Here is a 55,894-nt window from a genome sequence, read left to right as displayed (position 1 = left end):
CGCGCGCCCTTGAGCGGCGACGACAGCTACGAGCGGCGATATCTCGCGAGCCGAGGTTTGCAGCAGTATGCGTGGAAGACGAAATCGAGTTCGGGCACGCAAGATCCGATCGTTACGGCGAGCATCCCGGGCGGGACTGCGTCTGCGCCAGTGGCTCCACCACCCCCGGTTCGGCGTGACTTTGCTGCCGTCTCGGCCGCACCGCCGCCGAAGTCGGACTCCATCGGCGGGGAGACGCCGCTACTGGCTTCGCCGGAGTCCACCGGGGCGATCGCGCCGCTGGCGGCGAAACCGCAAACGGCGCCTCCGCCCGGCGGTCCGGTGATCCAGGCGGGATCGTTCAAGGTCAAGGACAATGCGGACCGGGCGCGGACCGCGCTTGAGCCGGTCGCGCCGGTCGACGTTACGGAGATCGAGGTTGGCGGTGAGGTGTTCTACCGCGTTAGGGTAGGGCCCTTCTCCACAAGGGCGGAGGCGGCTTTGGCACTTCCACGGGTGACCGGCGCCGGCTATCGCGGCGCGAAAATCGTGATGCAAAACTGAGCCTTGATCCGGTCGCGGTTGATTTTTGAACGCCGCCGTCCGATAGTGGATGAGGCATGCCGCCGGCCTATCGGCGGCGTTTGAACCCAGCTCTATCGATCAGACCGCTCGTGTACGCGCCGCGTAGATTAATCAACATCGCCGTGGTCGGCGCCGCCCTCGCACTCGGCGGCGGCGCCGCGGCTTTCGCGCAGACGGCGCAAAAGGCGGCAGGCGGATACGAGACCAAGGCCCCGCGCGCTATCCTCATGGATTCCGGCGCGGACCTCGTGCTCTACGAGAAGGATGCCGACACGCAATTTATACCGGCGAGCATGAGCAAGCTCATGACGCTTGCCCTCGTGTTTCGCGAATTGAAGGCCGGGCGCATCAAGCTCGAAGACGGGTTCAATGTCAGCGAGTATGCATGGCGAACCGGAGGCGCGCCGTCGAAGACGTCGGCCATGTTCGCGCCGCTGAACACCGCGGTTCCTGTCGACGAATTGATCCAGGGCGTTACGGTCCAGTCCGGCAACGACGCTTGCATCATCCTGGCCGAGGGCATCGCCGGCAGCGAAGAAGCCTTCGTCAAAATGATGAATGACCATGCAAAGGAGATCGGGCTGACCCAGTCACACTTTGCGAACTCGAACGGATTGCCGGCGGAAGGGCATGTGATGTCGGCGCGTGATCTCGCGATCCTGGCCAAGCACCTCATCGATACCTATCCCGAGTACTACCACTATTTCGGCCAGAAGGAGTTCAAGTACCGGGAGAAGTTCACCTTCCGCAACCGGAACCCGCTGGTGTGGGCGGATATCGGTGTCGACGGCTTGAAGACCGGACACCTAAAGGAATCAGGATACGGGCTGGTGGCGAGCGGCAAGCGCGGCGACCAGCGGCTGATTGTGGTGGTCGCCGGCCTCGAGACGGCAAACGACCGTGAATCCGAAGCGCGCAAGATGCTGGAATGGGGATTCAAGAGCTTCAAGCCGTTCCGGCTGTTCAACGAAGGCGTTAAGGTGAGCGACGCGCTGGTTTGGGGTGGCACGCAGCATTATGTGCCGCTGGTCGGCAACGGCAATATCGACCTCTTGCTTCCCGCTTCGGCGACCGGCGCCGTGTCCGCTTCCATCATCTATGATGGGCCGATCAAGGCACCCATCCGCAAAGGCGACCAGATCGCAACCTTGCGGGTCAATGCGGCGGAGTCCTCCGCGACGAACGAAATTCCGCTCTACGCCGGGGAGGACATCGGGCAAAGCAACTTTGCCATGCGCGGTATCGATTCGCTGCTTGTCCTCGCCTTTGGCTGGCTGCTCTAGCGAAGACCATGCAACGCGGCGTCGAGCTTGGCAGGTTCATCACCTTCGAAGGCGGCGAGGGCTCCGGCAAGTCGACCCAGGCCGGCATCCTTGCCAACCGGCTGGCGCGGGCGGGCAGGCCGGTCTTCGCGACGCGGGAGCCGGGCGGTTCTCCCGCCGCGGAGGAGATCCGCGAGGCGCTGCTATCGGGCAAGGTCTGGCAGTTCGGGCCATTCGCCGAGGCGGTCATGTTCTCCGTGGCGCGGGCAGATCACATCGACTACGCAATTCGGGAAGCTCTCCAGCAGGGCAAATGGGTGGTGTGCGACCGGTTCATCGATTCCACGCGCGCCTATCAGGGCGCGACGGCGGGCGTGCCGCGCAGCCTCATCAGTGCGCTCGAGCGGATCACGGTCGGCGCGCTTTCTCCAGACATCACCTTCATCCTCGACATTCCGGCCCAAGAGGGACTTGCGCGCGCGCATGAACGGGCCGAGGGCACCACGCCGGACCGGTTTGAGGGTCAGGAGCTGATGCTGCACGAGCGCGTGCGCCGCGCCTTCCTCGACATCGCCGAGGAGGAACCCGAGCGCTGCATCGTCGTCGACGCGAGTCAGCCCGAAGCCATGGTGGCCGAGGACGTGTGGGAGGCGGTCCTTCAGCGTCTGAACCCATGAGTGTGGCCGCCGAGCGTGCGCGCGCGTCACTCGTCGAGCCGGACCGGCTCGACGGGTTTTCTTCGCCCCGCGAAGTCGACCGCGTGTTCGGCCATGGCGAGGCGATCGCCGAGTTCGCCGCCGCCTTGGTAAGCGGCCGCATGCACCACGCCTGGCTCCTGGTCGGCCCGGAGGGAGTGGGCAAGGCGACGCTTGCCTATGCATTCGCGCGGCGCATGCTGGCCCAATCGGGCGAGAGTGACATCCCGGTGGACCATCCCGTGTTCCGCAAAGTGGCGGGGCTCGCGCACCCAAATCTCCTCCTCATCAGGCGATCCTGGATCGAGAAGACGAAGCGCTATTCGCAATGGATCGGCGTGGACGAGGTGCGGCGCCTGCGCGCGTTTCTCGGACATTCGGCGGGCGAGAGCGGCTGGCGCGTGGTGATCGTCGACCGCGCCGACGAGCTCAACCAGAACGCGGCCAACGCGCTGCTCAAGGCGCTGGAGGAGCCCCCGCCGCAGACGCTGTTCCTTCTGATTTCGAGCGCCGAGGGGCGGCTGCCCGTCACCATCCGCTCGCGGACGCGCACGCTGCGCGTATCGGGCCTCGGCGAAGAGGATCTGGAACGCGCGGCGCGCGCGGCCTTGGAGCGCGACGGTCAAAAGGCCGACGCCAAGGCGCTGAAGCTTGCGCTCGCGCTCAGCCAGGGGAGTGTGCGGCGGGCGCTCGAGCTCGTCACGAGCGACGGCATCGCGCTTTATGAGGACATCGTGGCGACGTTCTCAGGCCTGCCTGATCTCGACGGCGCGCGCCTGCACAAACAGGTGGAGCGCCTGTCGGGCGCAGGCGACACGGAGCGGCTTGAACTTTATCTGTCGCTGATGATCGGCCTGATCGAGCGGCTGATCCGCCACGGCGCGACGGGAGAAGGCGCCGCCGGCGAGACGGAGCGGGAGCTCGCCAAGCAACTGGTGTCAAAGGACAATCTCGCCCGGTGGGCGGAAGCTTGGGAGACCATTTCGGCGGAAAAGGCCGAGGCGTTCGCCCTCAACCTCGACCGCAGCCTGCTCGTGCTCGACGCCTGGTTCCGCCTCCAGCGGCTTGCGCGTGAGCATCCCGTTTATGGCACGCCTCGGTGAGCCTTGCCGGGGCGCGCGCGCGAGGCTATGTCAAGCGCCATGGCTGACAAGCGGCCCTACTACATCACCACGGCCATCTCCTATCCGAACGACGCGCCCCACATTGGCCATGCCTATGAGGCGGTCGCCACGGACGCGCTGGCGCGTTTCCGGCGCCTGCAAGGCATGGACGTGTTCTTTCTCACCGGCACCGACGAACACGGCATCAAGATGCTGCAAACGGCGCGGGCGCAAGGCATCACCGCCGCCGAGCTTGCCGACCGCAACACGCCGAAGTTTCGCGACATGGTGCGCGTGCTCAACTGCTCCAATGACGACTTCATCACCACGCGCGAGGCGCGGCACTCGCGCGCGAGCCAGGAGCTATGGCGGCGCATGCAGGCGGCGGGCGACATCTATCTCGACAAATATGCGGGCTGGTATTCGGTGCGCGACGAGGCCTATTACGACGAAAGCGAGCTGAAGGAAGGCGCCGACGGCAAGAAGCTGTCGCCGCAAGGGACCCCGGTCGAGTGGGTCGAGGAAGAGAGCTATTTTTTCCGCCTGTCGGCGTTCCAGGATCGGCTGCTCGCGCACTACGAGGAGCACCCGGATTTCATCGGACCCGAGACGCGCGCCAACGAGGTGAAGAGCTTTGTGCGTCGCGGGCTTCAGGACCTGTCCATCTCGCGCACGACGTTCGACTGGGGCATTCCCGTGCCGGGCGACCCGAAGCACATCATGTATGTGTGGGTGGATGCGCTGACGAACTACATTACCGGCGTCGGCTTTCCCGACGAGGACTCCGAGAGCTTCAGGCGCTATTGGCCGGCCGACGTGCACATCATCGGCAAGGACATCATCCGCTTCCATGCCGTGTACTGGCCGGCGTTCCTCATGTCGGCCGGTGTGGCGCTGCCAAAGCAGGTGTTCGGCCATGGCTTCCTCTACAATCGCGGGGAGAAGATGTCGAAATCGGTCGGCAACGTGGTCGATCCGTTCGTGCTGGCGAAGGATTACGGCGTCGATCAGATCCGATATTTTCTGCTCCGCGAGGTGCCGTTCGGCCAGGACGGCAATTACAGCCGCGAGGGCATCGTGCAACGCATCAACGCCGACCTCGCCAACGATCTCGGGAATCTCGCGCAGCGGTCGCTGTCGATGATCGCCAAGAATTGCGGGGGCAAGGTGCCTAAGCCCGGGGCATTGACTGCGGCCGACAAGGCGATCCTGGCGGCGGTCGATGGGATTCTGCCCAAGGTCGAGGAGGCCATCGACGCCTTCGCTATCCACCGGGCTCTCGAAATGATCTGGGCAGTAATCGCCGACGCCAATCGCTATTTCGCGGGCGAGGAGCCTTGGGCGCACAAGAAGACGAATCCTCAGCGCATGGAGACCATCCTCTATGTGACGGCGGAGGTCGTGCGCCAGATTGCCATCCTGGTGCAGCCGGTGATGCCCGAAAGCGCGTCGAAGTTGCTCGATCAGCTCGGCGTGCCGGAGGATCTGCGCGACTTCGATAGCCTCGGGATGGAGGGGCGGCTCGAGCCCGGTGCGGACTTGCCACCACCCGCGCCTGTGTTCCCACGGCATGTTGAAGAAGGCAACGAAGCCGCTGCGTCGTGAGGCTAGCGGCAGAGCTGCTTGATGCGCGCCTCATCGACGCCCTCGATAAGGACGCCGCCGATGATGGTCCGCGGCACCGCCGTGTCGCCGAAACGCTTGACCATGTCGGATTGGACCCGCGCGGTGGTGGCGTCGCGAATGGTGTATTTGATGTTGTGGCGTGCCAGGATCGCCCTGACCTGACGGCAATAGGGGCACCAAGAGGCGTCGTACAGGACAACGCGCTTGCTGCACGCGGCCGTGGCGGGGACTGCCGAGCCAACGACCAGTGCCAGTGTGACGGCCGCGGTCATGAGACACGCGCGTCGCGCAGTCGGGCTGCGTCTTGGCATTGGCAAATCCCTAACCCTATTCAGCGCGCCGGCCCTATTGTTTCCTCGACCCATATGCTGCACATAGGGGGACAGCCGAGCCGGTCACCTCAACCTAGCAGCTTGAAGCGTTTAGGAGATTTCATCTTTCCGTGATGTTGATCGATAGTCACTGCCATCTCGATTTTCCCGAGCTCAAGAGCGATCTCGCCGGCGTTCTGACACGCGCGCGCGATGCAGGGGTCGGCCTGGTCGTAACCATCTCGACGCGAGTCGGGCGGTTCAATGACCTGAAGGAGATCGTCGAGGCCAACGACAACGTCTATTGCTCGATCGGGACGCACCCGCACAACGTGGCCGAGGAGCCGGACATCACCGTCGAGGAACTGGTCGAGATTGCGCGCCACCCGAAAGTCGTGGCCATTGGCGAGGCTGGGCTCGACTATCACTACGATCACAGCCCGCGCGACATCCAGAAGAAGAGCTTCAGGACACATATCGCGGCGGCGCGGGAGACCAGCCTGCCGCTCGTCATTCATGCGCGCGAGGCGGATGACGACATCGCCCGCATCCTCGAGCAGGAGACGAAGAAGGGTGCGTTCCCTTTCGTGCTGCATTGCTTCACGAGCGAAGCCGAGCTTGCCCATCGCGGGCTTGCGCTCGGCGGCTATATCTCGTTCTCTGGCGTCGTCACCTTCAAGAAATCGGAGGCGTTGCGCGATATCGCGCTCGCCGTGCCCTATGACCGGCTCCTGGTCGAGACCGACGCGCCGTATCTCGCGCCCGAGCCATACCGCGGCAAGACCAACGAGCCGGCTTTCGTGGTTCATACCGCGAAGCGCTTGGCCGCCTTGCGGGGGATGAGCGAGGCCGAGATGGCGCGCGTCACCACGGACAATTTCTTCCGGCTGTTCAAGAAGGTGCCGCGTGCGGCGCGGAAAGCGCAGTCAAGCGCCGCATGAGCCTGAAAGCCACCATTCTCGGCTGCGGCACGTCGGGGGGCGTGCCACGCATCGGCAATGAATGGGGCGCCTGCGACCCAAGTAATCCGCGGAACCGGCGGCGGCGCTGCGCGCTCCTCGTAGAGCGCGATGGCGCGGACGGCGCGACGCGCGTGCTGGTGGACACGCCGCCCGACTTGCGCGAGCAGTTGATCGACGCGCGGGTCGGGCTCCTCGACGGCGTGCTCTATACGCACGAGCATGCCGATCACTGCCACGGCATCGATGACTTGCGTATCGTCGCTTATAACGGGCGGCGCCGGGTCGACGTCTATTTCGATCAAGTGACCGGCAAGCTCATGCGCGAGCGCTTCGCCTATTGCTTCGAGACGCCGCCCGGCAGCGAATACCCGGCCGTGCTGAGCGGCCATGAGATCCGCGCCGGCGAGACGGTGCATATCGGCGGCCCGGGCGGTGCCATCGAGGCGCTGCCGTTCCGCCAGCGCCACGGCACCGGCGAGACCTTGGGCTTCCGCTTCGGCGGCATCGCCTATTCGCCGGACGTGAGCGATATCCCCGAGGAATCGATCCCGATGCTTGAGGGCCTCGATGTGTGGATCGTCGATGCGCTCCGCTACACGGGCCATCCGAGCCATTTCTCCGTGGAGCAGGCGCTTGCCTGGATCGCGCGGCTCAAGCCGAAGCGCGCCGTGCTCACGCATATGCATGTGGACCTTGATTACGCGACCCTGGCGGCGCAACTGCCGGAGGGCGTCGAACCGGCCTATGACGGCATGGTGCTGACGACGGGGTAACGGCGCCTACACGTCAACGATCTGGCCGGTCTCCGTGTCGTCGGGCATGGCGAGGCGGACGATGACCTCGGCGACCTGTTCCGGCGTCTTCAACTTGGTCTGGTCCTCGCCCGGATAGGCCTCGGCGCGCATGGACGTGGCCGTCGCACCGGGATTGACCAGGTTCACTTTGATGGCGCTGTCCGCCGTCTCGTTGGCGTAGGTCATGGCCAAAGTCTCGAGCGCCGCCTTGGACACGGAGTAGGGCGCCCAATAAGCGGGTCCCTCGCGCGCGCCGCGCGAGGAGGTGACGAAGATGACGCGGCCTGCGTCGGAGCGGCGCAGCAAGGGATCGAGGGTGCGGATCAGCCGCCAATTGGCGGTGACGTTGACGGCCAGCACCCGCTCCCAGATCTCCGACGGGATGTGGGCGAGGGGGCGCAAGCCGCCGAGAATGCCGGCATTGCCGACGAAGATATCGAGCCGGCCGAAGCGCTCGTAGAGCGAAGGCCCGAGCGCATCAATTTTCTGCCCATCTTCCAGATCGAGCGGGATGAGGGAGGCCTTGCCGCCGCCGGCCTTGATCGCGTCATCGACCGGCTCCAATGACTTTTGCTTGCGCGCCAAGAGCAACACATGCGCGCCTTCGCATGCGAGCGCGATCGCCGTGGCGCGGCCGATGCCACGCGAGGCGCCGGTGACGAGCGCGATGCGGTTGTTGAGGCGGTGTGGGGCCATAGCTGATTACTGTCATTGCCTGCCAAGGCGGGCAATCCAGTAACCGCGGGGGGGACGATCAACTTCTGACAGTGGTTACTGGATCGTCCGGGCCTTTCACCCCGGGTGGTCAGAGCGGCACAAAGCACTGGAATTCGATAACGCATGTACCGTATTGCAATCTTGATTTGTTGGCCTTCACCGTAACCTCTATCATGAAAAACCATTACAACACGAGACGGGGCCGGTGCGGACAGGGGGCAGGTCCTGCGATGAACCGTCGCCTGACGACTGTGTGGCGTATCTATCTGAATTTGCCCGGCCATGGCGAGGATGGCACTGGCCCTGACAGAAGCCGCCTTCGGCCCGAACTACCGCCGGCTGGTCGAGATCAAGGCGAAATACGATCCCGCCAACATGTTTCGCTTCAATCAGAATATCGCACCGGAGAGATAAGATGCGGATGTTGTCACCCTTCCCGCCGGCCGGAACGGGAGAGATCTTCCTCACCGAAGCTGGGACCGAGACCGAAATTCTCTATCGCCACGGATTCGAATTGCCCGAATTCTCGATGCTACCGCTGCTCGATGATCCGCGCGCCATGTCTGTCCTGCGCGATATGTTCCGGTCGCAACTCAATGTCGCGGCGGAGTTCGGGCTTTCGGTCATGCTCACTGGGCTCGACTATCGTGCGAGCCCTGACTGGGGCGCCAAGCTGGGCTATTCGCCCGCGACGCTGGCAGAGGCCAACATGCGCGCCATCGCGTTTCTGCGGGAAGTGGCGGAGGGCTACGCGGGCCAGATCCCGCGCATCTTGATCGGCGGCATCGTCGGCCCGCGCGGGGATGCCTACGGGCTGAACTCCGACATCACGCCCGACAGCGCCGAGGCCTATCACGCGGTGCAACTGGAAACGCTCAAGGCGGCGGGGGTCGATTTCGCCTGTGCCATGACGTTCAACTCCGTCCCCGAGGCGGTCGGCACTGCCCGCGCCGCGGGGCGCATCGGGGTGCCGCTTTCGATTTCGCTGACGCTCGACAGCACGTCGCGGATGAAATCCGGCCCGGCTCTGGCGGACGCGATCACCGAGATCGACGCGCAGGCCGGCCTGGACGCCCCGGATTTCTACCTTCTGAATTGTTCGCACCCGGTGGAGTACGACCCCGCGCTAGAGCCGGGCGACTGGATATTTCGCCTGCGCGGGGTGCGGCCCAACGCCTCGAAGATGGAAAAGATCGCGCTCTGCAAGCTGGGGCACATCGAGGACGGCGATCCGGTCGAACTGGGGGAGCAGATCGGCGATCTGGCGCGCCACTATCCGCATATGGACATCTTTGGCGGCTGTTGCGGAACCGGGGCGACGCACCTGCGCGAGATGGCATCGGTGCTGTCTCGCATGCGGGCGGTCCAAAGTGACCCTGCCTGACGGTATCCGGGGACAAGACAGGATCGCCCGACCGCTAAGAAGCGGCTCTGAAGGCTGGGGAGGTCGGTGTGGGGACCGCCATGTGGGCGAGATGGGTTGACCAACAGGCCGTAAATGCTTGCGGAGCTGCTACCTATATCTCGGTTTCGAGCGAGTTATAACAAAAGTGGTTGTTGGGGCAGGAATTGAACCTACGTCAACCCACCTCGGCGAGGAAGGAGAGCTGCTTCTGCTGTGGCGGGCCTTCGCGGTCGCGAAGTCTGGTGGGATATTCGCCGGTGAAGCAGTGGTCGGTGAACTGGGGATTGTCGTCGTCGCGGCCATCATAGCCCATGGCCTTGTAGATGCCGTCGACGGAGAGGAAGGCGAGTGAATCGGCGCCGATGAAAGCGCGCATCTCTTCCAGGGTGCGCGTGGCGGCGAGCAGCTTATCCTGGTCCGGCGTGTCGATGCCGTAGAAATCCGGGTGAGTAATCGGCGGGCTCGAGATGCGCATATGCACCTCCTTGGCGCCCGCCTCGCGCATCATCTGCACGATCTTGACCGAGGTGGTGCCGCGCACCACGCTGTCGTCGATGAGCACGATGCGCCTGTCCTTGACCTGAAGCTCGTTGGCGCTGTGCTTCAGCTTCACGCCGAGCTGGCGGATGCGCTGCTCCGGCTCGATGAAGGTGCGGCCGACATAATGATTGCGGATGATGCCGAACTCGAAGGGCAGGCCGGATTCCTGTGCGTAGCCGATCGCCGCAGGCACGCCGCTATCGGGAATGGGGACGACCATATCGGCGTTAGCCGGCGCCTCGCACGCCAATTGCCGGCCCATCTCTTTCCGCACGTCGTAGACCGAACGCCCGCCGATGATGGAATCGGGGCGGGCGAAATAAATGTATTCGAAGATGCAAAGCCGCGCCGGGTGCTGGGGCACGAAGCGGTGACTCTCCAGCCCCTCGCGAGTGGCCACCACGACCTCGCCGTTCTCCACCTCGCGTACGAAGTCGGCGCCGATGATGTCGAGCGCGCAGGTCTCGGAGGCAAGGACCCAGGCCTCGCCGAGCCGGCCGAGAACCAGCGGGCGGATGCCAAATGGATCGCGGGCGCCAACCAGCTTCTTGTTGGTGATGCCGACAAGGGCGTAGGCGCCTTCGACCTGCAGCAGGGCCTCGATGAATCGCTCGACGAAGAGGCGCTTCTCGCTGCGGGCGACCAGGTGGAGGATGACTTCGGTGTCGGTGGTAGATTGGCAGATGGCGCCCTTCTTGATGAGGGACTCGCGCAAGGTCAGCGCATTGGTGAGGTTGCCGTTGTGGCCGAGGGAGAAGCCGCCGGATTCGAGATCGACGAACAGCGGCTGGACATTGCGCATGACCGGGTCGCCGCAGGTGGAATAGCGCACATGGCCGACGGCCATATCGCCTCTCAGGCGGTCGATGACGGGGCGGGAGGTGAAGTGGTCGCCGACGAGCCCGAGACGTCGCTCGGTGTGAAAGTGCTCGCCGTCGAAGGTGACGATGCCTGCGGCTTCTTGTCCGCGGTGCTGGAGGGCATGCAGGCCGAGGGCGGTGAGCGCCGCCGCGTCAGGATGATTGAAGATCCCGAACACGCCGCACTCCTCGTGCAGGCGGTCTTCCTCGAGCCAGCTCAAGACGGGATCGCCAACGTCGTCAGCCTGTTCGGTCACGGGCATAAGCCTCCTCCCCATAAATAGGCGCCCCTTCAAGGGCTTCAATGCCCCGCAACTCTTTACGTTACACAAGCACTTACGAAGGCTGGTCCGGCTGAGCCGGGGCGACTTCGCCAGGAGCGCCAGGCTGGCCCTCGGGCTGTCCTTCCGGCTCCATATCGCCGGGGAGGTATTGCTCCGGGTTCATCGGCAATAGGGATTCGATGGCCACCTGGGTCTGCTGAAGAATGGGATAGGAGCGCGCGTTGCGGACCCACTCCGGTTGGTCGCGGGCAAGCGCGGTGAAGAGAATAAAGACAATGGCGACGAGGAGAAACCCGCGTGCCAAGCCGAAAATGAACCCGAGGGTGCGATCCAGAGCGCCGACCCGACTGTCCAGCACCTTGTCGGAGATTCGGAAGGTGATCAGGCTCACGATGATCAAGGTGATGATGAACACGCCGGCGGCAAAGACGATCTGAGCAATGCTCGGATTATCGATGTAGGGGAGGAGAAGCTCGTAGTAGCGCGGGGTAAAATAGAGGGCGGCGACGGCTGCCATGGCCCAGGAGAATATCGACAGAACCTCGCGGGTGAAGCCGCGAACCATCGCCAGGAAGCCCGAGACGAGCATGATGACAATCAAAATGATATCGAGCCAGGAGATTGGCATGTCGCAACGCTCCCTCGGGAAAGGCGGCAGACTATCACGATTCCCAGCGATGAAGCACAAATGGCCCCTCTGGGCAATCTTCCAACGGGGCCTCCTGGCGCATTGTCGCAGGCAAAATCTCAGGCTTCCGGCAGGGCGAACCAGGCCACGAGCTCGTCCAGTTGGGAAAGCGGGTTCAGCGCGATGCCCTCGGCCTCGCGGTCGCTGCCCAGCGAGGCCCCTGGCAGGATGGCGCGCAGGAACCCGAGCTTTGCCGCCTCTTTCAGCCGCTGGTCCGTATGGCCCACCGCCCGTACCGCCCCGGTGAGGCTCACCTCGCCGAAATAGACAGCATCGCCGGGCGCAGGACGGCCGGCGAACGATGAAAGGAGTGCGGCGGCGGTGGCGAGGTCGGCGGCAGGCTCGGCGAGGCGCAAGCCCCCGGCCACATTTAGATACACGTCGTGGCTGCCGAGCCGGACGCCGCAGCGGGCCTCGAGCACGGCGAGCAGCATGGAGAGGCGGTTAGGGTCCCAGCCGACCACAGCGCGGCGCGGCGTTCCAAGCGACGATGGCGCGACCAGCGCCTGGATTTCGACAAGGATGGGCCTCGAGCCCTCCATGCCGGCAAGCACCGCGGTGCCCGGCGTGCCGCGATCGCTGTCATTCAAAAACAGCGCCGAGGGATTCTCCACCTCCGTCAGGCCCTCGTAGCGCATCTCGAACACGCCGATCTCGTCAGTGGGGCCGAAGCGGTTCTTCACGGCGCGCAAGATGCGGAACTGATGACCGCTCAAACTCTCGAAATAGAGAACCGTATCGACCATGTGCTCGATCACCTTCGGCCCGGCGATCTGGCCGTCCTTGGTGACATGGCCGACAAGCACGAGGGTGGCGCCGCTCGCCTTGGCGTAGCTGATGAGGGCGGCGGCGCAGCCGCGCAGCTGCGAGATGGTGCCGGGCGCGGCCTCCAAGCCCTCCGACCACAGTGTCTGCACCGAGTCGATCACGACAAGGGCCGGTGCCGCGGCGCTGCCCAAGGTGGCGATGATGTTGGCCACGTTGGTCTCGGTGCCGAGGGCAACCGGCGCCTCGGTGATGCCGAGCCGCGTCGCGCGCATGCGCACCTGAGGCGGCGCTTCCTCGCCGGAGAGATAAACCACCCGCGCGCCGCCTTGGGCGAGTTCGGCGGCGGCCTGGAGCAGGAGCGTCGACTTGCCAATGCCAGGGTCGCCACCGACAAGCACGGCGGAGCCCGGCACGAGGCCGCCGCCGAGCACGCGGTCCAGTTCGGCGATGCCGGTCTTAAGCCGCGGCGCATCGCGAGTCGCCGCCGCAAGGGTCTCGAAGGACGCAAGGCGTCCCTTGCCGCCCTTGATGGCGACGAGGGCAGGGGAGCTTGCCGCCGGCGCCTCCTCGATGACGGCGTTCCACTCGCCGCAAGACGGGCACTTGCCGGACCATTTTGAGGTCACCGCGCCGCATGCCTGGCAGACGAAGGCTTTGGAGGATTTCGCCATGGCCGAAGAAAGTCTCTACCCGCCGATATAGCGGCGCAGGGCACGCCGGCTGAGACTGGTGAGCACCTCGTAGTCGATGGTGCCGGCGTGCGCCGCAAGCTCGTGGGCGCTGACATTGGGCCCGAGGATCTCGACCCATGCGCCGCGGTGCGACAGGCTTTCCGGCACGCCAGTCACGTCCATGGTGATGAGGTCCATGGACACGCGGCCGAGAATGGGCACGGGATGGGCGCCGATATAACCGACAGGGCCCTCTTCGCCGTCCGCCCTCGACAGCGTGCGGAATAGCCCGTCGGCGTAACCCACGGAGACGACGGCGATGCGCGAGCGCCGCTTTAGCGTGCGTGTGGCGCCGTAGCCGACGGTCTCGCCTGGGGGTACGTCGCGCACTTGCAGGATACGTCCGTTGAGGTGGACGACGGCGCGGAACGGGTTCGGCCCGCGGCGCTGCGGGTGGCCGCCATAGAGCGCGATGCCGGGCCGCACCAGGTCATAGGCGAAGTCGGGACCGAGCAAGATGCCGGCGGAGTTGGCGAGGCTCGCCAGCGTTTGGGGCAGGCGCGCGCGAAGCGAATCGAACGTCATGCGTTGTGCGATGTTCTTCTGATGCTCCGGTTCGTCGGCGCAAGCGAGATGGCTCATGACGAGCGAGAGGGCCAGCCCCGGCCAGAGATCGGAAGCCTGTTCGACCGCGTCGACATCCGCGGCGGAGAGACCGAGCCGGTTCATGCCGCTGTCGATATGCACGGCGCAGGGCAGCTTCTCGCCAATGCGCGCGCAGAACTCCGCCCACTCTCTGATCTCATCGGCGCTATTGAGGACCGGGCGCACAGCGGAGGCGCGATAGGCGTCCGCCATGCCGGGCAAGAGGCCGGAGAACACATAGATGACGACGTCGGGCAGGAGTGCGCGCAAATCTTCCGCCTCGCCAAGGGTCGCCACGAAGAACGTCTTGCAGCCGGCGCGCCACAGCGCGGGCGCGGCCCGCGCCATGCCGAGGCCATAGGCGTCGGCCTTGACCACGGCGGCGCACTCTGCCGAACCGGCGAGGTCACGTAAGTGACGATAGTTGGCGACCAGCGCATCGAGGTCGATGGTGAGGACGGCGCTCTCATCCGCATCCACCGGACTGTTTGAGGTCTCCCCGCGCGGCCGCGCAGGGCTCACTCCCGGCGCTCCGGCAGGCGCTCCGACGCGGCGAGGTTGGAGAACCTCGTGAACTCCGGCGTGAACTGCAGCGTCACCGTGCCGGTCGGGCCGTGCCGCTGCTTGCCGATGATCACGTCGGCCTTGCCGACGACCGCCTCCATGTCTTGTTGCCACTGCCGGTGCTCTTCCGTGTTCTCGCGGGGTTGGCTGCGCTCCAGATAATATTCCTGGCGGAACACGAACAACACCACGTCGGCGTCCTGCTCGATCGAGCCGGATTCGCGCAAATCCGCCAATTGCGGGCGCTTGTCCTCCCGCTGCTCCACCTGGCGGGAGAGCTGGGACAGCGCCAGGATCGGCACGTGCAACTCCTTGGCGAGGGCCTTGAGGCCGGTGGTGATCTCAGAGACCTCCTGCACGCGGCCTTCTTGGGCGCGCCGCGAGGAGCCCGACAGGAGCTGCAAATAGTCCACGACGATGAAGCCGAGGCCGCGCTGGCGCTTCAGGCGCCGCGCGCGGGCGGCGAGCTGAGCTACGGTGATGCCGCCGGTCTGGTCGATGAACAGCGGCAGGTTCTGGAGCTCCTGCGACACCTCGACGATGCGGTCGAATTCGTCGGAATCGATGCGGCCGCGGCGGATGCGCTCCGACGGGATGTAGGACTGCTCGGCGATGATACGGGTGGCGAGCTGCTCCGCCGACATTTCGAGAGAGAAGAACCCAACCACCGCGCCGTCGAGCGGCGCCTCGGAATCGGCGTCGCGTATGTAGGTCTTCGCCACGTGATAGGCGATGTTGGTTGCAAGCGCCGTCTTCCCCATGGAGGGGCGCCCGGCGATGATGATGAGGTCGGATGGCTGGAGGCCGCCCATGCGCTGGTCGAGATCGGCGAAGCCGGTGGCCAGTCCCGAGAGGCCCCCGTCGCGCCGATAGGCGTTGGCCGCCATGTCGATGGCGTCAGTGAGCGCGGATGAGAACGGCTCGAAGCCCGAGCCGTATTTGCCGGTCTCGGCCAGCTCATAGAGTTGCTGCTCGGCGTCTTCGATCTGTGCCGACGGCGGCGCGTCGATGGGCGAATCGTAGGCGGTGTTGACCATATCCCCGCCGATCTCGATGAGCTGACGGCGCACGGCGAGGTCGTAGATGGTGCGGCCATAGTCCTCGGCGTTGATGATGGTCGTGGCGTTGGCGGCGAGGCGGCCGAGATATTGTGGCACGGTGAGATCGCCGACCGGCTCGTCGGCCTGGAAGAAGGTCTTCAAGGTGATCGGGGTGGCGCGCTTGCCGCCGAGAATGAGCTTGGCGGCGGTCTCGTAGATGCGCGCGTGCAGGGGATCGAAGAAGTGGGCGGGCTTTAAAAACCCGGACACCCGGTCCACCGCCTCGTTGTTGACGAGGATGGCGCCGAGCAAGGCCTGCTCCGCCTCAAGATTATGTGGAGCCTCGCGAAAAACCGGGGTTTCCGGGACTGGTGCTGGACGAATCAATGCGCTCATGCCCAACAGTAGCCAAAAGCAAGTGCCCGGCTAGATGTCGGATCTGTGAACATCGGGGAGATCGCAATGCGCCCACAGGAAGGGACAGTGGCTAGCGCCCGGTCCGGTGCTTCTGTGTCCGCGCCTGCTGGCCGTCGCGTGCGCGCAGTTCCCGCTCGTTGTCATGCATATAGTCGCGGGTCAGCGGCAGGGCGCTCTGGTCCTTGGTCAGCTGAAGCTGGAAGACCATGAGGTTCTGGTAGCGGAACGCCGTCTCCGAACCGGCAAGGTACATCTCCCACATGCGGCAGAAGCGCTCGCCGAATCTCTCCGCCGCCGTGTGCCAGGAGCCGCGGAAGCGCTGGCGCCAATGGCGCAAGGTCATGGCGTAGTGGAGCCTCAAGATCTCCAGGTCGGTGGCGAGTAGACCCTCGCGCTCGACCGCAGGCAACACTTCGCTAAGCGCGGGAATATAGCCGCCGGGAAAGATGTACTTGGCAATGAAGGGATTGGTCGCCGCGGGCCCGTCGAACCGGCCGATCGAGTGAATGAGAGCAACGCCGTCATCGGCGAGCAGCTTGCTCACCTGCTGAAAGAAGCTCCGATAGTGCGCGGTGCCGACATGCTCGAACATGCCGACCGACACGATGCGGTCGAACCGGCCATCGAGCTGGCGATAGTCGCAAAGCTCGAACTTGACGGCCTTCGAAAGCCCCTCGGCGCGGGCGCGCTCCTGCGCGATCTTGAGCTGCTCCTCGCTCAAGGTGATGCCGGTGACCTCGACATGGGCGGTCTTGGCCAGATAGAGCGCCAGCCCGCCCCAGCCCGAACCGATGTCGAGCACGCGCAGGCCGTCCTTGAGGTTGAGTTTGGCCGCCAGATGGCGCTTCTTTGCTTCTTGTGCCGCATCGAGCGACGTCCCTTCCTGTTCGAAATAGGCGCAGGAATATTGTCGGTCGCGGTCGAGGAAGAGGTCGTAGAGCGAGCCGTCGAGATCGTAATGGTGGGCGACGTTGCGCTTGGCGCGGCGGACCGGGTTGTAGTGTTGGAGACGCCGGCTAACGAAACGCAGGCAATCCATGAGATGGAGCCAGCGGGGCCAACGTCCCCGGGCGACGTTGGCCAATAGAAGTTCGAGAAAATCGTAGATCGTGCCCTGCTCGATGACGAGGCGGCCGTCCATGTAGGCCTCCCCGACGGCGAGCACCGGGTTGAGGGCGAGTCGCCACTCGGTACGCCTGTCGTTGATGCGGGCGACCACCGGGGTGCCGCTATGGTCGCCAAAGGCATAGGCGCGACCACCGGCATCGACCAGTCTCAGAAGCCCGGTCGTAACCGTCCGCTCAAGGATATAACGCAGCGGGCGAAACATCGTATCACGCGCGCCGAATCATGACCTCTGGCTCCCTCCATTCGCCGAAGCTGAGCCAAGGTTCATCTTAAGAACTGGAGGCAGGCAAAACAACAACCTACTGCGCCGGTTCCTTAAGACTTTGTCGCGTCTACGCCTCGTCCTCGCTCGCCGCCTTTTCCGGCTCCGCCTGATCCTCGGATTCGGCTGGGCCTGCGCCCGACTCGAACAGGTTCTCGGCGGCGATCCGGGCTGCTTCCGCGTCCTCTTCTTCGGGGGTCATGGCCCGCGTCACATCCTCGCCGCGGGCCAGGCGGGCAGCCTCGTCCGAGGACCGGGCCACATTGATAACGACATGCGGCTCGACTTCGCCATGGAGGGAGATGCGGACTTCATGGAGGCCGAGGGTCTTGATCGGCCGGTCGAGAAGGACCTGCCGCCGCTCGATAGAGAAACCGCCTTCGGTTACAGCCGTGGCGATGTCGCGGGTCGAGACGGAGCCATAGAGCTGGCCGGTGTCGCCTGCCTGGCGGATGACGATGAAGGTCTGGCCGCCGAGCTTGCCGGACACGCCCTCCGCCTCGGTCTTGAGCTCCAGATCGCGCGCCTCGAGCTGGGTTCGCTGCTGCTCAAAATGCTTGCGGTTGGCCTCCGTGGCACGGAGCGCCTTGCCTTGCGGCAGGAGGAAATTGCGGGCGTAGCCGTCCTTGACGGTGACGACGTCACCCATTTGTCCGAGACGGCCAATGCGCTCGAGCAGAATGACTTGCATGGTTCGAACTCCTATCGTTGTCAGTCCGTTTTGTCGTCTTTAGGGGGCGGTTGGCTCGCGGCGCCGCGCGCGCGCAAGCCGAACAAGGGCTCGCCGAGGCCAAGGATGGCGACCAGGATGGCGACCCACCCCAAAAGCAGAATGCCGAGATAAACCACCAAAAGGAGCAGCCAGCGCAGGGGCACGCCGCGGCTATAGACGTGGATCACCGCCAGGCCTTGCAGCACGTAGGCGAACAGCATCGCCCCGGCGAAGCCCGTGGCGAGAAGGCCGACGACCCCTGGCATGAACGACAAGATGAGTGCCACGGCGAAGATCGGCACGAACACATTGGGCACTTCGAGGTCGTGCAGGTTCGGCCAGGGGCGCAGCGACCGGCCTGAGGCCTCGACGATGATGCCGGCAAGCCACAGATTGAACAGGGTGATGGTAAGCCAGACGATGGCGAAGGCGGCGGGCAGCGCCTTGGCGAGCACGGCCGAGAGGCTTTCGATCGTTTCCGGAGTGAACACGGTGCCGTCGCGGTCGAGTTCCTTCAGCGCGCTGTGGTCGAGGATCTCGCGGATCGACTCGCGGTAGCTTTCCTGGTCATAGCCGAGCGCAAGCACGAGCAGCCCCGCCAGCGCGCCTGCGATCAATGCCGCCCAGCCGACGATGCGGCCGGGCGGATACCATTCGATCGCGCCGGCGGCGTTACCTTCCGGTGCAGCGGCGGGGCGCGACAAGAGAATGAGATGGGTGAGCAGGGCGATCGGGGCGGCGATGGTGAGGCCGAAGGCGAAGGCGGTGGTGGGCCCAAGGCTCGCGGCAATCACGATGGTGCCGGTGAGCGCGCCGATCAGCGCGGCGGCGCGGCCCCAGCCAAGTCCGGCGAGGCAGAGCGGCAGCGGCGATAGATAGAAGAGAAGTGCGGCAAGCGCGGCCGTGGTGGCGGCCGACGCAAACAGCGCCGCCGAAATGAGGCCTGAGCCTGCGCCGATGATGAGATGGACCGGTGGCATCGGTTTTCGCTGTCCCGCCTCCTTGAAGAGCGGTTAGGGGAGGGATGCCTCCCCAACTTCTGTCACGTCAGAGGCTCCCGTTGAGCCTCAAAAAGCCCAGTCTACTGAATGAGATACGGCAAGAGGCCGAGGAATCGTGCGCGCTTGATGGCGCGCGCAAGCTCGCGCTGCTTCTTGGCGGACACGGCGGTGATGCGGCTCGGCACCATCTTGCCGCGCTCCGACACGTAGCGCTGCAATAGCTTCACGTCCTTGTAGTCGATCTTCGGCGCCTTATCGCCGGAGAACGGGCAGGTCTTGCGCCGGCGGTAGAAGGGGCGGCGGGCCTGAACTTGGGTCATGCTCATTCGGAATCCTCCGTGCCACCGGGAACGTCGTCGGTGCCGGTCACCTCGATGGGAGCCTCGCGCGGTGCATAATCGCGGTCCCGGTCCCGGTCGCGCCTGCCGCCGCGGCGTCCGTCGCGGTCGCCACGGTCGCCACGATCCCCCCGGCCGTCGCGTTCGTCGCGGTCGGACCGGCGCATCATGGCCGAGGGTCCGGCCTCGTGCTCATCCACCCTAACGGTCAATAACCGGATGACGTCGGTCGATAGGCGCATTTGGCGCTCAAGCTCGGCCACCGCCGCGGGCGTCGCGTCGATATTCATCAACGCATAGTGGGCCTTGCGGTTCTTCTTGATGCGATAGGCGAGGGACTTGAGCCCCCAGTACTCGGTCTTGGCGACTGTGCCGCCGTTCTCCTCGAGCAGAGTGCGATAGCTCTGCAAGAGGCCTTCCACTTGCTGCGCCGAAATGTCCTGGCGCGCCAAGAATACGTGCTCGTAGAGAGGCATGAATTGCCTTTCCTTCTTCGTTCGTCCGGCGCGAAGCCTCGCATGGGCGCTTTAGAAGGAAAGGCCCAAGAGAAAGCCCTTGAGAGCGGAGACACGGGAGGCCGGCTTAACGCCTGCCGCTCGAAAGGAGCGGTCCTCCGTTCAGCCTCCGACCGGAGCGGTTGCTGGTGGCCGCTTTATAGGGATTTGCGGGCGCTTTGCAAGGCCGCCTTGCGGTTAGGGGACCTGCTGCGAGCCCGGCTTCATGGTGCATTCGACGGCCTTGTTGTCCTTGAGGGAGAAAGCCTGGCAGTTTTCCTGGGCATAAACCTCGACGACGCCGACCGAGACGAGCGGAACGTCACTGTACTCCGCATCAATCGTTACCGGGGTGAGCACCTGGGCGACAAAGTCCTGGGGCGTGCGGCCTCTCACGTCGAACGCAAAGATGAGGTCTTTGGGATCGCCGATCCGGGGGGTGAGTTGCAACTCGGTGAATTTCGGCGTGGGCGCTTGGGCCTCCACCGAAATCTTCAAGGTCTGGCCGGCCGGAGTCACGGTAAGCCCATCGACCCTGGAAAGAAGGGCGAGGGCCGGGTCGGGGGTCTTCAGGTCGATCCATGGCCACGGCTGGGTCTCTGCCGCGAGCGGAAGGATGCTGGCGAGAACTCCGATACACGCGGTCAGGGCGCCGACGATGGCGGGGACTCTCATGTGGCACACTCCGTCTGGAGGCTTATCAAGGACGGGTTTTAGCACTTGATGCCGCCGCGCGGTGGTTTGTTTTGGCTCTCGCGCGCCTATGGGCCCGGTTGTTCCGGCCAATGGCCGCCTCGCTTGACAGGCGAGGTTGAACCGGTGTCTTTGCCCCCTTCCATCAACCCCAATTCCTCCGGCATATGAGCATCGCTTTCATCTTCCCCGGCCAAGGAAGCCAAGCCGTCGGCATGGGCGCCGAGCTCGCCAAGGCCTATCCCGCCGCGAAGGCCGTTTTCACTGAGGTGGATGAAGCCCTTGGGCAGGACCTCTCCAAGTTGATGTGGGAGGGACCGGAAGCCGATCTGACGCTCACGGAGAATGCCCAGCCGGCGCTCATGGCGGTGTCGCTGGCGGCGATGGCGGTGTTGCGGGAGAAAGGGGTGGTGCTCAAGACCAGCGTCTCCTATGTCGCCGGCCACTCGCTCGGCGAATACTCGGCCCTTGCCGCCTCTGGAGCGCTCAGCCTCGCCGACACGGCACGGCTGCTCAAGACGCGCGGCCGTGCGATGCAGGAGGCGGTGCCGGTGGGCGAGGGGGCCATGGCGGCGCTGCTCGGCGCCGATTTGCCGCAAGCCCAGGAACTGGCCAAGGCGGCGAGCGAGGGCGACGTGTGTGAGGCGGCCAACGACAACGCGCCGGGCCAGGTCGTGATCTCGGGCGCCAAGGCGGCGATCGAGAGAGCTGTGGCGCTGGCGCCGAAATACGGCGCGCGGCGGGCCGTGCTCCTGCCGGTGAGCGCGCCGTTTCATTGCGCCCTGATGCAGCCCGCGGCGGAGGTCATGCGGAAGGCGCTGGCGGCTGTCGAGATCAAGGCGCCGGCCGTGCCGCTCGTCGCCAATGTGCTGGCCGAGCCCATCTCCGAGCCAGAGGCCATCAGGGCGCGCCTCGTCGACCAGGTGACGGGCATGGTGCGCTGGCGCGAGACCATGCTGTTCCTCGGCAGGAACGGCGCGAAGAGCGTCTACGAAATCGGCGCCGGCCGCGTCCTGACCGGTATCGCGAGGCGTTTCGATGGGATCGAGGCGCGCAGCGTGGGCACGCCCGAAGAGCTCGAGGGTGCGGCGGCGGCGCTTGCAGGCTGAGGCCTAATAAGGAGAGCAGACATGTTCGACCTCACAGGAAAGAACGCGCTCGTCACCGGCGCCACCGGCGGCATCGGTGGGGCGATCGCCAGGGCGCTGCACGCGCAAGGGGCGTCGGTGGCGATTTCCGGGACCAAAGCCGATAGACTCGAGGCGCTGGCCGCCGAGCTCGGTGAGCGGGTGTTCGTGCTGCCGTGCGATCTCCGCGACCGGCCGGCGGTGGGCGCGCTTGCCGACACGGCGGAGAAGACCCTCGGCCAGGTGGACATCCTGGTCAACAACGCCGGCATCACCCACGACAATCTCTTCATGCGCATGAAGGATGAGGAATGGGACGACGTGATCGCCGTCAATTTGACCTCGGTGTTCGTGCTCACCCGCGGCATTCTGCGCGGCATGATGCGCCGCCGCTACGGCCGCATCGTCAACATCGCCTCGATCTCGGGCGTGTTCGGCAATCCGGGGCAGGGCAACTATGCGGCCTCGAAGGCGGGGCTGGTCGGCATGACCAAGTCTCTCGCCCGCGAGGTGGCAAGCCGGGGCATCACGGCCAACTGCATCTCGCCCGGGTTTATCTCGACCCCGATGACCGATGCCTTGACGCCGAAGCAAGTCGAGGCTATTGCCGCCGCCATTCCGGCGCAGACCTTCGGCAAGCCTCAGGATATCGCCGCCGCGGCGGTGTTCTTCGCGAGCGACGAGGCGTCCTACGTCACGGGCGAGACCATGCACGTGAACGGCGGTATGATCATGGTCTAAAGTTCTGGTTTGACAAAGACTTGGAGTAACGGCTTGAGCAATTTTGGCAGGCCGTGTTCGCGGGTGAGGGCTTCTGGCAAAGTCTTATATAGTATGCTACCCAATCTGCCGCTCTGTGGGGGCTTGACAAAGGACAATCCCACCGCGATCAACCCTGCTGACTTGCCGCTCGGGGGTGCGTTAGGCCATGCGCCGCCGCTCGGGGGTACGCGAGGCCTAACGACTGACAGTAAGGGACGGTGAGGAGGACATGAGCGATATCTCGGAGCGCGTAAAGAAGATCGTGGTGGAACATCTCGGGGTAGAGGCCGACAAGGTCACCGAGAACGCGAGCTTCATCGACGACCTTGGAGCGGACAGCCTCGACACCGTCGAGCTGGTGATGGCGTTCGAGGAGGAGTTTGGCTGCGAGATCCCCGACGATGCCGCGGAGACCATTCTCACCGTCGGCGACGCCATCAAGTTCCTGGAGAAGAATACTGCCGCTTGACGCGACCGCATGCGGGCGCGTCGGCCGCCGCTCACGTCGTGACAAACGTAGCCCCTAACGGCTCGACAACAGATTCCCCTGAGGGTCACGCGAAGGCGCGATGCGACGTGTCGTCATCACAGGTTTGGGTTTGGTTTCGCCGCTCGGCTGCGGTCATGAAAACGCATGGCGGCGCTTGACTGCGGGCGAAAACGCGGCGCGGCGCATCGAGGACTTCGACGTCTCCGATCTCTCCTGCCAGGTCGCCTGCCAGGTTCCGCGCGGCGACGGCAGCGATGGGACCTTCAATCCCAGCGATTGGATGGAACCCAAGGAACAGCGCAAGGTCGACGACTTTATCATCTACGCCATGTCGGCCGCCACGCAGGCGCTGACCGACGCGGGATGGAAGCCGACGGCCTACGAGGATCAGATCCGTACCGGCGTGTTGATCGGCTCGGGCATCGGCGGCCTTCAGGGCATCGAGAAGACGTCGCTGCTGTTCGCCGAGAAGGGCCCGCGGCGCGTGAGCCCATTTTTTATTCCCGGCCGACTCATCAACCTCGCCTCCGGCTACGTATCGATCGAGCATGGGCTCAAGGGCCCGAACCACGCGGTGGTCACCGCCTGCTCGACCGGCGCGCACGCGATCGGCGATGCGTCGCGGCTCATCGCTTTCGGCGATGCCGACGTGATGCTCGCGGGCGGGACCGAATCGCCGGTGTGCCGGCTGGCGATCGCGGGCTTTGCCGCATGCCGGGCGTTGTCCACCAATTTCAACGATCAGCCACAGCGCGCCTCGCGCCCTTATGACCGGGACCGCGACGGCTTCGTCATGGGCGAAGGGGCCGGCATGGTAGTGGTCGAGGAGTTGGAGCACGCCAAGGCGCGCGGCGCCAAGATCTATGCCGAAATCATCGGCTACGGACTTTCCGGCGATGCCTTCCACATCACGGCGCCGGCTGAGGACGGCGACGGCGCGTTTCGCTGCATGACTGCCGCGGTAAAGCGGGCCAGCATCGATCCGGCCGACATCGACTACATCAACGCCCATGGGACCTCGACGCCGATGGGCGACGAGATCGAGCTTGCTGCGGTGGAGCGGCTGTTCGGCAACGCCGCCGGCAAAGTGTCCATGTCATCGACCAAGTCGGCGATCGGGCACTTGCTTGGCGCGGCAGGGGCGGTCGAGGCGATCTTTTCCGCGCTCGCCATTCGTGACAATTTGGCACCGCCGACCCTCAATCTCGACAACCCGTCGGTGGCGACGGCCATCGACCTCGTGCCGCATCAGGCGCGGCGCCGCACCATCGATACCGTGCTGTCGAATTCGTTCGGGTTCGGCGGGACCAACGCCTCGCTGATCATGCGCCGATACGCCGCCTGATCGCGCACCGTTTCGCTTGTCAGGCGAACCTCCCTTTCGCCATATTTCGTAGCAAAGTGGCTTGGGTTATCCGCGGGGCGCGCTGATCGGCCATGAATTTCACCAGGGATCATCCCTCGACGGCTAACACTGGCGGCGGCGCAATGGCCGGTCATGTCGCCGGCCGTCAGGTTGCCAATGTGCCTCCCCGCAGCCCGACGGAGGCCCTGGTGCCGCTGCGGCCGCCTGAGCCGCCTGAGCGCGACGAGCCCGAGGTAAACGATCATCCGTTCCTGCGGATGTTCGACGGGCTGTTCAACTTCATCTTCATCATGCTCTGCGCCGCCATGGCGGTATTCTATTTCGTGCGCGTGGAGTTCGACCGGCCGGGACCGCTCGCCGTGTCGACGGTGCTGGTCGTGCCGAAGGGAGAGGGTACGTCGGCCATCGCCGAGCGGCTGGAGCGCGACGGCATCATCGCCGACCGCCGCATCTTCATGACCAGCATCCTCTACTTTATGTATCTCAAGGGTCAGGGGAGCCTGAAGGCCGGCGAATACCAATTCGACAAGCACGCCACCATGCGGGAGGTCCTCGATACTTTGGTCGAGGGCAAATCCATCCAATACCGAGTGACCCTGCCGGAAGGCCTGACCAGCCAGCAGATCGTGGAGCGGCTGCTCGCGCATCCCGAGCTTGACGGCGCGATCCCGGAGGTTCCTGCGGAGGGGTCGCTGCTCCCGGATACCTACAGCTTCGGTACCAAGGATACGCGGCAGGATGTTATCCAGCGCATGCAGCACGCCCAGAAGAAATTCCTCAACAAGGTATGGCAGGAGCGGAACCCCGACATCATGGTCAACACGCCGGAGGAGGCGATGATCCTCGCCTCGATCGTGGAGAAGGAGACGGGTCGCGCCGAGGAGCGGCCGCATGTCGCGAGCGTGTTCCATAACAGGCTCAGGAAGCGCATGCGCCTGCAATCGGACCCGACCATCATCTACGGGTTGTTCGGTGGCGCAGGCATACGCGACCATCCCATCACGCAAGAGGAGCTTGAGCGCGAGAATCCCTGGAACACATACAAGATCGATGGCTTACCGCCGACGCCGATCGGCAATCCGGGCCGGGCGGCGATCGAAGCCGTGCTGAAGCCGGCCCAGACCAACGACCTCTATTTCGTTGCCGACGGCACGGGCGGTCACGTGTTTGCCCCCACCCTCGCCGAGCACAACAAGAACGTCGCCAACTGGCGCAAGATCGAGCGTGAGATCAGGGCAAAGCAGGAGGCGGAAGCCGCCGCCGCGGCTGCGGCTGCCGCTGCCGCAAGCGATCTTGGCGCCTTGCTGCCTGAGGGCGAAGTGGGCCTCATGGTCGCCGACGGGCCGGTGCCGCTGCCGCCACGCAAGCCGGCTCCCTAGGGCCATCCCCGGCCAGTTGTTCCATTTATCTCGTTTTGGCTTTCGGCCTGAAATACCTTCCGACTCGGCTATAAAGCCGGGCGTGGACGGCCCCGATTGACGCGAGGCAACAGAGCCCTATGGCCCTGAAAAGCATGACTGGGTTCGCCCGCGCCGACGGCGTGTACGGCGATACGAGCTGGTTCTGGGAGGCGCGAAGCGTCAATGGCCGCTCGCTCGATCTTCGCTTAAGGCTGCCCGCCGGGCTGGAACGCCTCGAGACCGAAGCGCGGAGCCTCTGTCAGGAGAAGCTCGCGCGCGGCAACTGCACGGTGAACCTCGGGGTCAAGCGCGAGACCGGGCAGATGGAGATCAGGCTGAACGAGGCCGCGCTTGCGCAGGCGCGCGCCGTGGCGGAGCGCGCGCAAAGCCTCACCGACCTCAAGGCGGCGCGCCTCGACACGCTGCTCGCCATGCGCGGCGTGGTGGAGACGGCGGAGCCCGAGGAGAGCGAAGAGGAGCAAGCAGCGCTGACGCGTGCGCTGCTCGGGGGGCTCGCCGCGGTGCTCGACCAATTGGTCAAGGCACGGGCGGCCGAAGGCGAGCGGCTGCAGCGCGTCATCGAAAAGCAGCTCGCGGCCATCGAGGATTTCGTCGCCCGCGCCGCCACCGCCGCCGCCAGGCAGCCCGAAGTTCTGGCGGCGCGGCTACGCGAGCAGATCGCACGGCTTACCGACACCGGCGCCGGGCTGGACCCCGAGCGGCTGCACCAGGAGGCCCTGCTGCTTGCCGCCAAGGCCGACATTCAGGAGGAGCTCGATCGCCTGCGCGCCCACCTTGCTGCCGCAAGCGAATTGATCACGGGCGGCGCGCCCGCCGGGCGCAAGTTCGAGTTCCTGGCGCAGGAGTTCAACCGCGAGGCGAACACGATCTGCTCCAAGGCCTCCGACATCGAGATCAGCCGCACCGGGCTCGAGCTCAAAACGGTGATCGACCAGTTGCGCGAGCAGGTCCAGAACATCGAGTGAGGCCGGCCATGGACACCATCGCCCGCAGGGGGCTCATGCTGGTGCTGTCGTCGCCGTCCGGGGCCGGCAAGACGACCATCGCCCGGCGCTTGCTTGACGAGGATGACGCCATCACGCTTTCGGTCTCCCATACGACGCGAAAGAAGCGAAAAGGGGAGACCGACGGCAAGGACTACCACTTCGTGGACCGGGATAATTTCGCCCAAATGCGCGATCGCGGGGCGTTCCTGGAATGGGCCGTGGTGTTCGACAATTACTATGGGACCACCCGCGCGCCTGTGGAACAGGCCTTGCGCGAGGGCCGGGACGTGCTGTTCGACGTGGATTGGCAGGGTGCCACCGCCTTGCGCGAGACGGCCAAGGACGACGTGGTGTCGGTGTTCGTCCTGCCGCCGTCGGCGGATGCGCTGGAAGAACGGCTCAAGACGCGGGCCGAGGACTCCAACGAGATCGTATCTCGGCGGATGCGCGGCGCGAGCAATGAGATCCAACATTGGGACGAGTACGACTACGTGGTCGTGAACTTCGATTTGGACCGGTCGGTCGAGGCAGTGCGCGCCATCCTCGCTGCGGAACGCCTGCGCCGAGCGCGGCTCACCGGCCTCGAGGCGTTCGTGCAGAACCTGCTGGCTACACTCTAGCCGCGCGGCCGCGACAGTGCGTTGGCGATGCGGCAGAAATCGGCGACGTCCAATTCCTCCGCGCGCGCTCTGGGGTCGATGCCGAGCGCTTCGAGCAACGCCTCGCTATCAGGGGTGACCTGGCGGAGGCTCGCCCGCAGCATCTTGCGTCTCTGACCGAAGCAGGCGGCGGTGACGCGCTCCAGCGCGGCGACGTCGCAAGGCGGCTCCGGCGATTCCTTCGGCACCAGCTTCACGACGGCGGAGTCGACTTTCGGCTTAGGGGTGAAGGCCTCAGCCGGCACGGTGAGCAGGATGCGGGCCTTCGTGCGCCACTGCGCTAGCACGGCGAGGCGCCCATAGTCCTTGGTCCTGGGCTTGGCGACGATGCGGTCGGCGACCTCGCGCTGGAACATGAGCACGAGCCGGTCGAACCAGGGCGGCCAGGGCTCGGTCTTGAGCCAGCCGACGAGGAGGGGCGTCCCTACGCTATAGGGCAAGTTGGCGACGATGCGCGCAGGGCCGCCAAGACCGAACGCGCCGTAGTCGATCTCGCGCGCGTCGGCGGCGGCGATGTGGAGCCGCCCGGCATAGACACCGGCGATCTCATGCAGGGCCGGCAGGCAGCGCTCGTCCCGTTCGATGGCGACGACACGTTTCGCGCCTTCGAGCAGAAGGGCACGAGTGAGGCCGCCGGGGCCCGGACCAACCTCGACCACGGTTACGCCGTGGAGGGGTCCCGCGGCGCGGGCGATGCGGCGGGTCAGATTAAGATCGAGCAGGAAATTCTGACCGAGGCTCTTCTTGGCAGAGAGACCTGCGGCGCGGATCACCTCGCGGAGCGGCGGCAGGCCGTCTGGCGTGCTCACGCCGTCAACCCTCGCCGGCGCGGCTCATGGCGTCGGCCAGGCGGAGCGCCTCGATGAGGCTCCGCGGATTTGCCGCGCCAGTGCCAGCGATATCGAAGGCGGTGCCATGGTCTGGCGAGGTGCGCACGAAGGGAAGCCCGAGCGTGACGTTCACGCCTTCCTCGAATGCCAAGGTCTTGAACGGCACCAGCGCCTGGTCGTGATACATGCAGATGGCGGCGTCATAGCGCTCGCGCGCGGCCGCATGGAACAAGGTGTCGGCCGGGTAGGGGCCGGTGACGTCGAGGCCCTGTTGCTGCGCCGCCTCGATGGCCGGAACGACGATCTCGATCTCCTCGCACCCCAGGCTACCGTCCTCGCCGGCGTGGGGGTTAAGGCCGGCAACCGCGAGCCGCGGCCGCACGAAGCCGAAGAACCGGCGAAGGTCCTTGTCCGTCGTCTCGATAGTGGCAAGCAGCAGCTCTCGGGTGAGCGCGGCTGGTACGTCTTTCAGGGGAATGTGGATGGTGACCGGCACCACCTTGAAGGGGCCTGCCACCAGCATCATCACCGGCAGAGGCGGCCGATCTTTTCCGGCGGCAAGCGCCGCGAGGTACTCCGTGTGACCGGGAAAGGCGAAGCCCGCCTGATAGAGCAGGGACTTCGCCACTGGGTTGGTGACCACGGCGCGCGCGTCGCCCCGTTGCACAAGCTCTACGGCCCGCTCGATAGACCGCTTGACAGCCGGTATGGCCGCCTGGCTCGGGCGCCCGGGCACAACCTCTCCGACGACCTCGATCGGCAGGACCGGCAGCGCCTCGGCAAACACACCGGGCGCCTCACGCGCCGAGACTATAGGGGCGACCTCGACGGAAAGATCGAGCGCCTCGGCACGGGCAGTTAGAACGCCGGGATCGCCAAGCAGGGCAAAAGGGGGGATGCGGTCCCTTTCGCGCGCCTGCCACGCGAGCAACGTGATGTCAGGTCCGATCCCGGCGGGATCGCCAATCGTGAGCGCCAGCGGTGGTTCGTTTTGTCCCATTGCGCTCGGCTAGCACGAAAATCCTGTTATGCGGTAGCAATCCTCCTCTATCGATATTCGATGAACGCGTCCTGGCGGAGATCGCGCAGCAATCGCTCCGCCTGAATCATCATTTCTTCATTCATGAGCTTGCGCTGCGTCTGTTCGCGCACCTTGGTGTCGCCCCTGATGGAGCGCTTGCCGCACACCGCGTACAGCTCGACGCCCGAAGTGGACAGCGTGGGGGGCGTCATCTGCCCGACCTTGGCGTTGGTGACGAGGAGTCGTGCCGGCTGGGCGATAGTGGCGGCCTGCTGGTCCTGGAGCGTCTTGATGGTCGCGCCGTCGACGCCCTTGGCAAGGTCGGCGACATTGGCGCAGCTGGTGAACTTCGCGCGCAAAACCTCGGCGGCGGCGAGGCGCGCGGCGATGGTCCTCTGATCGGCGTTGCTCGGCAGCGAGAACTTGACCTGGCGGAGTTGGATCGTGGTCTGGGTTTCGCCACCCGCGTCCGACTCGGCGGGGGAATCGGCCAAGGCCCGGTCAACGTCGATCTCGCCGATCTGGATCGTATGGGCGAACTTGCGGCGCACCACGTCCTGCCACACGAGCTGCGCCCTGATGCGATCCTTGAGCGTCTTGATGTTGACGCCGGCCTTGCCAAGCGCCGCGGCGAGGCCGTCGATGTCGAGTTTGTTCTTCTGCGCCATGTCGCCGAGGATCTTGTTGACTTCGTCCTCGTCCGGCGTGAAGCCGAGCTTGCGTCCTTCCTGCATCTGCAGCCGTTCGTCGATGAGAAGATCGGTCGCCTTCTTCTTTAGGGCGGGCCCGGGCTCTTCCTGCGTCGTGATGGCGAGGAAGCGTTCGCGCTGGTCGATGTCGTAATCCGAGATCGGGTCGTCGTTGACCAGAACCTTGATCGATACTTCCTGGGTGAGGGCAATGCCGGTGCCGATCACGAGGGCGGCGATCAGGCCCGCGCCGCGGGCAAGGCGCATGGCTGTCCTAGTCATTGGTGTCGGACCCCTCGGCGCCGAAGTCGCTAAACTCGGTCGCAAAATTGTAGGTGCCGAGATATTTCAGCGCGAAGTTCACGAGGAAGCGCTCATCCGGCTCGATGTCCTGATCGCGGATGAAGGACCGCTGATAGGTCACGTCGAGCCTGAAGCAATCGTCCTGATAGCGTAGGCCAAGGCCGTCGGTGATGGTTTGATCGCCGCTGAGGTCGTAACGAAGGTTGCCGAGGAGTGCCCAGGTATCGGTGATGGCGAGCGCGCCGGCCGCCAAAATCTCCTCCCGCGCGTCCGTGAACAGCGACGGGTGTCGCTCAATCGCGTTGGCACTTATCCCTGCGGGAATGACGTTTGGCACTTGGGCATAGTTCGCCCGCGCCTGCAACGGTCCGAATTTCACCCATGTGCCAAGGTCGGTGCGCTCGACGTCGAGATTATCCTCGTCGAAGCGCTGCTGCGCGGAGAAGGAGAGGTTCTGCGTTGCCTGCAAGTAGACGCCGGTCACGTAGTCCGACGTGTCGGTGGCAAGGCCGCTGGTTTGATAGAAGGCGGTATCGAACTCGTTCTCGCCGGCGAGCTGATAGCTTTGGCCGACCACAGTGCGGAGATAGGTGCCCGAGATGAACTGTGCCGTGTAGCGGAAGCCGACATTGGCGCGCGTGCCCGTCTCGATGCGGTCGTAGCCGGAGAACTTATCGATGTCGAACAGCAACGTGTCGTCGAACACGAGGCTCAAAGCGTCCTCGTTCGGAATCTCCTGCTGGTCGCCGACGGAGTTGGGCCGGGCGATGATCTGGCCGATGGGCTCCACCGTATGGGCGATGGTGCCGGTCGTGGTGATGAACGGATAGCGATACTCGATGCCGGCCACAGCGTTGCCGCGCAGGATTCCACCGTCCTCCGGATCCGGAGTCAGGATGTCTTCGCTGCCGCTCAGTTCAAGCTCGCTGGGTTCGGTGACGTCGTAGGCGTCGCCGCGCAGCCGGGCGAATGGCGTGTACACCTGACCGATGCCGTCGATCATCTGCCGCCGCCAATTGGCCTCGAGGATCAGCCGGTTGGAATCGGTGCCGTCCTCGCTCGAGAACACCATTGCGTTGGAATTAAAGCTGAGTTCGCCGCCGAGGATCGGCTTACCGACGATGTAGTCGTAGTCGATGATTGGGTAGACGGTGGCCTCGGAGAATTCCTCGTCCTCGAACAGCAGGCTCTGGGTGTTGTAGAAGCGCGTCGACAAGTAGTTCCGGTCGTGCAGCCCCTCGAGGTAGATCTGGGAAATGCGGTCGGTCTTCAGCCTGGAGTCGAGGTTGTAGAACCGGCGGAAGGTGTCGTCCGACTCCAGCAGAATGTCCCACCCCCAGGCGTAATACGGGTCGAGGGCGAACTTGCCTTTCGTCTTGATGCTGCCGCGGAAATCGCCGTCGGTTACACTTTCCTCCGTGCCGAGCGGGCTGAGGAAGGTGTCGCTATCGTTCCACACGCCGGCGAGTTCGACCTCGTAGCCGCCGGTTGCTGTGCGTTGCCGCCAGTTGCCGAGCAGAAGGGTTCCCTCCTTCTCGGTCCACATCGGCGCGAAGGTGAAGTCATAGTGCGGGGATAGGGCGAAGTAGTAGGGGACCTGCACCGTGCTGCCCAGCTCGTTGGAGTGGCTGTAGCTCGGCATCAGGAAGCCCGACTTGCGCTCCACCGTCGGATCGGCGATCTGGAAATACGGCACCCACACGATCGGTACGCCGAAGAAATCGAACGCCGCATTATTGAAAGTGATGATGGCCTGGTCGCGCTTATGGGTGATCTTGCCCGCGCGAATGCGCCAGGTCGGCGGCTTGGATGGCTTGTCTTCGCAAATCTTACAGGGCGTGAACCAGCCCTTCTGGAACACGGTGACGTTGCCGGCCTCGCGCGAGGCGGATTGGGCGACGATGCGGGTATCGTCTTTGGTGACGAGCTTCAAGGCATCGACGAAGCCGTCGCGGAAGTCGTCGGTAAGGGTGAGCTGATCGGCGGTAATGACGGCGCCGTCGGGGTCCTTCATGCGGACGTTGCCCTCGGCGGCGAGCGTGTTGGCGTTGCGGTTGTAGACCACCTTGTCGGCGAGCAAGGTGTAGTCGCCGTAGTAGATCTCAACGTTGCCTTTGGCCGTGATCCGCGCGTTTTCATTGTCGTAGATCATCTCGTCGGCTTGCAACAGCATGGGCTCGCCGGTGGGGATCTTGGGCGGTTCGACGATCTGCTCAAGTTGGGTCTGCGCTTGCGCAAAAGCCTCCTGCGCGGGAGCTAACAGCACCGCGAGGAGGGCGAAAATCCAGAGCGAGCGAGTGCCGCGGGCGACCGAAACCGGCGGCCCGTTAGACGCAGTGAGGCCGGGCAGGGCCCGGCGCATCCTCCACATGTTGGCTAGCGCCCGTGTCATCACCCGTCCTCTTTGTACAAGAGCACGGTGAGCGCGAGCGATGCCGCGGTGATCACCGGGACCCAGGCTGCCGCCGCGGCGGACGTCAGCCCCGCCATGGCGAAATTGCGCGATATCTCCGAGAACACGAAGAAGCCGAAGCCTGCCGCGAGCCCGAAGATCGCGTTGATCTGGACATTGCCGAAGCGGAAGCCCTTGAGCGAGCACGTCGCGGCAATGAGCACCATGGTCACGAGCAGGAACGGCCGCGACAGGAGGAGATGGTATTGCACGCGGTACTGGGTGGCGGGAAGGCCCGCTCGCTCGGCGATCTGGATGAAATTCGGCAGTTCCCAGAAGGAGATCGAGAACACGGTGCCGAGGCTGTCGCGAACCTGCGTCGGCGTGAGGTAGGTGCTGATCAGGTAGCGATTGTAAAGCGCGGGCTCCTGTCCCACGGCGCTGACCCAAGCATCCTCGAGTTCCCAGCGGCCGTCCTTGAGCCGGGCGCGCTTCGCCTCGATCCGCTCGATGAGGGTGTGATCAGGCGCGTACTGGAACACGGTAACGCCGTTGAGCTCGAGACCCTGGTTCAGCACCTGGAGCGCATGCACGACGGAAGGCCCGTCCGTACCGTCTTCGCGCAGCCAAGCTCCGGCCTTCGCGCTCGTCTTGAGCAGTGACTCGTCCTTGCCGAACGCGACGGCGTAGAGCCGCTCGGCCTCGCCGCGCGCCACCGCGGCGATGGGATTGTAGAGCAGCACGAAGAGGACCCCGAGGAGGAAGGCGACGATCATCGCTGGGAGTGTGAACTGCCATACCGACACTCCGGCGGCGCGCAGCACGACGAGTTCCGACGAGCGGCTCAGCATCAGGAAGATCACGATAGTGCCGATGAGAACGGCGAAGGGCAGGGTGAGCTCGGAGAATGACGGCAAACGCAGGAGTGTCATCCACGCGAGAAGAATTCCCGGGACGTCGCCGGAGAAATTTCCGGCGCGGCGCAACATCTCGATCATGTCGACGAAGAAGATGAGGACGCAACAGATCAGGAACATCGCCACCATGGCGACGAAAAACCGCGCCGAAAAATAGCGCGCAAGAGTTCCTCGGGCACTGATGCCGAGCATCTGCGCTTTCACTCCGTCTGCATCCCTCTTCCGGCCCAAAACATTATCTTTTTTGGCTGAAGCTTGAGCTCGAAGTTCAGCTTGGACCGCAGTTCTGGCGACATTCTAACGTGCGCCGTCCACGCCGCAATTAGAATCGCCCCCACTGGAATAGCATACACAAGCACCACGGCCCACGCACTCAGCGCCACCAGGTTGCCGGCGGTGAGGCCTGCAACCCGCAAGGCGACGGCGATGGCGAAAGCGGCCAGAATCTGCCCCCAACGGCTTTCGCGCGTGGTCCGCGCGTGCCCCATCAAGGCGATGGCGACAAAGACGAAAACCAGCGGGTAGAGGGGCGTGACGAGGCGGTCGTGTAATTCGGACCGTAACTGGCCGTAATTACTTATCGCGAGCTTGTCATTGGGGTCTGGGCTAATGAGGGCCCCAATAGGGCGCTCGCGCGGGCGCAGTTCCTTCCCAGCATCTCCTTTTGGGCTGAACTCGGTCAAATCGAGCATATTCTGGTCAAAAGCCACGATCTGTACGGCTTTATCCTTATCTTCCCCATCGAAGCGATGCACGTAACCTTCGAACATCACGAGATATGATCCCTCGTCGTTCGAGAAGATGCGGCCACGCTCGGCGAGATAGCTCATGACTTGCTTGGTGTCGCGCTCGTCATGGACGAGCAGCCCGAGGAGCTCGCCGGCTGGGCTGCGGTCGCGAATGTGGAAGGTAAGCCCGGCCTCTGGGCTGGAAAATCGGCCTGGCTGAAGGACTTGTGAGATCAGGTCGGCTCGGACCTGGGTGATGAAGCCGCGCAGCGCCCGCATGCAGGCCGGGTTGAGGAAGACATTCGCGAGGAGAATCAACACGCTGACGATTGCGGCAAGGCCGATCAGGGGGGCCGCAAGGCGCCAAACCGGCGCGCCGGCCGCCGTCATGACGATCGACTCGCTGTCGCCGTTCATCCGGTCGAGGGTATAGAGCACGGCCATGAGCACGGCGTTCGGCGCGATCAGGGCCACGAGGCTCGGCAGGGTGAGGGCCGTCATCTGCATGAAGAGCCAGAAGCCCTGCCCTTGCGAGGTGATAAGATCCAGCTCTTTCAAGGCGGTAGCGAGCCAGACCACGGAGGTCAGGGTGAGCACGATGACGAGGAATGCATTCGTCACCTGCCGGAACATGTAGCGGCTGAAGAGCGACATGACCGTGTTCGCGAGCCCCCGTGCGGTCCCGCCGCCGGCCCCCTCAGCGCCCCTCGGGGAGGCGTCAACCGGCTGGTACCAAAGATGATTTCCATCAGTCCAAGATGGCGGAATTTCGGCCTTTTGGAATGGCTTGCTTTCGCCTCACACTGGACTTAGGTAGGTCCGCTGTTATTCCCTGCCGCTGTTGCATAACTGCACCAGGGAGCGCGCGGGCGGCTCCGGGGCCGGCGCGCTTTTGGTCGGCTATTGCGGGCGGCACGACCACCGATGGAGCCTGCCTTGACCGATCAGACCGCCTTGTCGTTCGCCAGCATGAGCGCCCCCGCCGACGGCGTTGCCGTGGTGTTCGCCGAGGAAGGACCGAAGCTCACGCAAGCGGCGCAGGATCTCGACAAGAAGACGAAGGGTCAGCTGACGAAGGCGGCGCAGATTACCGGGTTCAACGGCAAGAAGGGGTCCTCCGTCGATCTCCTCGCGCCGCAAGGCGTGAAGTTCTCGCGCATCGTGCTCGTCGGCACCGGCAAGCCGTCGAGCTTCACGCAAGAGGATTGGCTCAATCTCGGCGGCACCGTGCGCGGACTGTTGTCGGGGAGGGAGAGCGCCGCGGCGCATCTCTATCTCGATACGGCAAAAGGTGACCTTGCCGCGGACGACATCGCAAGCTTCGCGCTCGGCGCGCAGCTGCGCGGCTACACCTTCAAGAAGTACAAGTCGAAGACGCCGAAGAAGAACGGCAATGCGGATGAGACAGACGACAAGACGTTGAAGAAGATCGTCGTGCATTGCGCCGACCCGCGCGCCGCGAGCCACGCGTTCGCACCGAACCGCGCCATCGTCGATGGCGTCACCTTGGCGCGCGATCTCGTCAACGAGCCGGCCAACGTGCTCGGGCCGGCCGAGTTCGCCGGCCGTGCCAAAGCGCTCACCAAAGCTGGCGTGAAGATTGAGGTGTTGGGCGATGCGGCGCTGAAGAAGCTCGGCATGGGCGCGCTGCTCGCCGTGGGCCAAGGCAGCGAGCGGCCGAGCCATGTGGTGGTGATGCAGTGGAAGGGCGCTGGGGCGAAAGGCGGCGCGCCCATCGCCTTCGTCGGCAAGGGCGTGACGTTCGACACCGGCGGCATCTCGCTCAAGCCTGCGGCAGGCATGGAGGACATGAAGGGCGACATGGCGGGCGCCGCATGCGTCGTCGGCCTGATGCAGGCGCTCGCCGAGCGCAAGGCCAAGGTGAACGCTGTCGGGATCGTCGGCCTCGTGGAGAACATGCCGAGCGGTAAGGCGCAGCGGCCCGGCGACGTGGTCACCGCCATGTCGGGATCGACTATCGAGGTGCTTAACACCGACGCCGAGGGACGCATGGTGCTCGCCGACTGCCTGTGGTACGCGCAGGAGAAGTTCAAGCCGAAGGCCGTCGTCAACCTCGCAACGTTGACCGGTGCGGTCATGGTGGCGCTCGGCAAGGAGCATGCGGGCATCTTCAGCAACAACGACGAACTCGCCGACCGGCTCATCGCCGCCGGCAAGGAGACGGGGGAGAAGCTCTGGCGCCTGCCGCTCGGGCCGAAATACGACAAGATGATCGATTCCAAGGTCGCCGACGTGAAGAACACCGGCGGCAAATGGGGCGGGTCGATCTCGGCGGCGCAATTCCTTCAGCGCTTCATCAAGGAAGGCACGCCGTGGGCGCATCTCGACATCGCCGGCACGGCGATGTCGTCGGTCGACAGCGACATCAATCGGAGCTGGGGCTCGGGCTTCGGCGTGAGACTGCTCGACCAGCTGGTCAAGGATCACTACGAGCGGCGCTGAGGCTGGAGGATGCGGCGACCCTGCAGTCCCATCGCATCATATATTTTCCATAATATACCTTATGCGAATCGAGGATTTCGGGCAGGACATGGCAATTTCGCGCTATCGTATTGAAATTGCGTACAATTTTAGAGCTCCTGCTCGGGCCCGCGGATGCGGCCAACATGGCTGACGCGCCGGCCAGACGCTACACGCTGGACGATCTTCTTGCCGTCATGGCGCGGCTGCGCGATCCGAAAAGCGGGTGTCCGTGGGACGTGAAGCAAGACTTTGCGACCATCGCGCCCTACACCATCGAAGAGGCTTACGAGGTCGCCGACGCGATCGCGCGGAACGATCTCGACGGGCTCAAGGACGAGCTCGGCGATCTCCTCCTCCAGGTGGTCTATCACGCGCAGATGGCATCGGAGCAGTCGCGCTTCGCCTTCGATGACGTCGTGGACGCTATCACGCGCAAGATGATCCGCCGCCACCCGCATGTATTCGAGGATCCATCCCGCCGCGACGAGTTCATGTCGACGGACCTATGGGGCCGTATCAAGGCCGAGGAGAAAGCCGAGCGCGGACATGAGGGCGGTTCGCGCCTCGACGGTGTGCCCGCCGCGTTGCCGGCGCTCACCCGTGCCGTGAAGCTCCAGAAGCGCGCGGCGAAAGTGGGATTCGACTGGCCGAGCCTCGCCCCGGTGCTGGCCAAGATCGAAGAAGAGATCGCCGAGCTCAAGACGGCGATTGCGCAGGACGGTGACACCGAGGCCAAAACGCGCATCGCCGAGGAATTCGGCGACCTGCTGTTCGTCATGGCCAATGTGGCGCGGCATCTTGGCGTCGACCCGGAAGGCGCGCTGCGCGCCGCGAACGGGAAGTTTGTGCGCCGCTTTCAGAGCATCGAGAAGGCGTTGGCCGCCGAAGGCCGAAGGCCGGAAGACGCGACGCTCGAAGAAATGGACGCGCTCTGGGACGAAGCCAAGGCGGCCGAGGAGAAGGACTAAAGGCCCCTACTCCGGTGTGCTATCATGGCGACCATGAAACCGAACCTGATCGAAGAGTTGATCGAGCGTGTAAAGGCCTGGCCGGAAAGCGCGCAGGGCGACCTCGCCCAGGCCGTACTCGAGATTGAGGCCGATATCGAGCGCGGCATGTATGGTGCGACGTATACGCCCACGCCTGAGGAGGCCGAAGAGTTGAGGCGGCGTATAAAGGAGCTGGACGACGGGACGGTCGAGCCTGTTAGCTACGACGAGATCAAGGCGGTCTTTGCCAAGTATCGCCGCTGATGAGGGTTGTGTTTCACCCCGAATTTGGTCGCGACCTTAATTCGATCTTTGATTGGTTGTCCACGGAACGGCCTACCTCCATTGAACCACTTCAGCGGCAAATCACTAAGGCAATTGCGGCTGTGATTGTGTGGCCGCGGCTTGCCCCGGTCGTTCTTGAAATGGAGAATGAGATCCGCGCCGTAACGTTGACGCGCTATCCCTACCGCATCTTCTACCGCGTGCGCGGCGACATGATCGAGATTCTGCATATCCGACACGCGGCGCGCGTGCCATGGGAAGGTGGTCGGTAATACCCCCTACCCGGCGGCCCGCAGCCGGTCCGGGCCGGCGAGGCGCGCGAGCGTGTGCCGCTTCTCGGGCGCCACGCGGATACGCAACGATGTGATGCCCTCGCCGAGATCGGACCGGGCAACCACCTCGCAGTTCTCGTAGATCCAGTTCGACAGCGAGCCTTCCTCCGGCTTGAGCGCGATCTCCACCGTCTCGCGGCGGCGGTTAAGTCTCTTTTCGATCTCGGCGCGCAGCGCATCGAGACCGTAGCCCGACACGGCGGAGACGAGCACGGCGCCGTGGCGCTCCGCCTCGTTGCGCGCGCGCCGCAAGGCGGACGCGTCGAGCAGATCGGCCTTGTTCCACACTTCGAGCAGCCGGTCGGGCTCGGCCTCCGCGTCGATGCCGAGGTCGGTGAGAACGGTGTTAACGTCGGCGCGCTGGCTTGCGCTCGCGTCGTCGGCGATATCGCGCACATGCAGGATGAGGTCGGCGAGCTGCACCTCTTCGAGCGTGGCGCGGAAGGCGGCGACAAGGGTCGTGGGCAGGTCGGATATGAAGCCCACGGTGTCCGACACGACGGCCTTGGAGCCGCCGGGCAGGCGCAGGGCCCTGATGGTCGGGTCGAGGGTGGCGAACAAGATATCTTCCGCGACCACGTCGGCGCCGGTCAGGGCATTAAACAAGGTCGACTTGCCGGCATTGGTGTAGCCGACGAGCGCCACGGCGGGATACGGCACGCGCTGGCGCGACTTGCGGTGGAGCGCGCGCGTTTGCCGCACATGTTCGAGCTCCTTTTTGAGGACGTCGATGCGTTCGCTCAGGAGGCGCCGGTCGGTCTCGATCTGCGTTTCGCCGGGGCCGCCGAGAAAGCCGAAGCCGCCGCGCTGACGCTCGAGGTGGGTCCAGGAGCGCACCAGGCGGCTCTTCTGATAGACGAGATGGGCGAGTTCGACCTGCAGGCGCCCTTCCCGCGTCCGCGCTCGCTCGCCGAAGATTTCGAGAATGAGCCCGGTGCGGTCGAGCACCTTGGCGTTCCATGCGGTCTCGAGATTGCGCTGCTGCACGGGCGTCAACGCGTGGTCGACGATGACAAGCTCGGCGTCTTCAGCACGGACGAGACCGGCAAGCTCTTCGACCTTGCCCGAGCCGAACAGGGTCGCAGGCGTGGCGCGCGGCAGAGGCACGACGCCGCTCGCGCGTACGTCGAGATCGATGGCGGCGGCAAGGCCGACCGCCTCATCGAGACGGGCTTGCGGCGAACGGGTGGCGGCATCGCGGCTCAGCCCGCGCGCGGCCTTCGCCGGTCTCCTTTGGAGGATGGGCGCAAACACCACTGCCTTGGCGCGCCCCGGACGCCGCGGGCCGCGCGCTTGGCGATCCGCCCGCCCCTTTTTTCGCTTCAGCTCTCTCGAGTCGGTTGGACGCAATTACTCAGCGGCACCTTCCGCGTCGGTGATCTCGGCCAGCTGGATGGGCTGGCCTGGCATGATGGTCGAGATCGCGTGCTTATAGACCAGTTGCGAATGACCGTCCCGGCGCAGGAGAACGCAAAAATTGTCGAACCACGTGACCACGCCTTGCAGCTTCACGCCATTCACGAGAAATATGGTTAGCGGCGTCTTGTTCTTGCGAACATGATTGAGAAACGTGTCTTGAAGGCTTTGCGTGCGTTCTGTCGCCATGGGCTTCCCCGTCCCTTTTGGTCCACGCTTACGCTTGTTGATGGGCGCCGGTTTCTCGCTCTCCCCGGCTGCCCGAGAGCATTAGACGCGATTGCAAGGCAATTTCGCAAGGGTCCTGATGCGGAATAGCTTTTGCCAGCGTGTCCCCCCACGAGACGAGCGAGTCGGCGGCCATGCTAGCGCATGGCGGAGCTTCTTTCATTCGAATTGACGCCTAGAGCCCGGAGTTTCCGGTGGAGCGCCGAGCGCTCCATGCCTACGAACTCGGCCGTGCGCGAGATGTTCCCGCCAAAGCGGTTGACCTGGGCGAGGAGGTACTCCCGCTCGAATATCTCGCGGGCGTCCCGCAAGGGGAGCGACATCAGGTGCTCGCCCCCGGCGCCGTTGGGCGACAGAGGCACCGGCGATACGATCTCGTCGGGCAGCATATCGGCCGTGATGATCGTGTCGGCGTCGCCGCCCACCAGGATCATCAGGCGCTCGATGTTGTTGCGCAGCTGGCGGACATTGCCTGGCCATTCGTGGGATTGAAGCACGGCCATGGCGTCCTCGCCGATGCGGCGCGGCGGCAGGCCGGAGGCGACGGAAATCGTCTGCACAAAAAAGCGGACCAGTTCGGGCACGTCCTCGCGGCGCTCGGAGAGCCCCGGCACGCGGATCGGTACCACGTTGAGGCGATGGTAAAGGTCCTCGCGCAGGCGCCCTGCCGACATCTCCTTCTGCAGATCGTGGCTCGTGGAGGACACCACGCGCACATCCACATGCACCTTGGGTCCGCCACCAAGGCGCTGGAACCGCTGCTCGACGAGCACACGCAAGATCTTGGCTTGCGTTTCGAGCGGCATGTCGGCGACCTCGTCGATATAGAGCGTGCCGTTGTGGGCTTCCTCGAGCGCGCCGACTTTGCGCGCTCCCGATCCCGCCCCCTCCTCCGTGCCGAACAGTTCGAGCTCCATGCGGTCCGGAACCATCGCGGCGGCGTTCAGGACGACGAAAGGACCGTCGGCCCGGCCCGACTTTGCGTGCATTACCCGCGCACCCAGCTCCTTGCCGCAGCCTGACGGCCCGGTGATCAGCACGCGGCTATTGGTGGGGGCGACCTTGTCGATGGCCTGGCGCAGCTGATTGATGGCGGCCGACTTGCCGATCATCTCGAAAGAGTACGCGCTCCGCTCGCGCAGCTCGCGGTTCTCGCGCTTCAACCGGGACGCTTCGAGCGCGCGCGCGGTGATGAGGACCAGCCGGTCGGCCTTGAACGGCTTCTCGATATAGTCGTAGGCGCCGCGCTGGATCGCCGCGACCGCAGTCTCGATATTGCCGTGGCCGCTGATGATGATGACCGGAAGATCGGGATGGGCCTGCTTGATGCAATCGAGCAGCTCTAGCCCGTCGAGCTTCGAGCCCTGCAGCCAAATGTCGAGGATGACGAGCGAGGGCCGTCGCTCCTCGATTGCCCTTAACGTCTCGTCGCTGTCTTTGGCGAGCCGGGTTCCGTGACCCTCGTCCTCGAGAATGCCGGAAATCAACTCCCTGATATCGGCCTCGTCATCGACGATCAGGATGTCAGACGCCATGGGTTACTCCCTCTTCCTCCTCGGCCGGCTCAGACCCGCCGGCGCGGACGGACGCGGCGGGCGCTGCTTCGTCCGTCTCCGCCTCTTCCCGGTCCACGATCGGCAGATCTATTCGCACTGACGCCCCTTCGATCTTTCCATTGCGTTTCGGCGCATCGGCAAGCACCAACCTGCCGCCATGCTGCTCGGTGATCCGCTGCACGATGGCGAGCCCGAGGCCGGTGCCCTTGGTGCGCGTGGTCATGTAGGGCTCCACCAGGCGCTCCCGGTTCTCCTTGGGCAGCCCGCAGCCGTTGTCGACGACGGTGATGTGGACCCGGTCGCTCTTGGTGTTGACCTTGGCCACAATGTGACCGGTCCCGGCCCGGGCCGGGTCGGCCTCCACCGCCGCATCGATCGCTTCGCTCGCGTTCTTGACGAGGTTGGTCACGGCCTGGGTCAGAAGGCGTTGATCCGACATGGTCACGACCGGCTTCTCCGGCAAATCGAGCTCGAACTTGATCTCCGGCCGGCTCACCTGGAACAGGAACACCGCCTCGCGCACGATCTCGCGCACATCGTGCAGCTCCATCACCGGCTTCGGCATGCGCGCAAATGCGGAGAACTCATCGACCATCCGCCCGATGTCGGACACCTGGCGAATGATGGTGTCGGTGCATTGGTCGAAGATGTCGCGATCCTTGGTGATGGCGGCGCCGTATTTGCGGCGGATACGCTCGGCGGAGAGCTGGATTGGGGTGAGCGGGTTCTTGATCTCGTGGGCAATGCGCCGCGCCACGTCGGCCCAGGCGGTCGAGCGCTGGGCGCTGACCAGCTCGGTGATGTCGTCGAAGGTGACGACGTAGCCTTTGCCTGGTCCCTCGCTGGTGACGCGGACGGCGAAATTGCGCTCCGATCCACCGCGGCGCAGGGTCACCTGATCGGTGGCGAGGCGCCTCCCCTGCTTCTGCGCGCGCTTCAGATGCGGACCGAATTCGGGCACGGCGTCCGACAGCTTTTTGCCGGTGAGCTTCTCCTCCTTGATGCCGAGCAAGGTTTCTGCCGAGCGGCTGACGAGATTGATCGTGCCATCGGCACCGACGCCCACGACGCCGGCGGTCACGCCCGACAGCACCGCCTCCATGAAGCGGTTGCGCTCGTCGAGCGTGGCGTTGGCGCCGACCAGCTCGTCGCGCTGGCTCTTCAGCTCGGAGGTCATGGTGTTGAAGGTGGAGCCCAGTACGGCAAGATCGCCGTCCTTGGGATCGACGTTAACGGCGACGCCGAGATTGCCTTGGCTGATCTCCTCAGCGGCGCCCATGAGCTGGCGGATCGGCGCGACCAGGCGATTGGCGAACCACATGCCGATCCAGATGGCCGACAGGAGCAGCGTGAGCGCGATGGCCACGTACATCAGGCCGAAGGCCACTTGCACGCCGGCGCGCCGTTGCTCGAGCAACTGATATTCGGCGACGCTGGCGCGGGTCGCGCGAAGCTGCTGGAGCACGCGCGCGTTCACCGGGCGGATCACATAAAGATAGGTATCGTTGAAGTTGGAGAGGCTCTTGATGGCGCCGACCATGCTGGTCTGACCGGGGGCGATGACGATCACCTGCCCCTTCTTGGCAAGCTCCATCGCCTCCTTGGGGGGCGCCCGGTATGGCAAGTCGGCAACGGACGCGGCGGTGGCGAGCAGTTTGCCGTTGCCGTCGATGAGATAAGCGGCTGGAAGTGCCCTAATGGCGGCCTGGGCGCTCAAGAAAGTGCCAAAGCCCTGCGGCTGCGACCGCACCAATTCGACCGCCTCGTCGATGTCCTTGGCCATGCCGACGGTGTCGGAGCGGATCACCTGGCCGTGCTCCTGGAGGTAGGCGGTGGCGACGTCGATCGAGTTCTGGATGATCGATTTGGTGCGGACCGAGAACCAGTGATCGAGGCCGCGATCCAATGACACGCTGGCGAACACGGCGAGCAGGATGGCCGGCACCACGGCGATCACACTGAACAGGCTGACGATGCGGACATGGAGCTGGGCGCCCGCCACGTGCCTGCGCCGCGCAAGCCACAGCCCGGTCACTTGCCAGGCGATGATCCCCACCATGGCGAGGACGAGCACCAGGTTGATGAGCAGCACGCCCACGACCACGGTGTGGGTGGGTGTGATGGGGGTCAGTCCGGTAAGGACGAGATAGGTGGCGAGCCCCGAACAGAGCGACAGCACCATGGTGATGAGGCCGAGGGTGAAGGGCAGCCGGCGCCCCGCACGCGGACCCGGGGGCGCCTTCTCGGCTTGTGCGGAGGCTGTCGCGGAGCCTTGCCCGGGCGAGAATGATCCCGTGCGCTTGGCCGGCTCTTGCGAGGTTTGGACGACGCTGCGCAACCGCTTTCCCCTGGCTTCCCCCTTGAATCCCGGGCCATGCCGGGTCTTTAAGGAGCGTCCGCCTCAAGCTATGGTGCAATAAAATCACAATGTGGCGCTTTGGCGACATTGTGACTTGGCGGGCTCAGTGGTGGCGCGGGCGCCACCAGCTGGCAGAGCATATGGGGCCTCAGATGCGGATTAACCAGATCATGTATTTGGCGTCCGGATCACCTTGATGCCGAGATCTCGGATCTTCTTACGCAAGGTATTGCGGTTGAGGCCGAGGAGATCGGCGGCGCGGATCTGGTTGCCCCGCGTGGCGGCGAGCGCCGCGGTGATGAGCGGGAACTCCACCTTGCGGAGAATGCGTGTATAGAGCCCAGCCGGTGGCAGGTCCTGGCCGAAGCCCATGAAATAGTCGGCGAGATGGCGCTCGACCGACTCCGACAGATCGCCGTTCGCTTCGGCCGTGTCGGGGAACGGCGCGCGTGCCGCCGTGGCGAGCTCGCTCTCCACCATGTCCGCGGTGACGATGTCTTGGGCGTAGATCGCCGACAGGCGCCGCACGAGGTTCTCCAGCTCGCGCACGTTGCCAGGCCAGTGGTAGCGCTTGAGGCGCTCGATGGCCGGCGGCTCGAAGCCTTTCGGCGGCAGCCCTTCCTTCTCGGCGATCGACAGGAAATGGCGCACGAGATCGGGAATGTCCTCCAGGCGCTCGCGCAACGGCGGCAGCCGGAGCGGCACCACGTTCAGCCGGTAGAACAGATCCTCGCGAAACAAGCCTTGATCGATCTGCTGCTGAAGATCGCGATTGGTGGCGGCGATGATCCTGACATTGGTGCGGATGGGCGTCCGGCCGCCGACGGTGGTGTATTCGCCCTCTTGCAGCACGCGGAGGAGCCGCGTTTGCGCCTCCATGGGCATGTCGCCGATCTCGTCGAGAAAAAGGGTGCCCCCTTCGGCCTGCTCGAAGCGGCCGACATGGCGCGCCTGGGCGCCGGTGAAAGCGCCCTTCTCGTGGCCGAATAGTTCGGACTCGATGAGCTCGCGAGGGATGGCGGCCATGTTGATGGCGACGAACGGCCCATTGCGGCGCTTGCCGTATTCATGGAGTGCGCGGGCGACCAGTTCCTTGCCGGTGCCCGACTCGCCGGTGATCATCACAGTGAGGTCGGTCTGGGTGAGCCTCGCGAGCACGCGATAAATTTCCTGCATCGCCGGGCAGCGGCCGATCAGCGGCAAGCCCTCGCTCGTCTCGGCGGACAGGCGCTGCGCCTTCCGGCGCGGCTCGGCGAGTGCGCGGCCGACCACGGCGATCAGCTCGTTGAGGTCGAAGGGCTTCGGCAGATATTCGTAGGCGCCGCGCTCGGCCGCGGTGATTGCGGTCATGAAGGTGTTCTGCGCGCTCATGACGATGATCGGCAGGTCCGGCCTCAGCTTCTTGACCCGCGGGATGAGATCGAAGGCGCTTTCGTCCGGCATGATCACGTCGGTGATCACGAGGTCCCCCTCCCCTTGCGAAATCCAGCGCCACAGGGTCGCGGCATTGCCGGTGGCACGCGGCGCGTAGCCGGCGCGCGCCAGGGCCTGGTTGAGGACGGTGCGGATCGCGGCGTCGTCGTCGGCGATCAGGATATTGCCTTTGCCCATTCTGTTTATGCCTGCGTTGTTTCCATCGTTTGGGCTGCTTCGCTTTCGGCCATCGGCATCAGCGCGCGAAAGACCGTGTACCGGGGGCGTGAGTCGCATTCGATAATCCCGCCATGGTCGCCAACGATCTTTGCCACCAAGGCGAGCCCGAGCCCGGTGCCGGACGGCTTGGTGGATACGAACGGGTCGAAGAGATGCGGCATGAGATCGGCGGGCACGCCGCCGCCGTTATCCTCGACGGCGATTTCCAGCGGCAGGCTGACGCGCGCCTGGCTGCCGGGCACCGACAGGCGCACGCCTGGCCGGAACGAAGTACTGAGCGTGATCTGGCCGTCGGCCCGATCCTCGCCGATCGCCTCGGCGGCGTTCTTGATGAGATTGAGAAACGCTTGGATGAGCTTGTCGCGGCTTCCAGGCACCGGCGGCAGCGACGGGTCGTAGTTCTCGACGATCTTGATGTGCCGCGCGAAGCCGGTGCGGGCGATCTGCTTCACATGATCGAGCACGTCGTGAATGTTGACCGGCTCGCGCTGTAAGGGCCGCTCGTCGCCGAAAATTTCCATGCGGTCGACGAGTTTGCAGATGCGGTCGGACTCCGCGCAGATGAGCTGGGTCAAGGTGCGGTCGGAATCGGTGCGGTCGCCCTCGAGGAGCTGTGCCGCGCCCCTGATGCCGGACAGCGGGTTCTTTATCTCGTGGGCGAGCACGGCGGCAAGGCCGGACACCGAGCGCGCGGCGCCGCGATGGGTGAGCTGGCGCTCGATCATTTGCGCCATGCTGCGCTGCTGGAGCATCACCATGACCCGGCCCGGCGCTTCCGGCACGGGGCCGCCGTAGAGGTCGACGAGCTTGGCCGCCTCGAAGCGGAACGAGCCAAGCTCGACGCCATACTCGTTGACCGTGGTGCCGTTGCGCTGCACCTGCTCGACAAGGGCGATCAGCGGGCTGCCGAACGCCACGACGTCAGGGAGGGTGTGGCGGCACAGCACGCCGGCGCTCATCTGGAAGAAATCTTCGGCGGCGGTATTGGCGTATTCGATGGCGTGCGCCTTGCCGATGACGAGGAGCGGGTGCGGTAGGGCGTCCATCAGCGCGTCGCAGGGGATCGGCAGAGGCTCGGCCTTGCGCCGCGGGCTAGGCGTTTTGGTCGAGACGCTCAAAGCGTGTATACCCTCGCGACGGAAAGAGCCATTGTGCATAAAAATTATGCATGACCACCCTATGATCTATTATTGGGCAAGATACGAGGGTTTTCGCAAGGGGGCAACATTCCTTTTGCCGCAGTGCAACAATAAAGTTCGCCAAAGGCTTAACGGCGGCGGCTCGCGAGATTTCCACAGTTTGCGGGAGCGGCGGCGATGAAAGTGGCGGCCCTCATCGTGGCTGGCGGCCGAGGGGTCAGGGCGGCGCAGGGCGATCCTCGTCCCAAGCAGTATTGCCTCTTGGGCGGCCAATCCATGCTGACGCGGGCGATCGGCGCCTTTGCCGGCCATCCGCGGATCGACACCACGCTCGTCGTCATCAACCCCGACGATTCGGCCCTTTATGATGCCGCGAGCAGCCCGCTTGCGGGGCGCCTGTTGCCGCCGGTCGCTGGCGGCGCCCGGCGGCAGGACAGCGTGCGCGCAGGCCTCGAGGCGCTCGAGCCCGAGCGCCCCGACGCCGTGCTGATTCATGACGCGGCCCGCCCGTTCGCTGATTCCGACCTCATCGCGCGCGTCATCGCCGGCCTCGACGGTCATGCCGGCGCCCTGCCCTGCCTGCCGGTCGCCGACACCCTGAAGCGCGCCGAAGCCGGCCGCATCACCGGCACGATCGCGCGCGAGGATCTATGGCGGGCGCAGACCCCGCAGGGTTTCAAGTTCGAATCGATCCTCGCCGCGCACCGCGCCGCGGCGCAAGATTCCACGCTTCACTTCACCGACGATGCCGCGGTCGCCGAATGGTTCGGCCTCGATGTGGCGCTGGTCGAGGGCTCGGAGCATAATCGCAAGCTCACCACGGCGGAGGATCTCATCATCGCCAATGAACTGTTGCGCGCGCGGGGCGCGGTCCGCGTCGCCTCCGGCTATGACGTGCACGCGCTTGGGCCAGGCGATGCGGTGATGCTGTGCGGCGTGCGCATTCCCCACAGCAAGAGGCTGGTGGGCCACAGCGATGCCGATGTCGGTCTGCACGCGCTGACCGACGCGCTGCTCGGCACGATCGCCGATGGCGACATCGGCACCCACTTCCCGCCGTCCGACGACCGCTGGCGGGGCGTTGCCTCGGAGATTTTCCTCAAAGAAGCCGCGGCCAGGATCAAAGCGCGCAGCGGCGAGATCGTGCATGTCGACGTCACGCTGCTATGCGAGGCGCCGCGCATCGGACCTTATCGCGACGCCATGCGTTCCCGCATCGCGGAGATTCTTGGACTGGATGTCAGCCAAGTGAGCATCAAGGCGACGACCAATGAAGGCCTCGGCTTCGTCGGCCGGGGCGAAGGCATCGCCGCCATGGCCACGGCGACGGTGAGGCTGCCATGACGGAAACGCTCGAGATCGACGCCTCGATCCTGGCGCACGCGGCGGACGTGTTGGAGGTTGCGCGCTCGAAGGGGGAGCTCATTGCGACCGCGGAGTCTTGTACCGCAGGACTGCTCGCCGCGACGCTGACAGCCATCCCGGGCTGCTCCGACGTGTTCGAACGCGGCTTTGTCACCTACTCCAACGCTTCGAAGAGCGAGATGCTGGGCGTGCCGTTCTGGCTCATCGAGAAGCACGGCGCGGTGAGCGAGGATGTCGCCCGCGCCATGGCCGGCGGCGCGCTCACCCATAGCCGCGCCACCCTTGCGGTCGCGGTCACCGGCATCGCCGGGCCCGACGGCGGCACGCCGGAGAAGCCCGTCGGTCTCGTGCATTTCGCCGCCGGCCGGCCCGATGGTCCCATGCACCACGAGCGGGTGATGTTCGGCGATGTTGGTCGCGCCGAGGTCAGGCGGCGGAGCGTCGAGCGGGCGCTCGTGCTGCTGCGCTCATTGTTGTAGGGCAACACCCACGGTCTTGCAGCCATAGACCTCGTCGGCGCGCGCTTCGAAGGCGTCGGTGTATTTTCGCACCGCCTTATCGAACAGGCCGCCGACCAGCCGCTCGAACAGATGCGAGCGGAAGCTATAGGCGATGTAGAAGTCGATATCGGAGCCGCCGCCGGCGCGCGGGACGAACTTCCATCGGTTCTCGAGATGCGAGAACGGGCCGTCGAGATACTCGACGAAGATCATGCGCGCTTCCCTGTCGAGCTCGACCTTGGTGGTGAAGCTCTCGCGGATGAGCCTGTAGCCCACCGTCATGGTCGCGATGAGAGTTTCCTTGTCCCCGACCTTAGTGCGCCGCTTGACCTTCAGCGCTTCCACGAGCGGCAAGAACTGAGGATAGTCCTCGACATGGGCCACCAGCGCGTACATCTCGTCCGCCGAGTGAGCGACGGGGTGCTTGATTTCAAAGATGTGCATGGAGCGCGGACCGGCGCTTCAAGCGCCGAGGGACGCGTGGCGCGCGGCCTTGAGCCGCGCGAAGTCCTCGGCGGCGTGATAGGAGGAGCGGGTCAGAGGGCTCGCGGCCACGAGCAGGAAGCCTTTCTCGCCGGCGATCCGCCTATACGAGTGGAACTCCTCGGGCGTGACAAAGCGGTCAATGGCCGCATGCTTCCGCGTCGGCTGGAGATATTGGCCGATGGTGAGGAAATCGACGTCCGACCCGCGCAGGTCGTCCATCACTCTGGCGACCTCGTCATGCGTCTCGCCGAGCCCCACCATGATGCCGGACTTGGTGAAGAGGTGCGGGTCGAGCCGCTTCGCTTCGGCAAGCACCGTCAGCGAGTGACGATAGTCGGCCCCCGGACGGATGCGCCGGTAGAGCGAGGGTACCGTCTCGACATTGTGGTTGAACACGTCCGGCCGCGCCGCGATCACGATCTCCACCGCGCCCTCTTTCCGTAGGAAGTCCGGGGTCAGCACCTCGATGCTGGTCTCGGGCGCCGCCTGCCTGATGGCGGCGATGGTCGCGGCGAAATGGCTGGCGCCGCCGTCGGCGAGGTCATCGCGGTCGACGGATGTCACCACGACGTGAGTCAGCGCGAGCGCGGCGATCGCATCGCCGACACGCCGCGGCTCATCCAGATCGAGAGCGCCGGGCTTGCCGGTGATCACATTGCAGAAGGCGCAAGCCCGCGTGCATGTGTCACCCATGATCATCACGGTTGCGTGGCGCTTGCCCCAGCACTCGCCGATATTGGGACACGCCGCCTCCTCGCACACCGTGTGCAGGCGATGCTCACGCAATACCTGGCGCGTCGCCGCGAAGGCGTGCGCGCCGGGCGCCTTGACACGGATCCACGGCGGCTTGGGCAGGACGGGAGTGTCGGGCAGCCGCGCCTTCTCGGGATGGCGCGGCCGCGCCGTCACCGCACCGACCGTATCGATCACTGTCACCATAAGCGTTTAACTCAGGCCGTTTCGTGCCCCCTGAAGCGCCGCCACACCCACAACACGAGCACGGCGCCGATCGACGCCACGATCAAATTGCCGAGCCAGCCGTAGAACTCGATGTTGAGCAGCCCGGCGAGGGTGCCGCCGACGAACGAGCCGGCGATACCGACCAAGAGATTGGTGAACAGACCGTGATCGCTCGCCGTCACCTTCTCGGCGATGTAGCCGGCGATGATGCCGATGATCAGCATGCCGAAGAAGCCGACCCCTGGCATGAATAGAAATCGTTGTGCTTCACCTTCCATTGCGCCACCTCCTCCTTCGTCTGGACGTCCGCTACCGCATGCGCTGCCACACCCAGATGCACAGAATGGCGCCCAAGGTGGCGATGATGATCTCGCCGATCAACCCATAGGCGCCGATGCCGACCAGGCCCGCGAGCAGGCCGCCGACCACGGCGCCGATAATGCCGATCAGCAGGTTCACCAAGAGGTCCTGCTGCCGCCCCATAATGTATGACGCCAACGCGCCGGCGATCAGGCCGACAATCAGAAAAATGATCAGGCTCATTGTCTGTCTCCCATTGTTAGTCGGGCCCGGTCGCGCTCCGCGACAACGGGACTAGATGTGGAGAGCACGCCCGAAGGCGTCGAGCACCGATTCGTGCATCATCTCCGACAAAGTGGGATGGGGGAAGATGGTGGCGATCAATTCGGCTTCGGTGGTTTCGAGGGTCTTGCCGATGGCGAAGCCTTGGATCAGCTCGGTGACCTCGGCGCCGATCATGTGCGCGCCGAGCAACGCCCCGGTTTTCGCGTCGAAAATCGTCTTCACCAGACCCTCCGGCTCACCAAGCGCGATGGCCTTGCCGTTGGCGTAATAGGGGTAGCGGCCGACCTTCAGGTCGTGGCCGGCGGCGCGGGCGGCGGCCTCGGTCAAGCCAAGGCTTGCCACTTGCGGGGCGCTATAGGTGCAGGCCGGGACGTTGGTCTTGTCGAGGGGATGGACGCCGTCGAGCCCTGCGATCTTCTCCACGCAGAGCACGCCCTCGTGCATCGCCTTGTGGGCGAGCCAGGGCGGTCCGATCACGTCGCCGATGGCGTAGAGGCCCGGCACGCCGGGGCGGCACCATTCGTCCACCACGATGTGTCCCTTGTCGACTCTAACCCCCTGCTCGTCCAGGCCGAGCCCCTCGACATTGCCGATGATGCCGATGGCGAGGATGACGCGGTCGACCGAGCCCTCCAGCCTGCCGTCCGGCGTCTTCAAGGTCGCGGTGACGCCGTCGCCACTAGTGACGAGCCGTTCCACCGTGGTGCCGGTGCGAATGGCGATCCCCTGCTTGGCGAAGGACTTCTCGGCGAGCCGCGAGATCTCCTCGTCTTCGGCCGGAAGGATGCGGTCGAGGATCTCGACCACGGTCACCTCGGCGCCGAGCGTGCGGTAGAAGCTCGCGAACTCGATGCCGATGGCGCCCGAGCCGACGACGAGCAGAGACTTGGGAAAAGTCTCCGGCACCATCGCCTCCTTGTAGGTCCAGATCACCCTGTCGTCGGGCTCGAGCCCCGGCAGGGTCTTCGCCCGCGCGCCGGTGGCGAGGATGATGTGCTTGGCGGCGATCATGGGCAGCTTTTGGCCGTCCTTGCCGGTGACGGCGATGCGGCCCTGCCCTTCAAGTTTCGCGTGGCCTTCGATCACGGCGATCTTGTTCTTTTTCATCAGATACGCGACGCCGTTGGACAGCTTCTCGGCGACTTTCCGGCTGCGTGCGATCACCTGCGCGAAGTCGAAGCCGACATTGTCGGCGCGCAGGCCGAACTCGGAGGCGTTCTGCATCAGATGATAGATCTCGGAGGTGCGGAGCAGCGCCTTAGTGGGGATGCAGCCCCAGTTGAGGCAGATGCCGCCAAGCCGGTCGCGCTCGACAATGGCCGTCTTCATGCCGAGCTGCGCGGCGCGGATGGCGGCGACATAGCCCCCCGGCCCGGCGCCGATGACGGCAAGATCGAATTCCATGTCGCTCATGGCAGGCAGGCTAACCCATCACCGCGCGCAAGCGTGCGAAAACTCATGCGACGGGGACGGCCGCAGGTGCCGCGTGCGGAACCACGAGCCGCAGGATCAGGTACTGCACGACCACCGCCAGAACCGGCGGGAGCAGCATGACGGCGAAAGTTCGTGCGTCACTGTGGGGCGCGAAGCCGACATAGTACCAATGCTCGCCTTCGCCGAGCAGGTAGAAGGCGAGAAGCGGCAGCAGAAGCACGATCGTGGCGCCGAGCAGCGCTGTGCGATTGCGGGCGACGAGGAGGGTCACGCCGAAGACGAGCGGCCCGAGCACGGCCCAGATGATGACGCCATAGCCGCCGACGGCCGCATCGATGTTGCAGGCAAGCCGTTCGCCGCTGCAGGGGAGGCGCGCGACGAGTTCGACGAAGCCGAGTCCGAGGAGAAACGACGCAAGTCCCGCGGCGAGCAGGCCCAGGACAAGTCTGACCACGGGCCTTCCCATTGCCTTCCCCTTAAGCCGCTCCCGAGAGCGATCGTACCATGAGGACCCAGTCGCCCTCATGGAGAAAGCCCGGCGGCAGGATCGCGCGCTCGCGCGCTTGCGCCGCATAGCCGGCGCGCGCGTAGAGCCGCGCGGCAGGCTCGTTCCATGAGCCGACGATGACGCTCAAGGCTGACGCACGCGCCTCGCGTCCCTTCTCTTCGGCAATCTCGAGGAGCTTCGCGCCAATCCCCTGCCCGCGAAATTCGGGGAACGTCGCCAGCACGTTGACATACCACGAGCCCGGCGCCTGCGCCTCGAGGCGCACGAGCGGCCGCACGTTCTCCGGCAATTCGCCGAGGCCGGTGAGGTCATAAGGATCGTCGAGGCGATAGCCGACCAGGCTCGCGGCGATCTCGCCGCCGATCTCGGCGACGACGGCGTTGCGGTAGGAGAAGCCGCCCGCCTCGCGCCGCGCCCGCTCGCGCCCGACCTCCAAGGTCGACTGCCCGGGCTTGGCCATGCCGCGCCACATATGGTTGGGCATGCCCTCACCGGCGATGTCGACCAGCACGGCGAGCGCTGATACGTCGGCGATGGTGGCGGGACGGAAGTTCGGCTTAGGCTGCACCAGAGCAGGCTACACGACCGGCGACCGCTAGCACACCCACGCCCTAGAGAAGGAAGTCGCCCTTGGACAGACTGCCGACATTCACGAAGATCTCGAAGTCGGCCTTGCCGTCGCCGTTGACGTCGCCCTGCACGATGACTGTCGAGCCCTTGTCGGTGTAGCGCAACTCGCCCTTCTCGTCGCTGAAGTCCTGCTTGCCGATGAACTTGAACTTCTGATCGCCCGAGACCCCCTTCTTGGCGTCGATGTCGCGCAGATCGATGTCATCCTTTTTGCGCTCGAACCCCATGATCTTGTCGCGCTGGCCGCCTTTCTTGCTCTCGGAGATCTTGTTGAAGTCGAAATCGTCGCTGCCGGCGTCACCGAACATGATGTCGCGTCCGGCACCCCCGGCCAGCGTATCGTTGCGGCCGCCGCCGCGGATTGTGTCGTTCCCTGAATTGCCGCGGAGATCGTCGCCAAAACTGGAACCGACAAGCGTGTCACCGCCGCCCTTGGCATCGATGAAGGCTGCCTGATTCACTTGAAGGGCGGCGAAGTTGAACACATTGGCAGCGCCGGTGCCGAACACACCCCCACCGTTGGCCGCCCATTGCTCGATGCCTTGCGCGGTGGCGTTGAAGCCGGCAAGCGTCACCGTGCCAAATGCGAGAAACCCGTCCGTGCCAGGGCCGCCAATGATGGTGTCGTTGAGAGACTCGTTGCCGAGGATGAAGAACGTGTCATCGCCCTCGCCGCCAAGCAGGGTGTCGGCGCCGGCGCCCCCATTGAACACGTCGGACCCCTCGCCGCCGACGAGGAGGTCATTGCCTTCTCCGCCGTTCAGCGTGTCGACCCCAGCCTCGCCGAACAGCGCATCGTTGTTGCCCAAGCCGTTGATGGTGTCAGCGCCGCCCGCGCCGAACAGAGTGTCCGCTCCGGGATTTCCATTGATAGTCTGGTCGCTCGTGTCGGTGGAAAAGATGAAGTCGCCGGCCAATAGCTGACTTTCGAGGATGCCGGTGATCTTGGTTTGCGAAATCACGCTATTGTCGCGGGTTTCGAGCGTGGCACTGCCGGCAATATCGGTGATCAGAATTTGAATCGTTTCGAACGTGCCGATGTTGAAGGCGCTGACATCGATCTTGTCGCGCACGCCGCTTTCCAGGAAATCGCCGATCTCGTCGATGCCCCTGCTGAGCCTGAACGTGTCGACGAACCCGCTACCGATGTCGTCGCCGAACAATCTGTCATCGCCCAAATTGCCATCGAGAATGTCCAGTCCCTGGCCGCCGAGAACAAGGTCATTTCCCGCGTTGCCGTTCAGGACGTCATTGTCAGCTTCCCCGGCCAGCGTGTCGTTGGTGATGCCGGCCAAGATGAAGTCGTCGCCGGCGCCGGCGCGGAACGTGTCGTTTTCGCCATCCTGGAGCAAGGCAAAATCGGCGGGGGAGACCGCTATGCCGCTGATCGTCCAGCCAGCATCCAGGAACGGTGTGGCGGCATTGGCGAAGTCACCGCCGCCGGAACCGACAAAATCGGTCAAAAGATTCCCTCCCTGGTCGCGCGGTCCAGGTCATCGCGTGCTGTGACTGCCGCCCGGGATGGACGCTACGCATGGCCGCCTAGCATTGGCAAAGCAAATCGTGATGAACTTCGGTGCTGCTTAACGATGCGCCTAAATATTCAGCGTTTGCCCGTTGAATAGGCAGGGTGTCACACCAGCATCGTCACAGGATCTTCAAGAAACGCCTTGAAGGCGGCGAGCAGCTCGGCGCCGAGCGCGCCGTCGATGACGCGGTGATCGACCGACAAGGTCACGCTCATCATGGTGGCGATCTTGACCGCATCGTCCTTGATGACGGGGCGTTTCTCGGCGCGGCCCACCGCGAGGATTGAGGCCTGCGGCGGGTTAATCACCGCATCGAAGCGGTCGATGCCGTACATGCCGAGATTGGAGATGGTGGTCGAGCCGCCTTGATATTCGTGCGGCGCGAGGCGCTTGGAGCGGGCGCGGGCGGCGAGGTCGCGCATCTCGTTGGAGATTTCCGAGAGGCTTTTTACCTCGGCATCCCTGATCACCGGCGTGTGCAGACCGCCGCCTTCGAGCGCCACGGCGACGGCGATGTCGGAGGCGCGATGGCGCAACAGCCCTGCTTCCGTCCAGGTGGCGTTGGCGGCGGGCACGGTCTGCAAGGCCATGGCCATCGCCTTGATGATGAAATCGTTGACCGAGAGCTTGAAGCTCCGCGGGCCGTCATGCGGCGCCATGGAGTTGAGCCGCGTCCTGGCGGCGAGCAGCGCGTCGAGGTCGCAGTCGATGGCGAGATAGAAATGCGGGATCGTCTGCTTCGACAGAGTGAGCCGCTCGGCGATGAAGCGGCGCATGGTGTCGTGCGGCACGATCTCGTAAGTGCCGGGCTCATAGAGCGCGAGGACCTGCTTGTCGGTCATGCCGCGCGGCTCGGGCGACTCGTGCCGCACAAGATCGCGCCGCGCCGGCTCCGGCGCTTCCTCCGAGACCTCGGCATAGGCGGCTTCGCTCGGCTTCGGCGCGGGCCGCGCTTCGGCGTGCGCCACGTCGCGCATGACGATACGGCCGCGCGGACCGGAGCCGCGCAAGCCGGCAAGGTCGATGCCGCGTTCGCGGGCGAGCCGCCGCGCCAAGGGCGAAGCGAACACCCGGCCGCTGCCCTTCGCGTGGCCGTTCGCCCTGATCTGTTCGGCGATCTTGTGCAGCACCTGCTCCGCAGTGGCCGCCTCCCCCTCTCCCCTGTGGGGAGAGGGCGAGGGGGGTAAAGCCTCGGAGGCAAGAGCCCCCTCTCCCCTGTGG

At 64.9% G+C, this 55,894-nt stretch carries 56 protein-coding genes (1 of these 56 cut by a window edge); 22 read left to right on the top strand and 34 right to left on the bottom strand.

Annotation, left to right across the window (positions count from 1 at the left end; translation table 11 throughout):
- The 5 genes in view from ACRECX_RS13180 to metG are tightly spaced (at most 56 nt apart) and all read left to right on the top strand, a layout consistent with a single transcriptional unit that may run on beyond the window.
- Window positions 1-543, top strand: partial view of a septal ring lytic transglycosylase RlpA family protein gene (locus ACRECX_RS13180; RefSeq protein ID WP_431559299.1) — the 3' portion only. The gene continues 483 nt to the left of window position 1, outside the view; only the last 543 of its 1,026 coding nucleotides appear in the window; its start codon lies off the left edge, out of view; the stop codon is at window positions 541-543.
- A gap of 56 nt (window positions 544-599) precedes the next feature.
- The gene (locus ACRECX_RS13175) at window positions 600-1,847 is read left to right on the top strand and encodes a D-alanyl-D-alanine carboxypeptidase family protein (protein ID WP_431559298.1); all 1,248 of its coding nucleotides are present in this window, start codon (window positions 600-602) and stop codon (window positions 1,845-1,847) included.
- Window positions 1,848-1,855: 8 nt separating this feature from the next.
- Window positions 1,856-2,503 (top strand): dTMP kinase, encoded by a 648-nt coding sequence (tmk, locus tag ACRECX_RS13170; protein ID WP_431559297.1) that lies wholly within the window; start codon window positions 1,856-1,858, stop codon window positions 2,501-2,503.
- Window positions 2,500-3,624, top strand: coding sequence for a DNA polymerase III subunit delta' (locus tag ACRECX_RS13165; RefSeq protein WP_431559296.1), 1,125 nt, complete (start codon window positions 2,500-2,502; stop codon window positions 3,622-3,624). The genes tmk and ACRECX_RS13165 overlap by 4 nt, the downstream gene beginning before the upstream one ends.
- A 39-nt stretch (window positions 3,625-3,663) precedes the next feature.
- The gene (gene metG / locus ACRECX_RS13160) at window positions 3,664-5,229 is read left to right on the top strand and encodes a methionine--tRNA ligase (RefSeq protein WP_431559295.1); all 1,566 of its coding nucleotides are present in this window, start codon (window positions 3,664-3,666) and stop codon (window positions 5,227-5,229) included.
- A gap of 2 nt (window positions 5,230-5,231) precedes the next feature.
- On the opposite strand, the gene ACRECX_RS13155 is transcribed toward metG, so the two are convergent.
- Window positions 5,232-5,561: a glutaredoxin family protein gene (locus tag ACRECX_RS13155; protein WP_431559294.1), complete on the bottom strand. Its 330-nt coding sequence runs from the start codon at window positions 5,559-5,561 to the stop codon at window positions 5,232-5,234.
- Between the two features lie 134 nt (window positions 5,562-5,695).
- On the opposite strand from ACRECX_RS13155, the gene ACRECX_RS13150 reads away from it, so the two are divergent.
- Window positions 5,696-6,502: a TatD family hydrolase gene (locus tag ACRECX_RS13150; protein ID WP_431559293.1), complete on the top strand. Its 807-nt coding sequence runs from the start codon at window positions 5,696-5,698 to the stop codon at window positions 6,500-6,502.
- A complete protein-coding gene (locus ACRECX_RS13145) occupies window positions 6,499-7,296 on the top strand; it encodes an MBL fold metallo-hydrolase (RefSeq protein ID WP_431559292.1) in 798 nt (265 codons plus the stop codon). Before ACRECX_RS13150 ends, ACRECX_RS13145 begins: the two co-directional genes overlap by 4 nt.
- A gap of 6 nt (window positions 7,297-7,302) precedes the next feature.
- Here the strand turns inward: ACRECX_RS13145 and ACRECX_RS13140 are convergent, their stop codons facing one another.
- The gene (locus tag ACRECX_RS13140; RefSeq protein ID WP_431559291.1) at window positions 7,303-8,013 is read right to left on the bottom strand and encodes an SDR family NAD(P)-dependent oxidoreductase; all 711 of its coding nucleotides are present in this window, start codon (window positions 8,011-8,013) and stop codon (window positions 7,303-7,305) included.
- Window positions 8,014-8,325: 312 nt separating this feature from the next.
- Here ACRECX_RS13140 and ACRECX_RS13135 point away from each other — a divergent pair, with 312 nt between their 5' ends.
- Both ACRECX_RS13135 and ACRECX_RS13130 read left to right on the top strand, forming a co-directional pair.
- Window positions 8,326-8,448, top strand: coding sequence for a BBE domain-containing protein (locus ACRECX_RS13135; protein ID WP_431559290.1), 123 nt, complete (start codon window positions 8,326-8,328; stop codon window positions 8,446-8,448).
- A 1-nt stretch (window position 8,449) separates the two neighbouring features.
- The gene (locus tag ACRECX_RS13130; RefSeq protein WP_431559289.1) at window positions 8,450-9,418 is read left to right on the top strand and encodes a homocysteine S-methyltransferase family protein; all 969 of its coding nucleotides are present in this window, start codon (window positions 8,450-8,452) and stop codon (window positions 9,416-9,418) included.
- 196 nt (window positions 9,419-9,614) lie between these two features.
- On the opposite strand, the gene purF is transcribed toward ACRECX_RS13130, so the two are convergent.
- From purF to ACRECX_RS13075, 11 genes are all read right to left on the bottom strand, one after another.
- Window positions 9,615-11,102, bottom strand: a complete 1,488-nt coding sequence (gene purF / locus ACRECX_RS13125) for an amidophosphoribosyltransferase (RefSeq protein WP_431559288.1) — start codon at window positions 11,100-11,102, stop codon at window positions 9,615-9,617.
- A gap of 73 nt (window positions 11,103-11,175) precedes the next feature.
- The gene (locus tag ACRECX_RS13120) at window positions 11,176-11,751 is read right to left on the bottom strand and encodes a CvpA family protein (protein WP_431559287.1); all 576 of its coding nucleotides are present in this window, start codon (window positions 11,749-11,751) and stop codon (window positions 11,176-11,178) included.
- Between the two features lie 119 nt (window positions 11,752-11,870).
- Entirely contained in the window at window positions 11,871-13,250 is a 1,380-nt protein-coding gene (gene radA, locus ACRECX_RS13115) for a DNA repair protein RadA (protein ID WP_431559286.1), read from the bottom strand.
- Between the two features lie 15 nt (window positions 13,251-13,265).
- Window positions 13,266-14,417, bottom strand: coding sequence for an alanine racemase (gene alr, locus ACRECX_RS13110; protein ID WP_431559285.1), 1,152 nt, complete (start codon window positions 14,415-14,417; stop codon window positions 13,266-13,268).
- The gene (locus ACRECX_RS13105; RefSeq protein WP_431559284.1) at window positions 14,414-15,895 is read right to left on the bottom strand and encodes a replicative DNA helicase; all 1,482 of its coding nucleotides are present in this window, start codon (window positions 15,893-15,895) and stop codon (window positions 14,414-14,416) included. The genes alr and ACRECX_RS13105 overlap by 4 nt, the downstream gene beginning before the upstream one ends.
- Before the next feature lie 91 nt (window positions 15,896-15,986).
- Window positions 15,987-17,246 carry a class I SAM-dependent methyltransferase gene (locus ACRECX_RS13100; protein WP_431559283.1) on the bottom strand — a complete coding sequence of 420 codons (1,260 nt, stop codon included), beginning with the start codon at window positions 17,244-17,246 and terminating at the stop codon, window positions 15,987-15,989.
- A gap of 130 nt (window positions 17,247-17,376) precedes the next feature.
- Window positions 17,377-17,997: a 50S ribosomal protein L9 gene (rplI, locus tag ACRECX_RS13095; protein WP_431559282.1), complete on the bottom strand. Its 621-nt coding sequence runs from the start codon at window positions 17,995-17,997 to the stop codon at window positions 17,377-17,379.
- A gap of 20 nt (window positions 17,998-18,017) precedes the next feature.
- Entirely contained in the window at window positions 18,018-18,998 is a 981-nt protein-coding gene (locus ACRECX_RS13090; protein ID WP_431559281.1) for a DUF2232 domain-containing protein, read from the bottom strand.
- 101 nt (window positions 18,999-19,099) lie between these two features.
- A complete protein-coding gene (rpsR, locus tag ACRECX_RS13085; protein ID WP_431559308.1) occupies window positions 19,100-19,339 on the bottom strand; it encodes a 30S ribosomal protein S18 in 240 nt (79 codons plus the stop codon).
- A gap of 2 nt (window positions 19,340-19,341) precedes the next feature.
- The gene (rpsF, locus tag ACRECX_RS13080; protein ID WP_431559280.1) at window positions 19,342-19,833 is read right to left on the bottom strand and encodes a 30S ribosomal protein S6; all 492 of its coding nucleotides are present in this window, start codon (window positions 19,831-19,833) and stop codon (window positions 19,342-19,344) included.
- Between the two features lie 216 nt (window positions 19,834-20,049).
- Window positions 20,050-20,526 (bottom strand): hypothetical protein, encoded by a 477-nt coding sequence (locus tag ACRECX_RS13075; protein WP_431559279.1) that lies wholly within the window; start codon window positions 20,524-20,526, stop codon window positions 20,050-20,052.
- Between the two features lie 185 nt (window positions 20,527-20,711).
- Between ACRECX_RS13075 and fabD the strand changes: the two genes are divergently transcribed.
- The 7 genes from fabD to gmk all read left to right on the top strand — a co-directional run bounded on the left by fabD (window position 20,712) and on the right by gmk (window position 27,316).
- Window positions 20,712-21,653, top strand: a complete 942-nt coding sequence (gene fabD / locus ACRECX_RS13070) for an ACP S-malonyltransferase (protein ID WP_431559278.1) — start codon at window positions 20,712-20,714, stop codon at window positions 21,651-21,653.
- 21 nt (window positions 21,654-21,674) lie between these two features.
- Window positions 21,675-22,412, top strand: a complete 738-nt coding sequence (gene fabG, locus ACRECX_RS13065) for a 3-oxoacyl-[acyl-carrier-protein] reductase (RefSeq protein ID WP_431559277.1) — start codon at window positions 21,675-21,677, stop codon at window positions 22,410-22,412.
- A gap of 250 nt (window positions 22,413-22,662) precedes the next feature.
- Window positions 22,663-22,902 carry an acyl carrier protein gene (locus tag ACRECX_RS13060; protein WP_370534847.1) on the top strand — a complete coding sequence of 80 codons (240 nt, stop codon included), beginning with the start codon at window positions 22,663-22,665 and terminating at the stop codon, window positions 22,900-22,902.
- A 100-nt stretch (window positions 22,903-23,002) separates the two neighbouring features.
- Complete coding sequence (fabF, locus tag ACRECX_RS13055) at window positions 23,003-24,268, top strand: beta-ketoacyl-ACP synthase II (protein WP_431559276.1); 1,266 nt, start codon at window positions 23,003-23,005, stop codon at window positions 24,266-24,268.
- Between the two features lie 92 nt (window positions 24,269-24,360).
- A complete protein-coding gene (mltG, locus tag ACRECX_RS13050) occupies window positions 24,361-25,668 on the top strand; it encodes an endolytic transglycosylase MltG (RefSeq protein ID WP_431559275.1) in 1,308 nt (435 codons plus the stop codon).
- A gap of 134 nt (window positions 25,669-25,802) precedes the next feature.
- Window positions 25,803-26,675, top strand: coding sequence for a YicC/YloC family endoribonuclease (locus ACRECX_RS13045; protein ID WP_431559274.1), 873 nt, complete (start codon window positions 25,803-25,805; stop codon window positions 26,673-26,675).
- A gap of 8 nt (window positions 26,676-26,683) precedes the next feature.
- The gene (gene gmk / locus ACRECX_RS13040; protein WP_431559273.1) at window positions 26,684-27,316 is read left to right on the top strand and encodes a guanylate kinase; all 633 of its coding nucleotides are present in this window, start codon (window positions 26,684-26,686) and stop codon (window positions 27,314-27,316) included.
- Here the strand turns inward: gmk and rsmA are convergent.
- From rsmA to lptF, 6 genes are read right to left on the bottom strand one after another with little or no spacing between them, the layout of a single operon-like run.
- The gene (gene rsmA / locus ACRECX_RS13035; RefSeq protein ID WP_431559272.1) at window positions 27,313-28,164 is read right to left on the bottom strand and encodes a 16S rRNA (adenine(1518)-N(6)/adenine(1519)-N(6))-dimethyltransferase RsmA; all 852 of its coding nucleotides are present in this window, start codon (window positions 28,162-28,164) and stop codon (window positions 27,313-27,315) included. The genes gmk and rsmA overlap by 4 nt on opposite strands.
- A gap of 4 nt (window positions 28,165-28,168) precedes the next feature.
- Window positions 28,169-29,185 carry a 4-hydroxythreonine-4-phosphate dehydrogenase PdxA gene (pdxA, locus tag ACRECX_RS13030; protein WP_431559271.1) on the bottom strand — a complete coding sequence of 339 codons (1,017 nt, stop codon included), beginning with the start codon at window positions 29,183-29,185 and terminating at the stop codon, window positions 28,169-28,171.
- Between the two features lie 47 nt (window positions 29,186-29,232).
- Window positions 29,233-30,177, bottom strand: coding sequence for a SurA N-terminal domain-containing protein (locus tag ACRECX_RS13025; RefSeq protein WP_431559270.1), 945 nt, complete (start codon window positions 30,175-30,177; stop codon window positions 29,233-29,235).
- Complete coding sequence (locus ACRECX_RS13020) at window positions 30,170-32,590, bottom strand: LPS-assembly protein LptD (protein WP_431559269.1); 2,421 nt, start codon at window positions 32,588-32,590, stop codon at window positions 30,170-30,172. Before ACRECX_RS13020 ends, ACRECX_RS13025 begins: the two co-directional genes overlap by 8 nt.
- Window positions 32,590-33,711, bottom strand: a complete 1,122-nt coding sequence (gene lptG, locus ACRECX_RS13015; protein ID WP_431559268.1) for an LPS export ABC transporter permease LptG — start codon at window positions 33,709-33,711, stop codon at window positions 32,590-32,592. The genes ACRECX_RS13020 and lptG overlap by 1 nt, the downstream gene beginning before the upstream one ends.
- On the bottom strand, window positions 33,708-34,889 hold the full coding sequence (gene lptF, locus ACRECX_RS13010; RefSeq protein WP_431559267.1) for an LPS export ABC transporter permease LptF: 1,182 nt from the start codon (window positions 34,887-34,889) through the stop codon (window positions 33,708-33,710). The genes lptG and lptF overlap by 4 nt, the downstream gene beginning before the upstream one ends.
- 282 nt (window positions 34,890-35,171) lie before the next feature.
- Here lptF and ACRECX_RS13005 point away from each other — a divergent pair, with 282 nt between their 5' ends.
- From ACRECX_RS13005 to ACRECX_RS12990, 4 genes are all read left to right on the top strand, one after another.
- Window positions 35,172-36,698: a leucyl aminopeptidase gene (locus ACRECX_RS13005; protein WP_431559266.1), complete on the top strand. Its 1,527-nt coding sequence runs from the start codon at window positions 35,172-35,174 to the stop codon at window positions 36,696-36,698.
- 164 nt (window positions 36,699-36,862) lie between these two features.
- Window positions 36,863-37,687, top strand: coding sequence for a nucleoside triphosphate pyrophosphohydrolase (gene mazG / locus ACRECX_RS13000; protein ID WP_431559265.1), 825 nt, complete (start codon window positions 36,863-36,865; stop codon window positions 37,685-37,687).
- Window positions 37,688-37,711: 24 nt separating this feature from the next.
- Window positions 37,712-37,972, top strand: a complete 261-nt coding sequence (locus ACRECX_RS12995) for a hypothetical protein (RefSeq protein WP_431559264.1) — start codon at window positions 37,712-37,714, stop codon at window positions 37,970-37,972.
- Window positions 37,972-38,265: a type II toxin-antitoxin system RelE/ParE family toxin gene (locus tag ACRECX_RS12990; protein WP_431559263.1), complete on the top strand. Its 294-nt coding sequence runs from the start codon at window positions 37,972-37,974 to the stop codon at window positions 38,263-38,265. Before ACRECX_RS12995 ends, ACRECX_RS12990 begins: the two co-directional genes overlap by 1 nt.
- A 6-nt stretch (window positions 38,266-38,271) precedes the next feature.
- Here the strand turns inward: ACRECX_RS12990 and hflX are convergent, their stop codons facing one another.
- The 6 genes from hflX to ACRECX_RS12960 all read right to left on the bottom strand — a co-directional run bounded on the left by hflX (window position 38,272) and on the right by ACRECX_RS12960 (window position 46,694).
- Window positions 38,272-39,651, bottom strand: coding sequence for a GTPase HflX (hflX, locus tag ACRECX_RS12985; protein WP_431559307.1), 1,380 nt, complete (start codon window positions 39,649-39,651; stop codon window positions 38,272-38,274).
- A gap of 24 nt (window positions 39,652-39,675) precedes the next feature.
- Window positions 39,676-39,930, bottom strand: coding sequence for an RNA chaperone Hfq (gene hfq, locus ACRECX_RS12980; protein WP_431559262.1), 255 nt, complete (start codon window positions 39,928-39,930; stop codon window positions 39,676-39,678).
- A gap of 176 nt (window positions 39,931-40,106) precedes the next feature.
- On the bottom strand, window positions 40,107-41,504 hold the full coding sequence (locus tag ACRECX_RS12975) for a sigma-54-dependent transcriptional regulator (protein ID WP_431559261.1): 1,398 nt from the start codon (window positions 41,502-41,504) through the stop codon (window positions 40,107-40,109).
- Window positions 41,494-43,863 carry an ATP-binding protein gene (locus ACRECX_RS12970; protein WP_431559260.1) on the bottom strand — a complete coding sequence of 790 codons (2,370 nt, stop codon included), beginning with the start codon at window positions 43,861-43,863 and terminating at the stop codon, window positions 41,494-41,496. The genes ACRECX_RS12975 and ACRECX_RS12970 overlap by 11 nt, the downstream gene beginning before the upstream one ends.
- 189 nt (window positions 43,864-44,052) lie before the next feature.
- A complete protein-coding gene (ntrC, locus tag ACRECX_RS12965) occupies window positions 44,053-45,495 on the bottom strand; it encodes a nitrogen regulation protein NR(I) (RefSeq protein ID WP_431559259.1) in 1,443 nt (480 codons plus the stop codon).
- Window positions 45,496-45,500: 5 nt separating this feature from the next.
- Window positions 45,501-46,694: a two-component system sensor histidine kinase NtrB gene (locus ACRECX_RS12960; RefSeq protein ID WP_431559258.1), complete on the bottom strand. Its 1,194-nt coding sequence runs from the start codon at window positions 46,692-46,694 to the stop codon at window positions 45,501-45,503.
- 159 nt (window positions 46,695-46,853) lie between these two features.
- On the opposite strand from ACRECX_RS12960, the gene ACRECX_RS12955 reads away from it, so the two are divergent.
- Both ACRECX_RS12955 and ACRECX_RS12950 read left to right on the top strand, forming a co-directional pair.
- A complete protein-coding gene (locus tag ACRECX_RS12955) occupies window positions 46,854-48,020 on the top strand; it encodes a bifunctional 2-C-methyl-D-erythritol 4-phosphate cytidylyltransferase/2-C-methyl-D-erythritol 2,4-cyclodiphosphate synthase (protein WP_431559257.1) in 1,167 nt (388 codons plus the stop codon).
- Window positions 48,017-48,520: a CinA family protein gene (locus tag ACRECX_RS12950; protein WP_431559256.1), complete on the top strand. Its 504-nt coding sequence runs from the start codon at window positions 48,017-48,019 to the stop codon at window positions 48,518-48,520. The genes ACRECX_RS12955 and ACRECX_RS12950 overlap by 4 nt, the downstream gene beginning before the upstream one ends.
- On the opposite strand, the gene ACRECX_RS12945 is transcribed toward ACRECX_RS12950, so the two are convergent.
- From ACRECX_RS12945 to ACRECX_RS12905, 9 genes are all read right to left on the bottom strand, one after another.
- Window positions 48,509-48,985 carry a type II toxin-antitoxin system RatA family toxin gene (locus ACRECX_RS12945; RefSeq protein ID WP_431559255.1) on the bottom strand — a complete coding sequence of 159 codons (477 nt, stop codon included), beginning with the start codon at window positions 48,983-48,985 and terminating at the stop codon, window positions 48,509-48,511. The genes ACRECX_RS12950 and ACRECX_RS12945 overlap by 12 nt on opposite strands.
- Window positions 48,986-49,003: 18 nt before the next feature.
- The gene (gene lipA, locus ACRECX_RS12940) at window positions 49,004-49,966 is read right to left on the bottom strand and encodes a lipoyl synthase (RefSeq protein WP_431559254.1); all 963 of its coding nucleotides are present in this window, start codon (window positions 49,964-49,966) and stop codon (window positions 49,004-49,006) included.
- Between the two features lie 11 nt (window positions 49,967-49,977).
- Complete coding sequence (locus tag ACRECX_RS12935; protein ID WP_431559253.1) at window positions 49,978-50,265, bottom strand: GlsB/YeaQ/YmgE family stress response membrane protein; 288 nt, start codon at window positions 50,263-50,265, stop codon at window positions 49,978-49,980.
- A 31-nt stretch (window positions 50,266-50,296) separates the two neighbouring features.
- A complete protein-coding gene (locus ACRECX_RS12930; protein ID WP_431559252.1) occupies window positions 50,297-50,530 on the bottom strand; it encodes a GlsB/YeaQ/YmgE family stress response membrane protein in 234 nt (77 codons plus the stop codon).
- Between the two features lie 51 nt (window positions 50,531-50,581).
- On the bottom strand, window positions 50,582-51,985 hold the full coding sequence (gene lpdA, locus ACRECX_RS12925) for a dihydrolipoyl dehydrogenase (protein WP_431559251.1): 1,404 nt from the start codon (window positions 51,983-51,985) through the stop codon (window positions 50,582-50,584).
- Between the two features lie 43 nt (window positions 51,986-52,028).
- Window positions 52,029-52,472 (bottom strand): hypothetical protein, encoded by a 444-nt coding sequence (locus ACRECX_RS12920; RefSeq protein ID WP_431559250.1) that lies wholly within the window; start codon window positions 52,470-52,472, stop codon window positions 52,029-52,031.
- A gap of 10 nt (window positions 52,473-52,482) precedes the next feature.
- Window positions 52,483-53,082 carry an N-acetyltransferase family protein gene (locus tag ACRECX_RS12915; RefSeq protein ID WP_431559249.1) on the bottom strand — a complete coding sequence of 200 codons (600 nt, stop codon included), beginning with the start codon at window positions 53,080-53,082 and terminating at the stop codon, window positions 52,483-52,485.
- A gap of 43 nt (window positions 53,083-53,125) precedes the next feature.
- Entirely contained in the window at window positions 53,126-54,607 is a 1,482-nt protein-coding gene (locus ACRECX_RS12910; RefSeq protein WP_431559248.1) for a calcium-binding protein, read from the bottom strand.
- Window positions 54,608-54,777: 170 nt separating this feature from the next.
- A partial coding sequence (locus ACRECX_RS12905; RefSeq protein ID WP_431559247.1) for a dihydrolipoamide acetyltransferase family protein occupies window positions 54,778-55,894 on the bottom strand: 1,117 nt, incomplete at its 5' end.

Source organism: Methyloceanibacter sp. (assembly GCF_050726195.1).
GTDB lineage: Bacteria > Pseudomonadota > Alphaproteobacteria > Rhizobiales > Methyloligellaceae > Methyloceanibacter.
The sequence above is the reverse complement of the archived record's forward strand: the minus strand, read 5'-3'. Positions and strand labels throughout refer to the sequence as shown.

Bases quoted from the DNA above. Each gene is read 5' to 3' on its own strand.
- ACRECX_RS13090 (WP_431559281.1), bottom strand. From the start codon at position 18,998: ATGCCACCGGTCCATCTCATCATCGGCGCAGGCTCAGGCCTCATTTCG.
- lptF (WP_431559267.1), bottom strand. From the start codon at position 34,889: ATGTCGCTCTTCAGCCGCTACATGTTCCGGCAGGTGACGAATGCATTC.
- ACRECX_RS13175 (WP_431559298.1), top strand. From the start codon at position 600: ATGCCGCCGGCCTATCGGCGGCGTTTGAACCCAGCTCTATCGATCAGA.
- ACRECX_RS12935 (WP_431559253.1), bottom strand. From the start codon at position 50,265: ATGGAAGGTGAAGCACAACGATTTCTATTCATGCCAGGGGTCGGCTTC.
- radA (WP_431559286.1), bottom strand. From the start codon at position 13,250: ATGGCGAAATCCTCCAAAGCCTTCGTCTGCCAGGCATGCGGCGCGGTG.
- pdxA (WP_431559271.1), bottom strand. From the start codon at position 29,185: ATGGGACAAAACGAACCACCGCTGGCGCTCACGATTGGCGATCCCGCC.
- fabF (WP_431559276.1), top strand. From the start codon at position 23,003: ATGCGACGTGTCGTCATCACAGGTTTGGGTTTGGTTTCGCCGCTCGGC.
- ACRECX_RS13025 (WP_431559270.1), bottom strand. From the start codon at position 30,177: ATGACTAGGACAGCCATGCGCCTTGCCCGCGGCGCGGGCCTGATCGCC.
- ACRECX_RS12920 (WP_431559250.1), bottom strand. From the start codon at position 52,472: ATGGGAAGGCCCGTGGTCAGACTTGTCCTGGGCCTGCTCGCCGCGGGA.
- ACRECX_RS13020 (WP_431559269.1), bottom strand. From the start codon at position 32,590: ATGACACGGGCGCTAGCCAACATGTGGAGGATGCGCCGGGCCCTGCCC.
- ACRECX_RS13105 (WP_431559284.1), bottom strand. From the start codon at position 15,895: ATGAGCGCATTGATTCGTCCAGCACCAGTCCCGGAAACCCCGGTTTTT.
- hfq (WP_431559262.1), bottom strand. From the start codon at position 39,930: ATGGCGACAGAACGCACGCAAAGCCTTCAAGACACGTTTCTCAATCAT.
- mltG (WP_431559275.1), top strand. From the start codon at position 24,361: ATGAATTTCACCAGGGATCATCCCTCGACGGCTAACACTGGCGGCGGC.
- tmk (WP_431559297.1), top strand. From the start codon at position 1,856: ATGCAACGCGGCGTCGAGCTTGGCAGGTTCATCACCTTCGAAGGCGGC.
- ACRECX_RS13155 (WP_431559294.1), bottom strand. From the start codon at position 5,561: ATGCCAAGACGCAGCCCGACTGCGCGACGCGCGTGTCTCATGACCGCG.
- ACRECX_RS13075 (WP_431559279.1), bottom strand. From the start codon at position 20,526: ATGAGAGTCCCCGCCATCGTCGGCGCCCTGACCGCGTGTATCGGAGTT.
- ACRECX_RS13140 (WP_431559291.1), bottom strand. From the start codon at position 8,013: ATGGCCCCACACCGCCTCAACAACCGCATCGCGCTCGTCACCGGCGCC.
- ACRECX_RS13120 (WP_431559287.1), bottom strand. From the start codon at position 11,751: ATGCCAATCTCCTGGCTCGATATCATTTTGATTGTCATCATGCTCGTC.
- ACRECX_RS13145 (WP_431559292.1), top strand. From the start codon at position 6,499: ATGAGCCTGAAAGCCACCATTCTCGGCTGCGGCACGTCGGGGGGCGTG.
- mazG (WP_431559265.1), top strand. From the start codon at position 36,863: ATGGCTGACGCGCCGGCCAGACGCTACACGCTGGACGATCTTCTTGCC.
- rpsF (WP_431559280.1), bottom strand. From the start codon at position 19,833: ATGCCTCTCTACGAGCACGTATTCTTGGCGCGCCAGGACATTTCGGCG.
- ACRECX_RS13150 (WP_431559293.1), top strand. From the start codon at position 5,696: ATGTTGATCGATAGTCACTGCCATCTCGATTTTCCCGAGCTCAAGAGC.
- ACRECX_RS12990 (WP_431559263.1), top strand. From the start codon at position 37,972: ATGAGGGTTGTGTTTCACCCCGAATTTGGTCGCGACCTTAATTCGATC.
- ACRECX_RS12960 (WP_431559258.1), bottom strand. From the start codon at position 46,694: ATGCACAATGGCTCTTTCCGTCGCGAGGGTATACACGCTTTGAGCGTC.
- ACRECX_RS12950 (WP_431559256.1), top strand. From the start codon at position 48,017: ATGACGGAAACGCTCGAGATCGACGCCTCGATCCTGGCGCACGCGGCG.
- ACRECX_RS13045 (WP_431559274.1), top strand. From the start codon at position 25,803: ATGACTGGGTTCGCCCGCGCCGACGGCGTGTACGGCGATACGAGCTGG.
- ACRECX_RS13165 (WP_431559296.1), top strand. From the start codon at position 2,500: ATGAGTGTGGCCGCCGAGCGTGCGCGCGCGTCACTCGTCGAGCCGGAC.
- ACRECX_RS12930 (WP_431559252.1), bottom strand. From the start codon at position 50,530: ATGAGCCTGATCATTTTTCTGATTGTCGGCCTGATCGCCGGCGCGTTG.
- lpdA (WP_431559251.1), bottom strand. From the start codon at position 51,985: ATGAGCGACATGGAATTCGATCTTGCCGTCATCGGCGCCGGGCCGGGG.
- ACRECX_RS12945 (WP_431559255.1), bottom strand. From the start codon at position 48,985: ATGCACATCTTTGAAATCAAGCACCCCGTCGCTCACTCGGCGGACGAG.
- ACRECX_RS13130 (WP_431559289.1), top strand. From the start codon at position 8,450: ATGCGGATGTTGTCACCCTTCCCGCCGGCCGGAACGGGAGAGATCTTC.
- ACRECX_RS13060 (WP_370534847.1), top strand. From the start codon at position 22,663: ATGAGCGATATCTCGGAGCGCGTAAAGAAGATCGTGGTGGAACATCTC.
- purF (WP_431559288.1), bottom strand. From the start codon at position 11,102: ATGCCCGTGACCGAACAGGCTGACGACGTTGGCGATCCCGTCTTGAGC.
- fabD (WP_431559278.1), top strand. From the start codon at position 20,712: ATGAGCATCGCTTTCATCTTCCCCGGCCAAGGAAGCCAAGCCGTCGGC.
- rpsR (WP_431559308.1), bottom strand. From the start codon at position 19,339: ATGACCCAAGTTCAGGCCCGCCGCCCCTTCTACCGCCGGCGCAAGACC.
- ACRECX_RS12975 (WP_431559261.1), bottom strand. From the start codon at position 41,504: ATGGCGTCTGACATCCTGATCGTCGATGACGAGGCCGATATCAGGGAG.
- lipA (WP_431559254.1), bottom strand. From the start codon at position 49,966: ATGGTGACAGTGATCGATACGGTCGGTGCGGTGACGGCGCGGCCGCGC.
- ACRECX_RS12955 (WP_431559257.1), top strand. From the start codon at position 46,854: ATGAAAGTGGCGGCCCTCATCGTGGCTGGCGGCCGAGGGGTCAGGGCG.
- ACRECX_RS13135 (WP_431559290.1), top strand. From the start codon at position 8,326: ATGGCACTGGCCCTGACAGAAGCCGCCTTCGGCCCGAACTACCGCCGG.
- gmk (WP_431559273.1), top strand. From the start codon at position 26,684: ATGGACACCATCGCCCGCAGGGGGCTCATGCTGGTGCTGTCGTCGCCG.
- ACRECX_RS12995 (WP_431559264.1), top strand. From the start codon at position 37,712: ATGGCGACCATGAAACCGAACCTGATCGAAGAGTTGATCGAGCGTGTA.
- ACRECX_RS13100 (WP_431559283.1), bottom strand. From the start codon at position 17,246: ATGTTTCGCCCGCTGCGTTATATCCTTGAGCGGACGGTTACGACCGGG.
- metG (WP_431559295.1), top strand. From the start codon at position 3,664: ATGGCTGACAAGCGGCCCTACTACATCACCACGGCCATCTCCTATCCG.
- ntrC (WP_431559259.1), bottom strand. From the start codon at position 45,495: ATGGGCAAAGGCAATATCCTGATCGCCGACGACGACGCCGCGATCCGC.
- fabG (WP_431559277.1), top strand. From the start codon at position 21,675: ATGTTCGACCTCACAGGAAAGAACGCGCTCGTCACCGGCGCCACCGGC.
- rplI (WP_431559282.1), bottom strand. From the start codon at position 17,997: ATGCAAGTCATTCTGCTCGAGCGCATTGGCCGTCTCGGACAAATGGGT.